Raw genomic sequence first — 55281 nt, forward strand, 5'->3', positions numbered from 1 at the left:
GCGCGCCCGACGCCATGATCGCGGGCGTCACCTCGTCGTCGAATCCGGGGGAGACGAGGAACACCGCCCCGGCGGACCGCGCCTCCTCGACCTGCGCGACCGTGGTCAGAGTTCCGGCGCCGAGCAGCACGCGGTCGCCGAACCGTTCGGCGACGCCGGCGATGACCGCCCCCGCATCCGGAGTCGTGTACGTGACCTCGATCGCGACGAGGCCCTCCTCGACCAGGGCGTCGACGGCACGGTAGGCGGCATCGGCGCTCGGGGCGCGCAGGGTCGCGATGACACCGGCGTCGGAGATGGCGGGCAGGGAGGCGTGGGGCATGACGGTTCCGTTCGGGGTGGTGCGGGAGCGGGAGGGAGCGCGACTCAGTACGGCTCGCCGAAGGTGAAGTAGCGCTTCGGGTTCTCGACGAAGAACAGGCGCACCAGTTCGTCGATGTCGGCCTGCGAGTAGTGGCGCTGGGCGAGCTCGTCGCGGAAGCGGGGCAGCCATGCTCCGGCGATGTAGTGCAGGCCCGGGCCGCCGGTGTACGCGGTGAGGTCGGTGCGACGTGCGAGATCGCCGCCGATGAGGATGCGGTCGGCGTGACCGGCTTCGACGACGTCGAGGATCACGTGGATGCGCGTGCTCTCGGGGAAGTACTTGATCTTCGCGAACCCGTCGTAGCAGAGGTAGGTGCCGCGCTTGGCGATCTGCTTGTGCAGGTACGGGTCGGGGTTGCGCATCAGGTGCACGATGCCGACCCGGTTGAGGTCGACGCCCTCCTCCTCGAGCATGTCGAGCTGGGTGATCGCCATCGTGCCCGTCTCGGTGTGACCGTGCAGCACGGCGCCGGTCTGGCGGTGGGCGCGGGCGGCGGCGCGCAGCACGCGATCCTCGGCGGGCGTCACCCGGTTGTAGCTCGTGCCGTACTTGATGGCACCGGCGCGCACTGTGGTGCCGTTCATGCCGGTGGTCACGTCGGCCACGATCTGCGCCTGCAGCTGTTCGATCGAGTGGTCGGCGAGCAGGTCGTCGAACCACTCGCCCTTGTTGAACCCACCGCACGCGATGATCTGCAGCCCGGTCTCCTCCGAGATGCGACGCAGGTCTTCGGGCTGACGCGAGTAATCCCAGGCCGATGCCTCGTACAGGCTCTTCACGCCGACATCGAGGGCCGCCTGGGCCTCGATCTTCGCCATGGCGGGGTCGAGGATGACGAGATCTTCGTCGACCCGCTTGTGCACGGGAGGTGCGCCGAGCAGGTGCTCGTGCGAGTAGGTGAAGCCGAGGTCGTCGGAGTGGATGTCTCCGGTGACTGTGCGGATCATGATGCTGCTTTCTGTGACGGGGGATGAGGGGTATGGGGCTGCCGCTCGAGCTCGAGGAGCGAACGGCGCACGGTGCGGAACCGGTCGTGGCGTCGACGCCACGCGGCGGCGAAGGCGGGCCGGGGGAGCACCGGATGCTCGGCGCGGGGCGAGCGCACGCGATGGCCGACGGCGGCCCACCCGAGCTGCGCGGCACCCACCGCCGCGAGGTCGGCCTGGGCGACCACGCGCACGGGCAGCCCGGTGACATCGGCGATGATCTGCGGCCACGCGGCGACGTTCGTCCCCCCGCCGCACGCGGTGATGTGGCGGTACGGGGTGGTGCGGTCGCGTTCGAGCCGCTCGATCAGATCGGCGAGGTCGAAGGCGATCGCCTCGAGAGCCGCCGACACCATCCGCGGCGAGCTCGTCGTCGGCGTGATGCCGATCACCGCCCCGGTCGCGCGCTCGTCGAAATCGGGGCTGCCCGTGCCGGCGAGGTAGGGCAGGAAGCACAGCGGGTCATCGGGGTCGGGGTCGGCCGGTGCCTCGGCGATGGCTGCTGCTCCGACGGTGGCCCGCAGCCAGTTCAGGGCGAGTCCGCCGGTCAGCAGCGAGGCCAGCGCGAAGCGCGTGCCGTCGACGGCCGGATGCTGCGTGAAGGCGCCGTCGGCGGAACTCGACTCCGCGGCGGGATCGATGGCGGCCATCATCACGGCGGACGTACCGAGGGCCACGGCCACCTCGTCGCCGTCGATGCCGCCCAACCCCTCGAGCGTGGCGGCCACGTCTCCCGCGCCGGTCGCGACCGGCACCCCGGCCGACAGACCGAAAGCGGCCGCTCCGCCCTTGTGGACGGTGCCGGCGGTCGAGGAGCTGGAGAGCAGGGCGGGGAAGAGGTGACGCGGAAGCCCGACCGCGGCGATGAGCTCGTCGTCCCACTCGCCGTCGGCGCGCAGGAGCAGGGCGTTCCATGCATCGGTCTGGTCGGTGGCGATCTGGCCGGTGAGCGTCGCGCGCAGATAGTCCTTCGCCGAGAGATAGGCGCGGGCCTTCGCGAGGGTCTCGGGGTGGCGCGACTGCCACCACAGCAGACTCGACAGCGAGAACACCGCGCTCGGCCGATTGCCCGACTGGCGCAGCATCCGTTCCCTGATCCCGTCGTCGAGCGCGCGCAGTTCGTCTGCGCCGCGTCGGTCGGCGAGCAGCAGTGCGGGGGCCACCGGATCGAGAGCGTCGTCGACGAGCACGACGGCGCTCATGTTGCCGCTCACGCCGACGGCCGAGACCCGACCGAGGTCGATCGATGCGCCGAGCTCGGCCACCGCCTCGCGGGCCGAGGCGATCCATACCGCGGGGTCGACCTGCACGCCGTCCGAGGCGGGATCGATACCGTGATGCGCGCTCGCCACCGCGACGACGGCTCCCTCGGCGTCGAGCAGCAGCGCTTTCGTGCTGGTCGTGCCGAGGTCGATGCCCAGACTGAGCGCGGTCGTCGCGCTCACGGAGCCTCGGCGATCTGCGCGAGGCTGCGATGGCGGTGCGCGTCGATGTGCAGTGATACCGCGAAGATCTCTCCGCGCACGTACGAGATGGAGTACTCCACCGCCCGCTGGTCGTGCAGATAGGCGGTGCGGGTCACCCGCATGACGGGAGTGTGGCGCGGAACGGCCAGGAGGTTCGCGGTCTCGGTGAGGGCGGATGCCGCGGTCCACTGCTCGTCGGCCGAGCACGGGCGACCGGGCGACCCCTCGATCTTCTCGAGCTGCTCGTACAGCGATCCCTGCTCGATCGCCGAACGGGTGAGCGTCGGCACGAGCGCGCAGGGAAGCCACGAGGTGAGGTGCACGACCGGGTCGCCGTCGCTGACGATCAGGCGCTCGACGCGCCAGACGTCGTCGCCGGCGACCAGCCCGAGGGTCGCGGCGATCTCGCTCGGCGCCCCGATGACCTCGAGCGTGATGACCTGCTCGCGGGTCTGCCGGCCCGCCGCGCGCAGGTCTTCGCTGAACGAGGGGAGGATGCCGGGGCGGTTCGACCGGATGGCGCGGCTCGAATCGGCGACGAACGTGCCCCGACCCTGACGGCGGATGACCAGCCCCCGCTGCTCGAGGTCGCGGAGGGCCTGGGTGGCCGTGGCCCGACTCACCGACAACCGCTGCACGATCTCGAACTCCGACGGCAACCGCACGCCGGGACGCTGATCGAGGATGACGGCCGCCAGCTGGTCGGCGATCTGACGGTACCGGCTCACGTGCGAGTCGGTGTCGAGGTCGCGCAGCACGTCGGCGCCGAGCGCCTCTTCGTCGTCTCTCACTTCTGCGCCTCTTTCCATGCCGTGATCAGGCGCACGGCGGTCGCCATCACGTGGTCGACGATGCGCCGACCCTTCTCGGCCGTCGCGGCCGTCGCGTCGCCGAACACGCCCGTCTCGCTGATCGTGTCCCACCGCACGGGGGCGACGTCGAAGTGCGCCGGGTAGTCGGGGTACTCGGTGACCGCGCGATCCATGCGCACCACGTCGTCGCGCAGCGCCAGCATGATCGAGGTCTCGAGTTCGTCGGCGTGCATGATCGCGGGGTGGCTGCGCGGGCTCTCGGCCACGGCGGCGGCCACCTCGGCCAGCCCCGGGTAGGTGAGTGCGATCGCCGGCAGGCCACCGCGCTCCTCGAGGGCGCGCGTCGCGGCCTTCATCGCAGCCGCGTTGCCCAGGTGCGCCGAGAACAGCACGAGGCCTCGCACGCCGTTGCGGGCGAGGCCGTCGGCCAGCTCGACGATCAGCGACACGAGCGTGCCGTCGCTGATCGACAGGCTGCCGTCGAAGTGCTCGAGCGACCACACCTGGCCGTAGGGCAGCACGGGCAGTTCGATCAGTCCCGCCTCATCGGCGAGCCTCGTCGAGAACGCCTCCGCGGCGAACGCATCGGTGCCCACGGGCAGGTGCGGGCCGTGCTCCTCGACCGCGCCGAGGCACAGCAGCGCCCACGGCTGCTTCTCGACCGCGCCCGCCACCTCGGGCCAGGTGAGGTCGGCCCACCGGGTCATCGCGCACCTCGCCGCGCCGACAGGCGACCGTTGATCAGCAGCATCCCGATCAGCACACCACCGTTGACGATGAACTGCACGGGGGAGGGGATGTTGAAGGAGTTGAGCACCGTGGTGAGGAAGGCCAGTGCCGCGACGCCGGCGAACGTGCCCACCATGCCGCCGGTGCCCCCGGCGAGGGCGGCCCCGCCGATGACCGCGGCGACGACGGAGTTGAGCGCGTAGCTGTCTCCGGCGGTGAGCGAGGGCGATCCCGAGTAGGCGATCAACAGGATGCCGGCCATCGCCGCCAGGGTTCCCGAGGCGGTGTAGGCGACGAGGGTGTGGCGGCGCACCGGCACGCCCGACAGCCACGACGCGCGGGGGTTCGCCCCGACGGCCTTGAACCGACGGCCGGCCACGGTGCCCGTGAGGATGAGTCCGACGATCACGAGCAGCACGATCCAGATCACGAGCGAGGCCGAGAAGGGGGTGCCGAACAGGCGCCCGTCGGCCAGCACGCGCAGTTCGTCGGGAACGATGCCGCGCGGCTGGCCGCGGGTGACCAGGGCGTTCACGCCCCCGATGATCGTCGCCGTCGCGAGCGTGCCGAGCAGCGGGGGGATGCGGGTGAAGGCGAGCAGCACGCCGTTGACGAGGCCGATCGCGGCACCCATCAGCACGACGAGCGGCACGGTCGTGGCCAGGCTCGCGCCGGGAGCCGCGGAGAGCACCGCGGTCAGGATCGCGGCGGAGTTCATCACCGGGCCGACCGAGAGATCGAGGCCGCGGTTGATGATGACGATGGTCTGCGCGATGGCGACGACACCCAGCGGTGCCGCGTTGGAGAGGATGCGCAGCAGACGGTCGGGGTTGAACCCGTCGGAGGTGCTCACTCCCAGCAGGATCAGACAGGCGAACGTGAGCCCGTAGGCGACCCACAGCGAGGTGGGAATGCGCCCGAGCGCCGAGCCGAACCCGGAACGGGGCCGATCCGTGCGGAGCGGCGGCGAGTCGAGGGCGGTCATCGCGCGGGCTCCGATCGGGTCTGGGCGGGTGAAGCATCCTTGTCTTTCGGCCTCAACCGCCACGGGATCTTCAGCCCCCGATCGGCGAGGCCGTACACGCCCATCGCAGCGATGAGCAGAACGCCCTTGAAGATCGTCTGGTAGTACGTGTCGGTGCCGGTCAGCGTGATCACCTGACCCACCACGGCGATGATGACCGCGGCGGGAAGGATGCTGAGGAGCGAGCCGATACCGCCGGTGATGACGATACCGGCGACGAGCACGGTGGCGATCGAGTCGATCACCGAACTGGCTCCGACGAGTGCGTCGGCCGTGTACGTGCGCGAGGCGATCGCCATGCCCCCGAGGGAGGCGAAGACGCCCGAGAGGCCGTAGACGAGCAGCGCCGAGCGACGCACCGGGAAGCCCAGGCGCGTCGCGATGCGCTGGTCGTAGCCCACGGCCTGCACGTACCGGCCGGCGCGGCTCTGACCCATCCACGCCCAGGCGGCGATGAGGACGACGAGCGCGATCAGCGCGAACAGGGGGACCGCGCCGAGGCTCGTTCCGAGCACGGTCAGGAGCGGCAGCGGGATGCCTGCGCCCGGGGTCGACTGCAGCAGCAGGGCGAAACCCTGCACGACGCCGGATGCGGCGAACGTCATCAGCAGCGGGTTGATGCCCGCGATGACGCCCGCACCGTTGGCAAGACCGACGACGAGGCCGGCGACCAGCACGAGTGGGACGGCGACCGCGGCTCCACCGGGGAGCACCGGGCTCAACGAGAGCACGACGGTGGCGAGCCCGGCGATGGCGCCGACGCTCAGGTCGATGCCGCCCCACATGACGACGATCCCCTGACCCACCGCGATGAGCACGATCGGGGCGAGCGACGCCAGCAGCGAGTTGACGCTGACGGTGCTGCGGAAGGCCGGGAGGGCGATCGAGGCGACGACGATCACGGCGAGGGCGAGGATCCACAAGAACTTCGCGCGCGACAGCGCACGCAGCGAGGTGGTCGAGAGGGCCTGCGGACGGAAGGCTCTGGTGGCGCTAGACAACGGCGGTTCCTCCGGTGGCGAGGTGCATGACGGCGGTCTCGGTGGCGGTGCGGGAATCGAGGCGGCCGGTGATGCGGCCGGAGTACATGACGTACACCTCGTCGCTCAGCCCGAGGATCTCCTGCAGGTCGGTCGAGACGAGCAGCACGGCGACGCCGCGCTCGGTGAGCTCGCGGATGCTCTGGTAGATCTGGGCGCGCGAGCCGACGTCGACGCCGCGCGTGGGGTCGTTGAGCACGAGGACCTCGAGGCCGTCGTCGACGAGCCAGCGGCCGATGAGCACCTTCTGCTGGTTGCCGCCCGACAGCTCGACGATCGGTTGGGTGAGCGCGGCGTGCTTGACCGCGAGATGCGAGACCACGCGCTGCACGACCTGGCGGGCGCGGCGCGGGCTGACGATGCCGGAGGGGAAGAGGCGGGGCATGGCTGCCAGCAGGGCGTTGGCCGAGATGGACTGGTCGAGCAGCAGGCCGTCGAGTCGCCGGTCGGGGGCGACGTAGCCGATCCCGGAACGCACCGCCTGACGCGGGGAGCGCAGACGCACCGGTCGTCCGGCGCGGCGGAGGGTTCCGCTCGTGGGGGTGCGCACGCCGGCGACCACCTCGGCGACCTCCGACTGGCCGTGACCCTCGAGTCCTGCGATCGCGGTGATCGATCCGGCGGTGACGCGGAGGTCGACGGAGGAGAGGCTCCCCTCGAGCGACACGTCGACCAGTTCGACGGCGGCGGGCTCGGCCGACCGCCCCGCATCCTGGTCGTCATCGCGTGCGTCACGCGACGGGTAGAGGTCGCTCGCCTCGCGGCCCACCATCGACGCGACCAGCTGATCGCGGGTGCGGTCGGCCAGGGGGCCTTCATCGACCTGCCTGCCGTCGCGCATGACGAGCACGCGGTCGCAGAGCTCGAACAGCTCGTCCATGCGGTGCGAGACGAACACGACGGCGGCCCCCGCTGCGCTGAGACGGCGGACGGCGGCGAAGAGCAGCTCGACCTGCGGATTCTCGAGCGACGAGGTCGGCTCGTCGAGGATCAGGAGCGTCGGCGGCACGGCGATGGCCTTGGCGACCTCGAGCAGCTGGCGCTGCCCGACGGTGAGATCGCCGACCGTCGCGTCCACGTCGATGTCGACGCCCAGACCCGCGAGGGTGGAGCGGGCGAACTCGCGCTTCGCCCGCTCCGACCGGTGGGTGGTGTCACCGTCGCCGAGAGACAGGTTCTCGGCGACGGTGAGGTTGGCGAACAGGCTCAGTTCCTGATGCACCATCGACACCGCGCGGCCGCCCTCGGGAGGGTCGGCGATCGTGATCGATCCGGTGTCGGGGGAGAGCAGGCCCGAGAGCATGTTCATGAGGGTGGACTTGCCGGCACCGTTCTCGCCGACGAGGGCGAGGATCTCTCCGCGGTTCAGCGTCACATCGACATCGACCACGGCGCGGGTCGCGCCGAACGACTTCGACACGTGTTGGCACGTCAGGGCGGGCTGAGACACGGAGAGTTCCTCGTTTCGTGGGGGAGAGCGGCGCTCAGCCGAACAGAGCGGTGATCTCGTCGTCGGTCATGCGGGTGTTGACCCACAGGCTGTCAGGCAGGTCGTCGCGCACGAAGTCGGCCAGGTTGTCGGCCGTGATGACCTCGGGGTCGAGGATGTCGTCCTTCGTGACGTCTTCGCCCGAGAGGGCGGCGAGGGCGTTCTCGAGCGACTGGGCCGAGATCCAGGTGGGCTTGGCGACGGCGATGCAGTCGAAGCCGGTCTCACCGGCGGCGACGAGCGACTGCCACTTCTTCAGCAGACCGTTGCTGTCTTCGCCGGTCATCGGCACCAGCGGCACGCCAGCGGCCTCGAACGCCTCGATCGCACCGAGGGTCATCGACCCGCCCTGCGACCACACGCCGTCGATGTCGGGGTTCGCGGCGAGCACGGCTTCGACCGCGGTCTTCGTGGTGGCCTGGTCCCAGCCGCCGTCGATCGTCGAGACGACCTCGATGCCGGGGTTCTCGTCGAAGACGGCCTGGGCTCCGGCGTAGCGCAGGTCGCTCGTCGGGATGCCGGCGATGCCGTTGATCGCGATGATGCGGCCCGAGCCGCCGAGCTTGTCGACCAGCCACTCGGCGCCGGTCGCGCCGAACGACTCGTCGTCGACGTTCACGTACGAGGTGTAGTCGTCGGTCTCGGCACCCGAGGCGTTGAGGATGACGTCGATGCCCGCGGCGGACGCCTGCTGCAGCACGGGCACGATGCCCTCGGGGGAGATGGGGGTGACGATGATCGCGTCGACGTTGCGGGCGATCATCGACTGGATGTTGGAGATCTGCTTCTGAGCGTCGTTGTCGGACTGCGTCATGATGACGTCGGAGATCTGATCGGCGTCGCGCTCGGTGGCGGCAGTGAACTCCGCCTCGAGCTGGGCCGACCAGGTGTTGCCGACGAAGTACGAGTCGTAGCCGATGACGTACGTGCCGTCGGCCGCGGGGGTCTCGCTCGCGCCGTCGGTGCAGGCGGAGAGGGTGAGTGCGGTCACAGCGGCGACCGCGGCGAGCGTCGTCGCGCGCTTCCAGGTGGAGGTGTTCATGCTGCCCTTCGGGGTGGGGTGATTTCGGGTGGGTGCGAGGGTGGAGCGTGGGCCATACACTCGCACTTGACCGGTCAACCCGTCAAGTACGGAAACATAACGTTTACACGCCGAGGAGACAGAACGATGCCGCCGCAGACCCGCTCCGCCAGCCTCTACACCTTTCCCAGCGACCTCGTCGACGACGGCGTGGCCCGCGTGATCGACGACGCCCGGTCGGGCGGATTCGACACGCTCGCCGTGGCCCTCGCCTACCACCAGGCCCGTGACGTCGTGCCCCACCCGAGAGGTCCGCGCCTGAGGTACCGGCGTGACGGCGTGTTCTTCGAGCCCGACGACGAGAAGTGGGCGAGCTCGCCGATGCGACCGTCCGTGCAGTCCGCGGAGGAGAGGGCGGCGGTCGCCGAGCTGCTGGCCGCCCCCGACCGGCCCGCCGTCGAGTCGTGGACGGTGTTCCTGCACAACACGGGTCTCGGCGAGCAGCATCCGTCTGCCGCCACCGAGAACTGCTTCGGCGACCGGATCCTGTCGAATCTCTGCCCCGCGACGCCCCTCGCCCGCGCCTATGCGCTGGCCCTCGCCGACGACGTCTCCTCCCGTGGTCTCGACGTCGTCGCCGAGGCGCTGAGCCAGCAGACCTTCGGCCACGGCCACCACCACGAACGCAGCTTCGCCCCCGTGAGCGCGGGCGACGAGACCTTGCTGAGCCTCTGCTTCTGCGGAGCGTGCGCCGACCGTGCGGGCGACGTCGACACCGAGGCGCTCGCCGCGCGCTGCCGGGAGCGAGTGGATGCGGCGTGGGCGGGTGCCGCGGCGCTCCCGGCCACACGAGACGCCCTCGTCGACGCCATCGGTGACGACCTGCTCGCGTATCTCGCCGCGCGGGAGCGGGCGGTGACCGAGCTCGCCGGCGAGGTCGCCGCGATCGTGCACTCCCGAGGGCAACGGCTCGTGTTCATGGACCTGACGGGGGCCGTACTCGGCTACGACGACGGGCGCCCTCAGGGTGCGCTCGCCGCCGACCAGGCGTGGCGGCTCGCGATCGATCCGGCCGCGGTCGCCTCCGGGGTGGACGCCTATGCCGTGCTCGGATACGCGCAGGACCCCGCACGACTGCACGACGACGTCGCGTCGGTGCGTGCGGCGATCGGGGAGGGCGAGCTGCGCGTGATCCTGCGCCCCGGCCACCCCGACACGACCTCGGCCTCGCACTGGCATGAGAAGGAGGCCGCCGCCATCGCCGCCGGGGCCGACCGCGTCGACGCGTACAACTACGGCATGGCACCCGAGCACGTGCTGGCAAGGCTCGAGCGCGCCTGACGGGTCCGCTCGGCGGCGACGGACGGCCTCATCCGTCCGGGACCGACGAACCCCGTCAGGCCGAGGGGCGGTGACCTCTCCGTCACCGACCTGGCGCGTACCGCGAACGGGGCGATCGGGGGATACTCGAACGCAGCGCCGATCGAACCGAACCCGAGCGGCACCGTCTCTGACACGTTCGACGCGATCGCCGCGGCAAAGGGGAACGGAATGGCCCGCATGAGCTCTCATCGCTCCGATGAGACCGAAGCGCACAGCGGCGGCCTCCGGTACGGACTGCGATGAGCGATCCCCACGACCCGGCCACCCGCAGGAGAGCGGACCCGGGCAGCATGCTGCCCCTCGACAGCGACACCGAGGTGTCGGATACCCGGCAGTCGGGGCCGGCCCGGCCCATCCACCTCCGCTGGCGGTACATCGGCCTGGTGTTCGCCGGTGGAACCGCGGGAACCGCCGCGCGCGAGGCCCTCAGCCTCGTGATCCCGTCGATCAACGGCATCCCGGTCGCGATCCTGCTCATCAACGTCGTCGGCGCCCTGTTCCTCGGTGTGCTGCTGGAGGCACTCGCCCGGCGCGGGGCAGACGAGGGGCGCAGACGGATCCTGCGGCTGCTGCTGGGCACAGGATTCGCCGGCGGGTTCACCACCTACAGCGCACTGGCGTCCGACACCGTCTTCCTCCTGATCGACGGTGATACCTGGGTGGGGCTCGGTTATGCCATCACGACCATCGCCGTCGGGGCGCTCGCCACATTGGCGGGGATCTCGTTGGCCGCCGCGCATCACCGCCGCCGGCACCCGGACGCCGCAGGGGAGGGCGCGTCGTGACTCCGGTGCTCTTCCTGGCGTTGTCGGTCGCGGGCGGAGTCGGTGCGGCGCTGCGCCTCGTCGTCGATGGCACCGTCAAGGCCCATACCCGAACCTCGTTTCCCATCGGCACGATGATCATCAACATCACCGGGGCATTGCTCCTCGGCTTCGTCACCGAGATCGCCTTCCGCGGCATCCTGCCCGATGCGGCGCGCCTCATCGTCGGAACGGGGCTGCTCGGCGGGTACACGACGTTCAGCACCGCCAGCTTCGAGAGCGTGCGCCTCATCCAACAGCGGCGGTACGGTGCGGCAGTGCTGAACACCGTCGGGATGGTCACCCTCGCCGTCATCGCCGCTCTCGCCGGTGCCGGGCTCGGGGGCCTGCTCTGAACCGGGTTCCGCCGGCCGCGCCCCGTCCACGGCGGTCCGCGTGCATTCGCTAGGGTGAGATCGCCAACCTCACAGGAGTCTCACATGCGCGTGCTCGCCCGTTCCACGTTCGCTGCCATCGCCCTCGCGTCGGTCGTCGCCCTCGGCGGATGCTCCGCCATCCAAGGGCTCATCGGCGGCGGCGAGACCGTCGCCCGCGACTCCGACACGCAGGAGGTCACCGAGGGCGGAACTGCCGACGTCTTCACCCTCAAGGTCGGCGACTGCCTGCAGGAGGCGACCTCCGAAGAGGTCTCGCAGGTCGAAGCGGTGCCCTGCAGCGACCCGCACGACGACGAGATCTACTACGAATTCACCATGGCCGACGGCGAGTTCCCCGGCGAAGACGCCATCTACACCGCGGCCGACGAGCAGTGCCTGCCGCAGTTCGACACCTTCGTCGGACTCGCCTACGACCAGTCGGTGCTCGACTGGTACCCCTACGTGCCGACCGAGGGCAGCTGGACCGAGGGCGGCGACCGCGTGGTGCAGTGCGTGATCTACGAACCCAACGTGCGCACCACCGGAAGCCTCGCCGGAGTCGCTCGCTGATAGCGGCCCCCGGGGAATGGCGCAGCATGAGCGGATGACTCCGCCCCCGCGCCCCGTCTCGGCTCTCGTCTCGCGGCCGCGGCTGCTCGACGTGCTGTCGTCGGAGTCGCCGGTGGTCGTCGTGATCGGTTCGCGCGGAGCGGGCAAGACCGTGCTGCTGTCGGAGTGGTTCTCGACCCGGACGAACGCGGCATGGCTCGGCGGCGGCGGTCTTCCCGACGCGCTGCCGACGCAGCAGACGCTCGTGCTCGACGGGGCCGACGGCCTCGACCCGGCGGACTGGCGACGGCTCGACCGCTGGCTCGCGGAGACTCCGGGGGCGCGGCTGCGCGTCAGTGCACGCGCCCCGTTCGCCGCGATGAGCCAGTGGGACGCCGCGATCGTGCACGACCTCGCGTTCACGCGCGCCGAACTCGCCGACTACCTCGGCCGGCGCGGATCGGCGGCCGACCCGCGCACGGTGCTCATGGCGACCGCCGGGCTCCCCGACGCGGTGCGCCTGGTCACGCAGACCGGGGCGACCGCGGCGCGCGACATGGAGGCACTGCTCGCTCGGGTCTGGGCGGACGCCGCTCTCCCCGCCGACGAGGCGCGCCTCGCGATCCCCGCGACGCTGACGCCCGACCTCGCGGTCGAGCTCGGCGGCACGGTCGACGTCTTCGAGCGCGCGATACGGCGCGGCGACGGCGCATGGGTCGACGGTCCCTCGGGCCTCGCGTTCGCCCTCATCGCCCCGGTGCGCGCGGCGACGCTCGCCCGTCACCCGGTCGACGAGGGCGACCGCCACGCCGTGCGGGAGCGGGCGGCCGAGGCACTGCTCGCGCAGGGGGCGTTCGTGCCGGCGATCGTCGAGGCCGTCGCCGTCGAGCGGTTCGATCTCGTCGACGCCGCTCTCAAGAACGGCGGACTCGCGCTGCTGTCGGCGCACGGTCCGACCCTGGCCGCCCTGCTGCAGGGCATCCCGACGGCTCGGTTGCGCCAGCATCCGGTGATCGCGCTCGCACTCGGCGTCATGTACAACGCCCGACGGCAGCACCGGGTGCGCGCCGTGGAGATGTTCGCCATCGCCCTGGTCGGCATGCAGGCCGCGCCGCGCTCGTCGTCGGACCGCGCGCTGCTGCGCGCGCTCGAGAGCATCGCCCGGCGCCTCACCGGTATCGGAGACGGGGGAGTGCGCGCCGCCCGCAGCGCCTCGGGCCAGCTGAGCGAGCTGCCGACGGCCGAGGCGGGGCAGCTCGAGGCGCTGCGCGGCGACCTGCGCGTGCACCTCGGTGTGAGCCTGCTCTACGGCGGTCACCCCGAAGAGGCCCGTGCAGAGTTCGAGCGCGCCGTCACCGGAGCCGTGCGTCCGAGCGTGGAGCTCATGGCGATCGGCGGAGTCGCGCTCACGCACGCGCTCGCGGGAGACGTCCCCGACGCGCGTCGCTGGATCGCCACCGCCGAGGAGCGCACCTGGGCGCAGGGCATCGTCGACGAGTACCCCGGCAGCATGCTGCGCATCGCGCAGGCACGTGTGGCTCTCGAGGACGGCGACCCCGCCGCATCCATCGCCTTCCTCGACCGGGTGTGGCCCATCATCGACACGATCGAGCACTGGCCCCTGCTCGGGGCGGTGCGGGCGCTCGCCGACCATGCATCGGGCCGGCCCGAGGAAGGCTTGGCGCGACTGCGCAGCCTGCGGTCTCAGCGGGGCGCGAAGATGCGTTCGTCACGACCGGCGGCGCGGGCGCTTGACGCCACCGAGGCGGCGCTCGCCCTCGCCGCCGGCGATCTCGTCTCGGCGCGCCGGCTGAACGTGCATCGTTCCGACGGCGCCGACGTGCGTCTCGCCGTCGCGCGCGTCGCCCTGCACGACGGCGACCACGAACGGGCGCTGCGGCTCGTGGCCGACACCCGGCCGACCACGCCCGACCAGCGCATGGCCTACCTCGCGACGAGCGCCGTCGTGCTGCGACGGCTCGACCGGCGCGACGAGTGCGACGCTCTCGTGCGGCAGGTGGCTGCGATGCAGCGCGCACTCGGACTGCACACGCCGCTTCTTCTCGTCGCCGACCGCGACCGCGATCTCTTCGACCACCCCTACGCGGAGGCGGGTGCGGCATCCGCCCCATCCGCGGCCCCGCCCCGACTCACCCCGCGTGAGGCGATCGTGCTCTCGGAGCTGGCACGCACGGCCAACGTCGACGAGGTCGCCGCGCGCCTGCACGTCTCACCGAACACGGTGAAATCGCAGCGGCGCACGCTCTACCGCAAGCTCGGAGTGACCCGCCGCGAAGACGCCCTCGCGGTCGCGGTCGCTCACCGACTGCTCGACGGCACCGACGATCGCACGCGCGAGATCACGCCCGCCGAGGCGAACACCAGTACCGAGGCCAGCACGAACAGCACCTCGTAGTCGTTCGCGGTCGACACGAGCACCAGACCCGCGATCGTGGGCGCGAGGGTCTGCGGCAACGTCGTGGCGAGCCCCAGCACCCCGAGATCGCGCCCGCTGTCGGCGCGCGACGGCAGCAGATCGATCATGAGGGCGAGGTCGGCGGTCAGGTACACGCCCCGCGCGACGCCGGCGATCGCCGCGTAGACGGTGAGGCCCGTGAGGTCGGACCAGACGGCCGGGATGATGAGCGCCGCGCCGATGACGCCCGACGCGGCGATGATCCAGCGCACCCGGTGGCCCTTGACGACCACACCGCCGAGGGCCGCGCCGACCACGAGGCACACGATGTGGAGCCCGATGACGCGGCTCGAGATGCCCCCGGCCTCGTCGACCGGGGCCGACGTGAACGCCATCACGACGTAGAGCAGGTACCCGAGCACGAGCTGGTGCCCGAGCACGAGCACGAACCGGGCGGCGAACACGAGCCGAAGGTCGCGGCTGGCCCAGGCGCGTCGCCAGGGGAGCGAGACGGATGCTGCGGGACCGCGCGGGCGGTCGCGCTCGAGGAGGGCGAAGCCCACCATCGCGAAGACCAGTACGACGGCGAGTCCGGAATAGGCGGCCCCGACGGCGGAGACGGTCGCGCCCGCCACGACCGTGCCGCCCGCGACCCCGATCGCGATCCCCGCCCCGTAGAACGCGGAGGCCCGGGGGAGCGACGCCGGCCGCACCCGATCGGCCATCACCGCATCGAGAGGACCCTCGATGAGATTGAGGAGGGGCTGGACGACGATCCAGCCGATCGCGATCGCGACGACCGAGGTGGCCTGGCCGAGCGCGACCAGGGCGATGGCCGCTCCGATCGCCCCGCCGACGATGTAGGGCGTGCGGCGCCCGAACCGCGAGCGCGTGCGATCGGACAGCATCCCGAACACCGGGCGCAGCACCACGGTGACCGCCGAGGAGGCCGTCATCGTCACGGCGAGAGCGGCTTCCTTCCCCGCGGGGTCGGCGGTCGCGATCTGCGCCGGCACGAGGATGCCGGCGACCGCGCCGTACATCGCGTTGAGCGCGAGGCTCGCTCCGAGGAGCGACCAGAACAAGCGGCGAGGCACTCGCGGCATCCTGCCAGACCTCCGGCGGGTCGGTGAAACCCGGGATGAAACCGGGGGTGAAAAGCACCGTTGTCCTCCGAATGGGGGACAACGGAACTCCAGACTCATGCGCGGCAGGAACACGCCTGCCACGTCGGCCCCTCTCCGTCAGGTGCCCCCTTCAAGGAGTCCGAAAATCGTGACGTCATCACGTCTTCCCCGTCCATCGCGCGGGAGATCCGCGCGCACCACCGGCCGCGCGCTCGTCGCCGTCGTCGTCGCCTCGGCGCTCACCCTCGCCGGCGGAGTCGCCGCGCACGCGGTCGAGTCGGCGGTGCCCGTCGCCCCGAACCCCGCGCTCGCCGATCACTGCGACCTCAACCTCGCCATCAGCCTCGATCTGTCGAACTCGGTCACCGACCAGCAGCTCGCGCAGGCGCGCTCCGAACTCGCAGGCCTCGCCGACGCGCTCGAGGGCTACCCGGTCAAGCTCGCCATGCACACGTTCGCCTCGAACGCCCCGGCGACCTCCGCGGCATCCAACGCCCCCCTGCCCCTCACCTCGCTCAGCACCGACGCCGGCGTGCAGGCCTTCGACGCCTACGTCAAGGGCGTGCAGCGCCCCGCGCAGGCGCAGGGCGGCACGAACTGGGACCGCGCCTTCGCCGCGGTCACGGCCTCGACCGAGTCGTACGACGCGCTGCTGCTCGTGACCGACGGCAACCCCACCCAGTACGGCAGCCCCGCGCAGGGCCCCGGGAACTCCACCAACCAGGCCACGATCGACGCCGCCGTCACCAGCGCGAACGCGCTCAAGGGCGAAGGCGTGCGCGTCATCCCGATCGGCGTGCAGGACAACCTCAGCGGGCAGCCGCTCGCGGAGTTCCGCCAGCACGTCGCGCAGGTGTCGGGCCCGACCCAGGGGAGCGACTACTACCTCGCCGGCTTCAGCGGTCTGCAGTCGACGCTGCTCGACATCGTCAACGCGAACTGCGCCACGATCGACCTGGAGAAGACCGGCACGCTCGCGGCCGGCAGCCTCGGCAACGTCGGCGACACGGTCGACTACGCCTTCACCGTGACGAACACGGGCGCCGTGCAGTTGCGCGATGTGCAGCTCTCCGACCCCAAGCCCGGTCTGTCGGCCATCACGTTCGGCACCTGGCCGGGCGCGACCGGCACGCTCGATCCCGGACAGTCGGTCACGGCGAAGGCCACATACACGCTCACCGCCGCCGACGTGACCGCCGGCGAGGTGGGCAATACGGCGACGGCGACAGGTCTGCCGCCTGCGGGCTCGCGCGTCAGCGACGAATCGCCCGCGCTCGTCGTGCTGCCCGACCCCGTGCCCGCGATCAGCCTCGACAAGACCGGCGTGCTCACCGGTGACACGGTCGCCTACACGTTCGTCGTCACCAACACCGGCACCGTGCCGCTCTCGGGCGTGACGCTGACGGATGAGCTGCCCGGTCTCTCGGCGATCACCTTCGGCACGTGGCCGGGAGCCACCGGCGCCCTCGCCCCGGGCCAGAAGGTCACCGCGACCGCGTCGTACACGCTCACGCAGGCCGACCGCGACCGCGGCGACATCGCCAACACGGCGACGGCGACGGGCACCCCGCCGACCGGACCCGCCGTCTCGGACGAGGACGACGTCGAGCTGCCCGTGCCCCAGGCTCCGGGAATCTCGCTCGACAAGACCGGCGTCCTCGAGGGCGACAGCATCCGCTACTCGTTCGTGGTCACCAACACCGGCAACGTCACGCTCACCGGCGTGACGCTCGCCGACGAGCTGCCCGGCATCTCGGCGATCACCTTCGGCACCTGGCCGGGAGCCACCGGCGCCCTCGCCCCGGGCCAGAAGGTCACCGCGACCGCGTCGTACACGCTCGCCCAGGCCGACCGCGACCGCGGCGAGGTCGAGAACACCGCCACCACGACCGGCACCCCGCCGAAGGGCGCACCCGTCACCGACACCGACGAGTTCACCCAGCCGCTCGCGGCGAACCCCGGGATCGACATCGTCAAGACCGGTGTGCTCACCGGTGACACCATCGCGTACACGTTCGTCGTCACCAATACCGGCGACGTGACGCTCTCGGGCGTGACCGTCACCGACCCCCTCCCGGGTCTGTCGGCCGTGACCTTCGGCGCGTGGCCCGGCCAGGCGGGCGTGCTCGCCCCCGGGCAGAAAGTCACCGCGACGGCGGCGTACACGCTCACCCAGAACGACCGTGACAACGGAGAGGTCGTCAACACGGCGACCACCGGCGGCACCCCTCCCACGGGACCGCGCGTCACGGACCAGGACGGCTTTGACCAGCCCGTGCCGACGGCACCCGGCATCGGGCTGGTCAAGGTCGGCGCCCTCGACGGCGACACGATCGGCTACACGTTCACCGTCACCAACACCGGCAACGTCACGCTGCGCGGCGTCGAGCTGAGCGACGAGCTCGCAGGCCTCTCCGACATCGTGTTCGGCGACTGGCCGGCGGCGACCGGAACGCTCGCCCCCGGGCAGTCGGTGACCGCCACCGCGTCGTACGAGCTCACGCAGCCCGACCGCGACCGCGGCGAGGTGCTCAACACCGCGACCGTCACCGCAACCCCGCCGAAGGGCGACGACGTCACCGACGAGGACGACGCCGAGGTTCCCGTACCGCAGGCGCCGGGCATCCAGCTGGTCAAGTCGGGCGAACTCGAGGGCAGCAGCATCCGCTACTCCTTCGACGTGACGAACGTCGGCGACGTGACGCTTCGCGGCGTGACGATCGCAGACGAGCTCGAGGGGCTCTCCGACATCGCGTTCGGCGAATGGCCGGCGACCGCGGGCGAGCTCGCCCCCGGGCAGTCGGTGACCGCCACGGCGAGCTACGCCCTGACGCAGGCCGACCGCGACGCGGGATCGGTCGTCAACGTCGCCGAGGCCACCGGCACCCCGCCGGGCGGTACCGACGTGACGGACGACGACTCGGCCGAGGTTCCCGTGCCGCAGAACCCGTCGATCGGGCTGGTGAAGACCGGCGCGCAGGACGGCGCGCTCGTGCGCTTCTCGTTCGCGATCACGAACACCGGTGACGTCACCCTCCACGGGGTCGCGCTCTCCGACGACCTCGCCGGGCTCTCGGCGATCTCGTTCGGCGCATGGCCCGGGGCGGACGGCGTGCTCGCACCCGGCCAGTCGGTGACCGCGTCGGCGGTCTACGTCGTGACCGACGCCGACCGTGCCGCGGGGGTCGTCGTGAACGTCGCGGAGGCGACGGGCACGCCGCCGACCGGTGCGAGCGTGACCGACGAGGCCGACGTCCGCGTCACGATCGTCGCGGCGCTCGCCGCGACCGGTTTCACCGCCGAGCGCCTCGGATCCGTCGCGCTGTTCGCGATGCTGACGATCGCCCTCGGAGCGGCCGCCGTCGTGACCGTGCGACGCCGGAGCCGCGTCTGAGCACCTGATCGCTGAATGAGCCGCCCCGGGACGCGTTCCCGGGGCGGCTCTTCGGTGCCTCGGGGCGCGACGCGAGTTCGAGGGAGAGCAGCATCCGGCCGACCTAGCACACACCCCCGTTCGATCGGTATGCCCGGGTCGCTGTCGGGAGTCGCCGTTATGTTCGGATACGACTCGTCAGCAGAGGGTCTCGAGCATCGGAGAAGCGAGTGAGCACGGTTGAGGTCGATCGTCCCGGAGCGGGGGTCGTCTGGGCGCGCGTCGAAGACGGCTTCCACGTGGGCAGCAGGGGTGGCGAGTTCCTCGGCTACATCGATCGACAGCGCGACGGCCGATGGTTGGCGTGCGACCTGTACTCGCGCGAGGTCGGGCTGTTCGCCGACCTGACGGCGGCGATGAAGGCGCTGACCGCGGTCGAGGCCTCCGAGCGGTTGCGCCGGCGATGACCACCGAGCTGCTGTCGATCCTGTACTCGAGCCGGGCCGCCGAACCCTTCGACGACGACCGGCTCCGCGCCCTCCTCGCCCAGAGCCGCGAGAACAATGCACGACACGACCTCACCGGGATGCTGCTCTACCGCGGCGGCCGGTTCGTGCAGGTGCTCGAAGGCCCCGAGAGCACCGTGCGCGAGCTCGTCGCGACGATCGGCGCCGACCCCCGCCACACGAACATGCGGGTGCTCTTCGAGGAGCACCTCGAGGAACGACAGTTCGCCGAGTGGACGATGGGGTACGAACCGATCTCCGAGCCGCGCGAGGAGAAGCCGGCGGCGTTCCGCGACACCTTCGACGACCTCGAGGTCGGCGACGACGCCACGGCGACCCTGCGAGCGGTGCGAGAACTGAGTCTCTGGTTCCGCGTGCGCTCCTCACGCGGGCAGTAGCCCGGCGGACTCCGGGCTCGCGGGCCGCCGCGGTGCGGCGTCTCGGGCGTAGGAGATGGCGCCGGCGTAGGACGATTCGCGGAGCATCGTCCTACCTGCGCTCCATTGCCTGCGCCGGGAACGCCGGGTCGGCGTCTCGTGACTACTGCGAGAGGTCTCGGCTCAGGCGGTCGAGCAGGTTCTCGAGCGAGACCTCGAACTCCTCGTCGCTGCGGTCCTCGCTGAGCAGCGCGCGGAGTCGGCTCACCTCCGGGGCGTGGGCCAGGCTCATCTCGCCGTCGCCCTCGGGGATCGTCGCGTTCCCCTCATCGAGCGGCTCCTCGACGGGAGCCGTCTCGGCACCTCGGACAGCCGACTCGAGAAGCAGGTGCCCGAGGAGGAAGCTGCTGAACGACCGATAGGCGTCGACGGCCTGCTCGTCGGTGAAACCGTGGCCGATCAGCGTGGCGAGGAAGGTATTCACGACCTCGACGCTCCGCAGCGGTGGTCGCAGCCACGGGGCCGCGGGATGGCGGGTGGCGACGAGGGGGAACGCCATCGGATGCTCGATCGCGATGCGGCGCACCTCGTGCGCGACCGTCTGCAGGAACCCCTGCCAATGGTCGGTCACCTCGTCATCGAGGTTCGCGTTGAGGTCGGCCATGAGCAGCGCCACGACGCCTTCGAGCAGGTCCTCTCGTCCGTGCACGTAGCGGTAGAGAGACATCGCCTCCACATCGAGCTCCTGCGCGAGCGACCTCATGGACAGTCCCTGTGCCCCGGATCGGTCGATCTGGCCCAGGGCGGTCGCGAGGATGAGGTCGCGGCGCAGTCTGGGCTCCGAGGGGCGCCCCGGCTTCTTCGTCTGACGTGCCACAGAGTCGCCTCCTTCGCGTCGTCCCATTATCGCTTTTGCGCACCGCTGTCTACGGAGGTCCGGTCGCCGGTCAACGGGAGAGACTTACGCTGTAAGTTTTCGCATCTTCGTCCTGAAGGGACAATCATGAACTTCCCCCAAGCATTGGAAGGGGGGCTTGCGGCCGTCATCGCGTTCGTGCCCCTGGCCCTGCTGTTCCTCCTCATCCTCGTCGTCGGTCTCATCGTCGCGAAGCTGATCTCGAAGGGCCTCGAGAAGCTGCTCGAGAAGGTCGGATTCGACCGGCTCGTCGAGCGCGGCGGCATCAAGAAGGCCCTCGCGAAGTCGAAGCTCGACGCCTCCGACATCGTCGCCAAGATCGTCTACTACGCGCTCGTGCTGTTCGTCCTGCAGTTCGCGTTCGGAGTCTTCGGGCCCAACCCGGTCAGTGATCTGCTCGAGGGCATCATCGCCTTCCTGCCGAAGATCATCGTCGCGATCGTCATCGTCGTGATCGCCGCGGCCATCGCCGCCGGTGCCAAGGCGCTCATCCAGAACACCCTGGGCGGCCTCTCGTACGGAAAGATCCTCGGCAACATCGTCGCGATCTTCATCCTGTTCCTCGGCGTCACGGCAGCGCTCAACCAGGTCGAGGTGGCCACGACCGTCACGACGCCGATCCTGATCGCCGTTCTCGCCATCATCGCCGGCGTCATCATCGTCGGCGCCGGCGGAGGCCTCATCAAGCCGATGCAGCAGCGGTGGGAAGCCCTGCTGACCAAGGCGGAGGAGGAAGCGCCGAAGATCCAGCAGGAGGCGCAGAAGGCTCCCTCCGTCGCGGATCAGGCCGCACAGGCCGCGCAGCAGGCGCAGGCCGCGACCCGCAGCCAGCCCCAGCGCCCGCCGCTCCCGCGCGGCTGACGCGTCACCACCTCCGGGCCGATCCCGCCGCTCTGCGGGGTCGGCCCTTCGGCGTGCCCGGGCGGGGTGCCCGGGCGACGTGCGGGCAGAAGGCGGCGCTGGGGCGGAACGGGCGGAGGAGACGGCGCCGGCGTAGGACGATCTGGCGCGCAGCATCCTGCGTGCGCGTCTTCTCCTGTGCCGGATACGCCGGAACGGGATGCGGCGGCCGTGCCGCGGCTACCGATCGACGCGAAGGATCGCGCCGTCGACGACGGCCACGTACACCTCGACGTCGTCGGTGAACGACACCTCCCAGGCGAGCTGCCCCTCGACGTCGTCGCTCACGCTGATCTCATCGACCGACCCCGATCCGTGCCCGTCGATCGCGGCCTGCAGAGCGACGGCGAGCGTGATGCCCGCGGCGTCCAGGGCGCGGCGGTCGTCGTCGTCGACGGTGTCGTCGGTGTCGGTCGAGACCACCTCGGCGCCGTCGCCGGACGTGCGCACCTCGGCGTCGGTGTCGCCGACCGCCACGCGCACCTCCCAGAGGCCGTCGTCGAGCTCCAGCTCGTACGCGATGCCCTGGGTCTCGTCTTCGGCCGTGGTGATCGCGGCGAATGCGGCGTCATTGCCCGTGGCCGCAGCATCCGTCGACGGGCTCTGCTGCGGCGGCGCGGCGGGTGCGGTCGACGTGGGAGGGGCCTCGACGGGCAGCGTGGTGCTCGTGCATCCGGCGAGCACCAGCGCGGTCGCGGCGAGGGCGCCCAGGGCGGCGGTCGGGCGGAGGATCCTGTGTCGGTGGGGCATGGCGGCCACGATATCCGCGGCGCCTGAGCAGGCCGTGACGGTTGCGCGACTCCGCGCCGGAGGTTCGCTCACGCGGCTCATTCGTTCTCGCGCTGCTCGTGCGCTCCCGCGCTGCGCGTCTGAACGCAGCGCGCCGAAAGGGCAGCGCGAGAGTGCGGGGTCGGTGGCGCAGCATCCGCCCCATCTCGCGGGATACGCGGGCGAGCCGCCGAGCGCAAGCCCGGGATCACCCGAATCGCCGCGACCTACGGTGAGGGCTCCCCCGAGAGACGAGTCACCGATGTTCCGCTTCCTGCTCCGCTTCGCCCCTGTGCTGTACCCGATCGCACGCAAGCTCTGGCGCTCGCGCCAGGCGAAGAACGCCGGTCAGACCCCGCCGACTGGCACCACGCGCCGCTGAGCGCAAGGGTCGGCTCGAGCCCGGGGCGAGCGCCTAACGTTCCGGGCATGGCTGATCAGTACACCTTCGACAACCCCGTCACCCGCTACGCCCGCGTCGAGCCGCCCGTGCAGCATCAGAGCGAGCCGGGCGTGCAGGGCGAGATGACGCCCGTTCCCGACCTCGGCGAGAAGACCTACCGCGGAACCGGGCGCCTCACTGGCCGGAAGGCCCTCATCACGGGCGGCGATTCCGGCATCGGCGGTGCCGTTGCCATCGCCTTCGCCCGCGAAGGCGCCGACGTCGCTATCGTGCACCTGCCCGACGAGCAGGCCGACGCCGACCACGTGCTCGGGCTCGTACGTGAGGCCGGACGCACCGGCGTCTCCATCGCGACCGACATCTCGGATGCTGCGGCCTGCCGCGCGCTCGTCGCCGAGGCCGTCGAGGCGCTCGGCGGACTCGACATCCTCGTGAACAACGCCGGCAAGCAGGTGGCCGTCGACCGCGTGGAAGACCTCAGCGACGAGCAGTTCGAGGAGACCTTCCGCACGAACGTGTTCGCCAACTTCTGGATCACCAAGGCCGCGCTCGCGCACCTGCCGGCCGGTGCGAGCATCATCAACACCGCGTCGCTCGAGGCCTACAAGCCCGCTCCCGACCGGCTCGACTACGCGGCGACCAAGGCCGCCGTGAACAACCTGTCGAAGGGGCTCGCGCAGCAGCTGGCACCGCGGGGGATCCGCGTGAACGTCGTCGCGCCCGGCCCGACCTGGTCGGCCCTGCAGGTCAGCGGCGGCGTCTCGGACGAGCAGATGACGGCCTTCGACGACGAGAGCACCTACCAGCGCGCCGGGCAGCCCGCCGAGATCGCACCCGCCTTCGTGTTCCTCGCGTCGGCCGAGTCGAGCTACGTCTCGGGCGAGACGCTGAACGTGAACGGCGGCATGGTCACGCCGTAGCGCGCGTTTCTCTCGTCGAGATGCCAAGACACCCGGACGGGCGAGCACGTGTGTCCGGGTGTCTTGGCACCTCGGGGGGGGGACGGTACGCGCGGCGGCGGCGGATGCTGCGCAGGGCGCCCGTGGCGCGGGTGTCGCTCGTCGAGATGCCAAGACACCCGGACGAGCGAGCACGTGTGTCCGGGTGTCTTGGCACCTGAAAGGCCGATCGGGGCGGGGTGGAGTATTTCGCGGCGAAGCGCAAGCCGCCCCGAAAATGCTCGCGGTGCTCGAATGTTGACCTCATGGTGGTTCTGAACACGCACGCTCCCGTCATTGTCTGCACCCTGCCGGGCTTCGCGGAGCGCGTGGGTCCGATCGGTGATCTCGACGTGCGCCCGGTCGAGCTCGCGGAGACCGATCACGTCGTGGCGCTGCTGGCCTCTTACGGCGGCCGGCGCTTCGTGATCGCGGGCGCAGGGGCGGAGGCCGCGGTCGTCGCCGCGGTCGTGCAGCGGCTGCTCAGCGGCGAAGCTCCGGTGTTCGGGCTCGCCGGGGTAGTGCTGGCCGAGCCCGAGGGAGACCTCGGGGCCGAGGCGTTCGACCTTCCGACGCTGGTGTTACCGGCAGACACGACACAACTCCTGCATTCCGCGAGCGATACGGCCCCGGACGGCGCCGAACAGGCCGCCACGGCGCAGATCGCAGGAGTCGTGCACCACACCTTCCCTCGAGCCCGCGTCGGCGAGCTCGCCGACTTCGTCACGCACGAGATCTCGTCGTCCCCGACGGTGCCCGAAGAGTGGGCTCGCCTGATCGCCTCGGATCGCGTCGACGTCGAGGTGCGCGGCATCCTGTCTCGGCGCGCTCTTCCCGACGACGCCGAGTATGCCCCGCAGGTGATGGATGCGGCGCAGTTGACGCTGCTGCGCGAGATCGCCGACCTCGTGGTGCCGCAGGACGGCCCGGCGATCGACCTCGCCGCTCGCGTCGATGCCCAGCTCGCCCGTGGCGAGGGCGACGGATGGCGGAACGCATCGCTTCCGCCCGATCCGGAGGCCTACCGCACCGGGCTCGCGGCGCTCGCCGACGGCTGGGCGGGGGAGGAGACCCTGCGCGCCGCGATCGAGGGCGAGCTCGAGACCGGCGGAGCGTTCGACGCCGCGCAGCTGGCGGCCTGGCTCGAAGACGTGCGGGTCGATCTCGTGCGGCAGTGGCTCGCCCATCCCGCCACGGCGGCGAAGGCGGGCTTCGACGGCTTCGCCACGGGCGGCACGGTGCTGCCGCTGCGCGGGTTCACCGAACTCGGCAGCGGAACGCGAGATGCATGGGAACCGGCGGAGGTGAACGCGTGAACCTCGAGAACATGCGCACCTACTCCGACGACGAGATCGTCGACGTCGTCGTCGTCGGAACGGGCGCCGGCGGCGCCCCGCTCCTCGCCGAGATGGCCCGCCGCGGTCTGAGCGCGGTCGCCCTCGAGGCCGGTCGCAACTTCGAGCTCGACGACTTCACCCCCGACGAGACCGAGGCGGTGCGCATCAACTGGATGTCGGAGCGCCTCAGCGGGGGAGACGACCCGACCGCGTTCGGACCGAACAACAGCGGCATCGGGGTCGGCGGATCGACCCTGCACTGGGGAGCCTTCGCGCCCCGCCCCGACCGACGCGACCTGCGCCTGCGCACCGAGACGGGTGAGGGGCGCGACTGGCCTCTCGACCCGGAAGAGCTGCTGCGCTACGTCGCCCGCGTCGAGAGCGACATCGGCGTGTCGGGCCCCGTGCCCTACCCGTGGGACCCCGACCGCGCCTACGCCTACAAGGCGCCGGGTCGCAACGGCTCGGCCGACATCGTCGCCCGCGGGGCGACCGCGCTCGGTATCCGCACCGCCGACGCACCGGCAGCCGTGCTCACCCGCGCACGACTGCAGCCCGCCTACGGCGAACGCGGCGCGTGCCAGTCGTGCGGCGCCTGCCACCAGGGCTGCCGATTCGGCGCGAAGGCCACGACCGCGACGACCTACCTCCCGGCGGCGGTGTCGTACGGGGCCGAGATCCGCGCGCAGTCGATGGTTCACGGCATCGAGCTCGATGCCCGGGGCCGGGTCGCCGCCGTGCTCTATCGCCGCGACGGCGTCGAGCGCCGGCAGCTCTGCCGCACGCTCGTGCTCGCGGCGGGCGGCATCGAGACGCCGCGCCTGCTGCTGCACACCGGGCTGGCGAACTCGAGCGGTCAGGTCGGGCGCAACTTCCTCGCTCACGGTGCGACCCAGGTGTGGGGGCGGTTCGACGAGTCCGTCCGGGGTCACCGCGGATACCCGTCGTCGCTCATCAGCGAAGACATGCTGAGGCCGGCGGACGCCGACTTCGCGGGCGGTTACCTCATGCAGAGCCTCGGCGTGATGCCCCTGACCTACGCGACCACCCTCGCCCGCGGCGGTGGGCTGTGGGGCCGGGAACTCGTCGAACGCACCCTCGACGCGCGGATGTATGCCGGAATCGGCATCAACGGCGACTGCTTGCCGTCGGAGGCGAACCGGCTCGAGCTGGTCGACGAACTCGACGAGTGGGGCATCCCGCGCGCGCGGATCGATTTCACCGCCGGACCGAACGAGAAGGCCCTCGACACCCACGCCACGCGGACGATGGAGGACATCATGCGCGCCGCCGGGGCGAGCGACACCATCGTGCTCGCCCGCACCGCCCACACCGTGGGCACGTGCCGGATGTCGGCCGACCCGGCAGACGGTGTGGTCGACGCCGACGGTCGGTCGCACGACATCCCGAACCTCTGGATCAGCGACAACTCCGTGTTCCCCAGCGCCCTGGCCGCGAACCCCGCCCCCACGATTATGGCGATGTCGCTGCGCACCGCAGACCGGATGCTGGTGTCCGCCGGGTAGACCCGCGGACTCTTCGACACGCTCAGGGACCGCCGCCGGTCGGTCGCTGAGCCTGTCGAAGCGTTCGGCGCCCGGCGCAGCATCCTTGAGCACTACCCGCTCGTCCGAGATTCGTCAACGCGGGCTTTCGCGCCAGGTTCGCCGAGCACGATGTCGGGCATGACTGAGATCACCGCACACCACGGACTGCTGACCGACATCAACCTGCACGTCGACGACACCGGCGGATCGGGTCGCCCGGTCGTGCTGATCCACGGCTGGCCCCTCTCGGGCGAGTCGTGGTCGGAGCAGGTCCCGGCCCTCGAGAAGGCCGGCTACCGCGTGATCACGTACGACCGCCGCGGCTTCGGGCGCAGCGACAAGCCCCGCACCGGTTACAACTACGACACGTTCGCCGACGACCTCGCGGCCGTTCTCGCGGCCCTCGACCTGCGCGACGTCACGCTGGTCGGATTCTCGATGGGTGGCGGTGAGGTCGCCCGCTACGTCACCAAGCACGGCACCGATCGCCTGAAGAGCGTCGTGTTCGCCGCCGCTGTGCCGCCGTACCTGAAGAAGAGCGACGACAACCCCGAGGGCCCGCTCGACGACGAGACCGCCGCCGGCATGGAGAAGGGGCTGCGCGAGGACGAGAAGGGCTTCTACCACCAGTTCACGACCGACTTCTTCTCGGTCGACGGCAAGCTCACTGTGAGCGACGCGCAGCAGGCCGACGCCGAGCGCCTCGCCAACCAGGCCGACCACCACGCCGCGCTCAAGTCGATGGAGGCGTTCGCGACCACCGACTTCCGCGACGACCTGCCCAACGTGACCGTGCCGGCGCTGATCATCCACGGCGACAGTGACGGAACCGTGCCGTTCGAGGGTTCGGGCAAGCGCACCCACGAGGCGCTCGTCGGCAGCGAGCTCGTGCTCGTCGAGGGCGCTCCCCACGGCCTCAACGTCAGCCACAAGGAGCAGTTCAACACGGCGCTGCTGAGCTTCCTCGGACGCTGAGCCCCCTCCCGCGCAACCGACGACGCCCGCACTCCCGAAAGGGGTGCGGGCGTCGTCGTATCCGTCACCGGCGGAGGAGATCTCACGAGTGGAGGTCCACGCGGGGGCGATCTCCCCTCCGCCGGTGACAAGTCCTGCGTCCGTGACGGCAAGCACCTCATCGCCGCGGCCGGACGCCTACCACCAAGCGCCCGATCTCAGCAACGGCCCGGTGCCCGAGCCCCTCGGATGTGACGATCGAGGGGTGACCACGCTTCTCCCCGCCCCGGTCGACGACGGGATCTTCCCGCCCGATCTCGACGAGCTGATGGTGCGCGTCGCGCAGGGCGACACCGATGCCTTCGCGGAGGTCTACGACCTCAGCTCGAGCCGTGTGCTCGGCCTCGTCACCCAGGTCGGCCGAGGCCGTACGCCGGCCGAGGAGGTCATGCTCGACGTCTTCACCACCGTGTGGCGGAGCGCCCCCGAGTACCGCGCCTTCGAGGGATCCGCCTGGGCCTGGATCGTGAAGATCGCCCTCCGCCGAGCGATCGCCGCCGGGCGACACGCCACCCCGGGCGTTGCAGCGACCTCATAGCCGAGGAGAGGATGCTGAAGCATCCCGTCTGAACTGAGGTACGCGTGAACGCACTGCTCGACATCGGAATCCTCTCCGGTCCCGCCGTCATCATCGTCTTGGTCGTCACGGGAATCGTCGCCGCGCTCCTCGTGCTCGTGCGCCCCAGCGGGCGTTGGAGGCGCAGCATCTGGATCACGACCGCCGTCGGCTCCGCCCTCGCGGGCGCGCTGATCGGGGCGGCGCTCACGTGGCTGATCGCCGACGAGATGGATGCCTTCGGCGTCGATCTCACCTTCGCGTCGAGAGTGTGGATCGCCCTCGGATTCGCCGGGATCTTCGTCGCGCTCGCGTCGCTGTGGCGCGCCTCGTGGCGTCGGATGATCGCCGTCCCCCTCGCGATCGTGCTCTTCGTGCTCACCAGCGCGATGGGGGTGAACATCGCTTTCGGGCAGTACCCGACGATCCGCAGCGTTCTCGGCCTCAGCGCGTATGCCGGGGACGTGCTCCCGGATCTCAAGGACGGATCGGCGAATAGACCGACCGTCGCCGACTGGACGGCCCCCGCCGGAATGCCCGCGCAGGGCAGCATGGCGTCGGTCGTCATCCCGGCCACGGAGTCGGGTTTCGTCGCACGGGATGCGACCGTCTACCTGCCCCCGGCGGCTCTGACCGACAACCCGCCCCTCCTGCCGGTGCTCATCATGATGTCGGGGCAGCCGGGCACGACCGACGAGGTGTTCACGGTCGCGCACCTGCGCGAGACGCTCGACGCGTACGCCGCGGCGCACCAGGGCCTCGCTCCGATCGTCGTCTCACCCGACCAGCTCGGGTCTCCTGAGGCGAACCCGATGTGCGTCGACTCGCCGCTCGGCAACTCGGCCACCTACATCACGGTCGACGTGCCGAACTGGATCAGAGCGAACCTCCCGGTGCTCGACTCGCCGGACTACTGGGGGGTCGGCGGTCTCTCGCAGGGCGGCACGTGCTCGATCCAGCTCGGGGCGCAGCATCCCGAGCTCTTCAGCGCGATCCTCGACGCGTCGGGCGAGGAGTTCCCCACGCTCGGCGACCCAGCGACCACCATCGCGCAGGGGTTCGGCGGCGACGCGGAGAAATACGCGGCCGCCTACCCCGCCGCGATCATGGCCTCGAAGGCGCCGTACACCGACATGTTCGCGGTCTTCGGAGTCGGCAGCGAAGACACGGCCTTCCGCCCCGGGGTGATGACCCTCTACGCCGACGCTCAGGCCGCGGGGATGGATGCCACGTACCTCGAATCGGCGGGGAACGCCCATGACTCGGCGGCCTGGACGTACGTCTTCAACATCGGGCTCGGGCTGATCGCCGACCACTGGGGCCTGAACCGGTAGGACGGGGCGGCCCCTCGGCACGCTCGGGGACCGGGGAGCGTCTCAGGGACAGGGAACGGCTCGGAGCGGCGCGGGCGCTACTTCGCGGCGACGGGCTCGCGGGGTTCGCGCAGCGTGCCGGCCATGCGGGCGGCCTGCGCGAGCGTCAGATGCGGCAGGTAGCAGCGCGCCAGCGCGATGCCCAGGGAGGGCAGCACGGACGACTCGGGGTAGACCGCCCACAGCGTGACGAACTCGGGCTGGAACTTGCGCTTGAAGTTCAGCAGCGAGCGGAAGCCGTAGGCCGGTTCGAGCAGCTCGCCGAAACGATCGAGCACCCGCGTGATGGGGGCGCGCTCGCCGTCGTCGGGTCGCGACGCCAGAGGCGACCCCGACAAGCTCATGCGATCGAGGCCCGCGGCCTTCATGTGGTCGGCGGCGGCACCGATGACGAACTCCATGATCCCGTTCATCGAGTCGGCCCGGCGACGCATGAAGTCGAGGGTGTACCCGTGCACGCCGCCGGGTGCGAACAGGGGCAGCCAGCTCGTGACGGCCTGGATCCGCCCGGCCTCGTCGACCGCGAGCATGAGGCGCACCTCGGGGTCGGCGAGCTCATCGACGCCCCCCAGCGTGAACTCCATCTCGGGGAGGCTCTTGTCGGCGACCCACGCCTCCGAGATCTCGCGGATCTGCGCGTGCTCGGCGATCGTCAGGTCGTGCCAGCTGGTCCAGGTCGCGGTGACGCCCTCCCGGGCCGCGCGGTTCGTCGCGGTGCGAATGTCTTGGCGCTTCTTGCCCGAGGTGTTCCAGGTGGCCGGATCGAGCAGCGCCTCTTCGGCCACCGGCATCCGCTGCCATCCGAGCTGACGGTAGGGCGAATCATCGCCGTCCTCGACGCTGTAGAAGACGGCGGTCCAGCCGTTCTCGCCGCAGAACTCCACGAAGCCCGCCACCACCTCGGGGCGCTGCGCGTCGGGACCGAACGCACCGCCGAGCGTGACGGCGACAGGACCGCGCACGCGGTAGGCGATCGCCGCATCCAGGTCGGGGGAGAACCAGTAGGCGTTCCCCTCCCACGTCGTCATGAACGACAGGGTGTCGCCGCCGCCGCGCTCGAGCATCAGACGCGCGCGCGCCCGGTCGGACGCCCCGCTCACCGCGCCCGGATCGAGCACGAGTCGAGCCGTGGCGACCGTCGTGGCGAGCCAGAACAGCAGCGACGGCAGGTACCAGAACGCCTGGGCCCAGCCGCTCGACGGCACGAACGTCAGGATGTCCGAGGGCAGGAGCGTCGGCGGCAGGAGGCGCAGCGGCAGTCCGACGAGCACGTCGCCGACGTCGAGGTTCGGGTTGTAGCCATCGGACGCGACCAGGCCGCCGGCGAACGCGAGCAGCAGGTTGGCCGCGGCGGCGACGCCGACGGTGAGGCCGAACGTGCGCAGCGCGGCGGGCGTCGAGGCGGCACGGACGTTGCGGCGGAACACGACGAGCACGATCGCCACGCTGAGCGGCACGAGGGCGCCGATCAGGCTGCTCGAGAGCGTCTGCCACACGTACTCCTGCGACTCGGCGTCGCGCAGCTGTGCGATCGCCGCCACCGTCTCGGGCTGGATGACCGAGAAGACGTACAGCATCCCGGCGAAGACGACGCCGTTGAAGACGACCGCGAGCCACAGGGCGGCGCGCCGCCCGTTAAGGATGCCCCAGGCCGCGATCACCGCGACGAGGATCGGCAGCAGGGCGATGAACCCGGATGCCGGTTGCAGCTCGCCGAACGAGTCGTAGGTGTCGGGGCAGGGCGCTGCCGGGGATCCGAAGGCGCAGGTCTGTCCGTCGACGAGGGTGACGGGGTCGTCGGAGAGGAAGCCGTAGATCGACAGCAGGCCCGCCCCCGTGGTGGAGAACGTCGCGATGACCGGACCCACCGACGTGACGAACGTCAGCGCCGCCAGCAGAACGCGCTTCTCGTGGTGCGAGCTGCGCACCAGACGGAAGCCCGAGTGCCGTCCGCCGAGCACGTACCCGAGCCCGAGGCCGATCGGGACGGCGAGGAGTGAGAAGAGGTCGTTCGCGCCGCCGGCGTAGAGGAAGAGCGTGACCGCGGTGAGGGTGGCCAGCAGTCGCGTGCGGCGGCGCCAGAGCGCGCCGGCGAACGAGCTCGCCGCCATCGCGGTGCAGATGAGCGCCGCGAGCGGGGAGAGGGTGTCGACGGCGGGGGCGTTGAGGGGCAGGAAGTCGAGGAACTGCTCTTCGAGGAGTCCGACGCCGAGCCCGGCGAACGACGCCGCCACACCGCCGACGACGTAGGCGATGAGGGTGCGGACGCTGCCCATCGTCTTCTCCGCGGCTCCGACCACGACGAGCAGCACGGGAACGAGCGCCAGCAACGACGCGAGATCAGGGACCGCCAGGAGCGACGTGACGGTGCCCCACCAGTGGCGCTGGATGAAGATCTCGGGCACGCCCTCGTCGAGCACCTGCCAGCCCCAGCCCGAGGGCGAGGCGATGAACCCCGTCAGGCTGAGCACGATGACCAGGGCGGTGACGGCGAGGGTCACCGGACGCGTCCGGCACCACCGCAGCACCGCTGCCCCGGCTCGGCGCGCGCGCGTCGTCGGCTCGTTTCGCATCCGAGGTCCTTCCGTGGCGTTTTCCGCCGCCGTGACTTTATCCGAGATCCCTGAGGCTCACCCGCGTCCCGCGCCGCGCGCTGCCGGCGTGGTGCGGGGCGGGGTCTGGGCTGGTGGGGGCGCTGCGGGCTGCGGCGGGGGCGGGGCTGCGGGGGCCGCGGGTGCATCGCGCCGGAGCGCGGCCGGGTGGGGCTGCGGGGTGGTGCGGGGGCCGCGGGTGCAGCGCGCCGGGATGCGGCCGGGGTTGGGAGGCCGGGGGCTGCGTGCGCGGTGCCGCGGTCCCGCCGCGGGAGCGACTGCGCCAGCATCCGGCGACTGACTGTACGAATCGGTGCAGTCATTCGCAGGAATGTGCCACATTTCGGCGCGCGCGGCGAGGCGACCAGCACGGCCGCGGGCGACGAACACGTGCGGCCGGGGTGGGGCGGATGCTTCGCGCTGCCGTTCTGTGCGCGCGCTGTGCTTATGGACGCCGCGCGGGCACAGATGGGCAGCACGAGCGGGAGGAACGGCCGCGCGGGCATGCAGGGGCAGCGCGTGGCATAGGGGAAAGCCGAGCGAGTGCGCCAGCATCCGGCAACTGACTGTACGAATTGGTGCAGTCACTTACAGGAAGGCGCCACATTCCTGCCATGAGGGGCGGAAGCGGGGCGGGTCAGGCGGCGGGGACGATGGCGTCGCCCGACCACACCAGCGCCTCGCCGTCGGCGAGGGCCAGGGCGAGCGGGGCGGCGGGGTCGACCCCGGCGGCGCAGCCGAGCGGGGTGGCGGTGGCGAAGCCGTCGCCCGACCAGCGCGTGACGGCCACCCCGGAGCATCCATCGGCGGGGGCGGCCGTGAGAACGGCGCCGTCGGCGATCGCGATGGCGACAGCATCCGTCGCTCCGAGGGACTGCCACGTGCGGTCGGCACCGAGCACCGACACGGCGCCGGCGCACTCGACGGCCACCACGTCACCGGCCGCGCGGAACGAGCGCGGGTCGGCGCACGGGGCGGCGACATCGTCGCCGGGCAGCACGACCATGGCCGGGTCGGCGAAGTCGGGGTAGCGCGATGCGGTGAGCACCTCGGGGTAGGGCTGCCAGAACTCGCCCTGCGTGAAGGTGCGGAGAGCCTGCACCTCGCACGAGGCGCCCATGGCGGCGACCATCTCGGCCTCCGAACCCGCGAACGCGTCGAGCGAGGCGACCTGGCCGATCCCGCGGTAGGCGGGGGTGACGTCCTGCCACGTGCGGCCGCCGTCGGCGGAGTGCTCGACGACCGGGGCCGTCGTGCCGCAGTCACCCGCGGTGGCGCGCCACCACCCTTCCGAGCCGACGGAGAAGAACCGCGCCTCAGCGGCGGAGTAGGCGGCGCCCGCCGAGGGTGCAGACGCCGAGGGCGACGACGGCGAGGGCGCAACCGCCGTCGGGCTCGCCGAGGTGGTCGGGTCGACCTCGAAGGAGTACTCCTGATCGGTCGGGGTCGTGTCGGCGGCCGTGGTGGGCTGCACGCTCTGCAGCGCGAGAACCACGAGCACGATCGTCGCCACGATCAGCAGCGCGACGAGCGCCCCTACGAGCCATCGCGCGGGGACGGGATCGAGCCGTCGTCTGCGGGCCATCGTGCCCCGCGTCAGGGCAGCAGCTGGTCGTCGGAGGGCTCCGCCGCGGCGTTCTTCCGCCCGCGCCGGGTGGGCTTCTCGGCGGGGGCCCCGTAGGTGCCGTACGAGCCGTAGCCGCCGTATCCGTACCCGTAGCCGTAGCCGTAGGAATCCGGTCCGCGGGTGGGGAGCATCGTCAGCACGACGCCGCCGACCTTCGATCCGACCGTCTCGAGCGCGTCGAGCGCGCCGCTGAGCTGGTGGGTCGTGGTCTTGCCCGCCGCGACGATGAGGAGGGCCCCGGCGGTGAACTTCGACAGGACCGCAGCATCCGTCACCGGGAGCAGCGGCGGCGCGTCGCACAGGACCACGTCGAACTCGTTGCCGAGGGCCTCGAGCAGCTGGCCCATCTGCTTGGAGCCCAGCAGCTCGCTCGGGTTCGGCGGCACCTTGCCGGCCGGCAGCACGTAGAGCGGACGCTTTCCCCAGGGGAGCATCACGTCGGCGACGCGCGCGCGGCCGATCAGCACGTCGGTGAGGCCCGCGCCGCCTTCGATGTTGAGGTACTCGGCGACCTTCGGCTTGCGGAGGTCGGTGTCGAGCAGCGCCACGCGCTTGCCGGCGTCGGCGAGGGCGACGGCGAGGTTGATGGTGGTGGTCGACTTGCCCTCGCTGGGGAGGCTGGAGGTGACGACGAAGATGTTGCCGCCGTCCATCTCGAGGAACTGGAGGTTCGTGCGCAGTGCGCGGAAGGCCTCCGACCGCTGGTTATGAGGGTCGGCCTCGAGGATGAGGGGCCGTTCCTTCGCCTTCGGATCGAAGGGGATCGCGCCGATGAGCGGTCGATCGGTGAGGTTCTCGATGTCGCGGGGGTTGCGCACCTTGTTGTCGAGCACGGCGCGGAGCACGGCGATGCCGACGCCGAGCGCGAGGCCGACGAGCCCGCCGAGCGCGAGGTTCAGCGGCACGTTCGGGCTGACCGGGGTGCGCGGGGCCTGCGCGTCGCGCACGCGGGTGAGCTTGACCGGACTGACCTCCTGGCCGTCGCGGGTCTCGAGCGTCTCGACGGCGTTCGCGAGGCTCGCCCCGAGGGCGTTCGCGATGAGCGCGGCCCTGGCCGGGTCGGCGTCGGTCACCGTGATCTGCACGATCGTCGAGTCGAGCTGAGCGGATGCGGTGACGCGGCCCGCGAGAGAGTCCGCGTTCATGTTGAGGCCGAGGTCGGTGATGACGGGGTTGAGCACGAACGGCTCTTCCACCAGCTCGACGTAGGTCGCGATGCGCGCCTGGGTGAAGTTGGAGCCCTGCTGCAGCTCGGTGATCGTCGATCCGCCCTCGGTGGAGACGAAGACACCGCTCGTCGCCTCGAACTGGGGCGTCCGCGTAAGAGAGAATCCGGCAGCAACCGCGACGCCCACCAGGGTGGTGACCACGATCACGAGCCAGTTCTTACGCAGGATGCGAATGTAGTCGCTGAGCTCCATGGCACCTTTCCGGGGTTCAGTACGGGATCATCCTGCCACACCGGGTGTTTCCATTCCGTGACGGGGAGCTTTGTCCGTCACGGACCGAGGCCTCAGTGGATGCGTGCGATCTGGATGCGGATCTCCACATCGGGCGCGGGGTGCTCGGCGAGGAGCGCGTCGGCCACCGCGCGGGCGCTGTCGGCGCTGCGGCCGTCGATCTTCGTCGCGATGCGGGCGTCGATGCGCAGGCCGTCGTTCGTGGGAACGATCGCCTTCTCCACGTCGCCCGTCGCCGCGGCGATCAGCCGGGGGATCGAGGGCGGCGGGAACGTGTCGACCACCCCGTCGACGCCGAGGATGACCTCCGTGAACCGGCCGCTCTCGAGCGCGCTCATGACTCGTCCTCCCCGTTCGCGAAGTCGTGCACGTCTTCGATCGTCACGTTCACCGCGACGACGTTGAGGTCGGTGTGCTGCGCGAGCGCGTCGTAGACCGCGGTGCGCAGCAGCGCGGTCGCGTCGAGCACCGACTGATCCCATCCGATCGTTCCCGTGATGTTCACCTCGACGGGGGCGCCGGGCACTTCGGCGTCGCCGTCGATGTCGACGCGCCCGATGTACAGACCGTCGATCTCGTCACCGACCGATCGCACCAGTGCGCGCACCGCGCCCTCGGTGATCGTGATCTGCACCCGGGGGTCAGGATGCTGCACGGGGAGGCTCCGGCCGACGCGCATCTCCGATCGGACGACGTCCATGATCCGGTCGAACCAGTTCGCCGGGGGAGGGGGGAGCTCACGCGCCTCCCGCTCGAGCAGGCTGCGCGAGAGCATGCCGACCCGCTCCAGCGCATCGAGCGCGTTCAAGCACTCCGGGCAGGTCTCGATGTCGGGGTCGTAGGGCAGTCGGCCGGCGGCGAGGTAGTCGCTCAGCTCGTCGACGGTCTTGCCGCATTCCAACGCGACGGAGTGGCCTTCGTTCATCGCCATCCCTCCATCTGGATCATGATGCTCGCCCGCGCACGGGACAGGTTTCCTCGAACGGTGCTGACGGGCAGAGACGTCTGCTCGGCGATCTCGTCGTAGCTGAAGCCCCCGATCTCCCGGAGCAGCCAGGAGGTGCGCTGAGCCTCCGGAAGTGTGGCGAGCGCTTTCGAGAGTGCCGCGAGTCTAGCGTTGTGCACCGCGATCGCCTCGGGGTTCGTCGAGTCGCGGGCGGGGACGTCGATCCCGTCGTCGAGCGCAGCATCCGTCCCCCTCCGGCGGATCAACGCGAACGCCTCGCGACTCGCGATCTTCATCAGCCACGCCTTCACGACGGAGCCGTCTCGGAGTGTGGGCAGCTGCTTCCAGGCGGTGGAGAACGCCTCCTGCACGACATCGTCGGCCTCCGACAGCGAGCCCACGATGCGTGAGGTGTAGGCGCGCATGATCCCGCTGTGCCGCCGCACGATCTCACCGAACGCCAGCTCGTCTCCGTCGCTCGCGCGCTCGACCAGAATGCGGTCGGACAACCCGCTCAGAGGAGAGGCGGCGCCGCCCGAACGTCCTGTCATGAAAAATCCGCCGAACTTTTTTGTGACGAATGAGGCCCGCCCTGCCTCCTATTCATGAGCGACGCTAACGCGCAGCGAAGTCAGCTGGCAGTGGTTGCGTCCATACCTCGAAACAGCTAGGAGAAAATCGCATGGCTACTGAAGAGAAGAACACCCCCGCCGTCACCCCCGCCACGGTGAGCCGTGTCGACCGCGTCGGCACCACCCCGGGTGAGGCGTCGACCGAGTCGGGCGGCACCACCCACATCGCGGAGAGCGTCGTCGCCAAGATCGCAGGCATCGCCGCGCGCGAGGTCCCCGGTGTGTTCGCCCTCGGTGGCGGCGGAGCCCGCGCCTTCGGCGCGATCCGCGACGCCATCAACCAGACCGACCTCACGCAGGGCGTCAAGGTCGAGGTCGGCGAGACCCAGGCCGCCGCAGACCTCACCATCGTGGTGGAGTACCCGCAGCCGATCCACCAGGTCGCCGCGAACGTCCGCACCGCCGTCGCATCCGCTATCACCCGCCTCGCCGGTCTCGAGGTCGTCGAAGTGAACGTCGACGTCAACGACGTGCACCTCCCCGGTGACGACAACAACGACGACGACCAGAACGAGTCGCGCGTCGCATGAGTGCCACGATCTCCGGCGCCCTGATCGGCGCCGTGCTCGCCTTCGCCGCCCTCGTGTTCGGGTTCTGGGGATTCCTGCTCGTCGCCCTGTTCATGGGCATCGGCGCACTCCTCGGACGCGTCGCCTCGGGCAAGCTCGACGTACGCGGGTTGGCCAACGCCTTCTCCGGACGACGGACGTCATGAGCACCGCAACGGTGTCCCGCGGCGGCAGCGGATTCGCCGCCGCGGGACAGAGCGAGGCGGATGCTTCGGCCACCGCCTCGACGGCGCTGCCCGGCCGCATCACCGTTGCCGACCGGGCGCTGCGCGCCGTCACCGAGCAGGCCAGTGCGCTGGCGTTCGGGGTCGGCCGCGACCAGGTGTCGGTCGAGATCGGTTCGGCGGCCGGCGGCCTCGCCCTGCGCGTGTCCGCCCCGCTTCCGATTCCCGACCTCGACGACACCGAATCCGTGCACGCGGGTGCGACCGTGATCGAGCGCATCCGCAGCATCCAGCAGAACCTCCGCCGCAACGTCGCCGACCTCACCGGTCGCGCCGTCACCCGCGTCGACGTCACCGTCACCGGGGCGGTCGTCCCCACCAGAAGGAGAGTCCGATGAGCGATCGCGTTCTCTCTCGCGTCATCCGGCGCGAGACGCACTCGCCGCGCACGGTCGCCATGGCCGTCGCCGTGGTGCTCGTGATCCTCGCGCTGATCTACGTCGGCCTCGAGATCGTGCTCGATCTGCTCTCGCAGCCCGCGCTGCTGATCGCCCCGGCCGACGCGCTCGCGCAGCTCGCCGACGTGCCCGGGCTCCAGCCGTCCGGAACCGTCATCGGCATCGGCGTTCTCGTCGCCGTCGTCGGACTGGTGTTCCTCGTGCTCTCCCTCACTCCGGGGCGTCTCTCGAAGCACCGGATGGACATCGGGGACCGCGCCATCATCGTCGACAACGGCGTACTCGCGGCCTCCCTCGCCCAGCGCATCAGCGATGAGGCCGGGATTCCGCGCGACCACATCACGGTGGGTGTCGCCCACCGCGTCGTCGACGTCGTCATCACCCCCGACGCCGGCCTGCCGATCGACGCCTCCCGCGTGCGGCTCATCGCCGACGAGGAGATGGCCGGGTACCGCCTGACGCCCCCGGTGAAGACCGTCGTGAAGATCGCCGCACCCAAGGAGCAGGAGTTCAGCCGATGAACCAGACGAATCGTGCGCTCAACCGCATCCTGCTGTTCCTGATCGGGCTCGTCCTCCTCGCCGTCGGTGCGGCGATGGTCGCCGCCGCCGCGTCTCCCGTGGTGGGCGACGTGTGGCGGAGCACCGCGGAGCAGCTCGAAGCCGGACTCCTCGGCGCGGCGCAGGCGAGCCCCATCGGCACCAGCGGTGTCTCGTGGGTCATCGTCGGTGCCCTCGCCGCCATCGTGATCGTCATCGTGCTGCTGATCGTGGTGCTCTCCCGCCTCGGCGGCGGACGCAGCCGGTCGGTGCTGCAGTCGTCGATGGACGAGAACACGCTCGGCCGCGTCGTGGTGAAGGACTCCTTCGCCTCCGATGCGTTGACGCACTCGCTCGCCTCGCGCGGAGACGTCGTCAGCGCGAAGGTCACCGCCGCCGAGGTGCAGAAGGAGACGGTGCTGCACATCTCGGTCACCCCGCAGCGCAACACGTCGCCGCGGGCGATCGCCCTGGAGGTCGACCGACTCGCCTCCAACCTCGCCGTACTGACCGGCCAGGACATACCCACTTATGTGTCGATTCGAACGGGACTCCGAGCGCGCCTCGCGACGGAGCACCGAGAATTGGCCTGACTCACCACCCGGGACCACCGGGACCACCACCCGGGGGAACCGGGCTACAACCGGGAAACCGGGATCACCAGAAGAGAGGAGCCCGACATGGGACTCGACGACAAGATCAAGAACGCCGCGGAAGACATCGCCGGTAAGGCGAAGGAGACCATCGGCAAGGTGACCAACAACGAGCGCCTCGAGGCCGAAGGCAAGGCCGACCAGGTCAAGGCCGACGCGAAGAAGGCCGGCGAGGACGTCAAGGACACGTTCAAGTAAGCCAGCGTCCCCCCGAATGCCCCGACCTCACGGTCGGGGCATTCGTGCGTGTGCGGTGGAACGCGGGCTTCCGCGCGCGGGCCGAGGGCCCGCGTCTCGAGGGAGGGGCAGATGCTGTCTCACCACGGTTTACATAGCCGACACACAGACGGAGAGCGGCGGAAACGGGTCACCGCCACGATGACAGGACACCGGGCAGAAGACCCGGCTCGCCCGGTCCCCGCCCGGGCGCTCCTCGCTCCACACCCGTGACGGGCGCGCATTCGGCGTGCCCGCTCCCCGAGAGGAAACCCGTGGCAACCGTTCATCGAACCTCCGCAGCATCCCGTCTCTCCCGACGACTCGTCGCCGGGCTCATCGCCACCGCCCTCGTCGGCGCGGGCACGGTCGCGACCGCGCCCGTCGCGGTCGCTGCGGCGGCCGAACCCGCCGACAAGCCCAAGATCGTGGTGGTCGCCACCGGCGGCACCCTCGCGGGCAAGGCCGCGGGGCGCGACACCTACACGAACTACCGCGCCGGGACCTACCCGATGAGCGACATGGTCGCGGTGCTGCAGCCCGAGGTCTCGGCCTTCGCCGACGTCGAGGTCGTGCAGTTCGGCAACTCCGGCTCGGGCGGCTACACCTTCCCGCAGTACCACGACCTCACGATCGCGGTCGAGGATGCGCTCAAGGACGCCGACGGCGTGGTCGTGACCACCGGTACCGACACGATGGAGGAGTTCGCCTACTGGCTCGACCTCACCGTGCAGAGCAAGAAGCCCGTCGTGATCACCGGCGCCATGCGCCCGTGGGCCGCCGGCGACACGGCGTCCGACTCGATGGTGCTCGGCACCGACGGCCCCGCCAACCTGCTGCAGTCGATCCGGCTCGCAGCCAGCCAGGAGACGTTCTGCTTCGGCACCGTGCTGTCGCTCAACGACGAGGTGCACGCCGCCCGCGACGTGACGAAGACGAACTCGACCCGCAACGACACCTTCGCCACCCGCCTGTCGGGCATGCTCGGCTGGATCGACGGTTCCGACGTCATCATCAACCGCGCACCCGCGCGCGTGCTCGACTGCGAGACGAACGACTGGTTCACCCCGTTCGACCTGCGCGCCGTTTCGCGCGACGCCTACTCACGCGTGGAGATCTTCTACAACGCGCAGGCGGCCGGTGGCGAGTCGATCTCGGCTTGGGCGGCTGCGGGAGTGCAGGGCGTCGTGACCGCAGGAACGGGTGCCGGCGGAATCTCCAGCGCCGCGGGCCAGGCCCGCACGGCGGCCGCGCGCGACCAGGGCGTCTGGTTCGTCAGCACCACCCGCACCGGCAGCGGTTCGGTCAGCGGCGGCTCGGGGAACATCATCCCCGGCGGCGACCTGCTGCCGCAGAAGGCCCGCATCCTGCTCATCCTCAGCCGGGCGTTCACCGGCGACGTCGAGCAGGCCCGCACGTGGTTCGCGACGCTCGGCTCGCCGACGTTCGACTCGTCGGCGCTCGCCGACGTGGTGAGCCCGACCCCGGTGGCCGAGCCCGAGCCCACGCCCGAGCCCACCCCCTCGGAGTCGGCCGGCACCGGTGGGGGCGATCCCGCAGCATCCGCGTCGCCGACCCCGTCGGCGAGCGAGACGCCTGCAGCCGTCATCGGAGCCCTGCCCTTCACCGGGGGCGGCGCACCGGGACTGGCCGCCCTCGTCGCCGGCCTCGCGCTGGCGCTCGGCGTGGTGCTGTACTGGCAGCACCAGCGGCGTCTCTCCGCGCAGCGCGGTCTGATCCACTGAGCCGAACCTCCCCCGGGCCTCGTGCCCGGGGGAGGAGGCCCGGCCCGGCGCCTCGGGCGTCTTACCTCAAAACCGCGCGATTCGCCAGCATCCCTTGTGCGGCGGGTGCTCCACGTACCGTGGAATCACCTTTCGGGAGACACCCGGATCGAAGACGGAGGGAGCCCAGATGGGACTCGACGACAAGATCAAGAACGCCGCTCAGGACATCGCCGGTAAGGCGAAGGAAGCGACCGGCAAGGCGACCGACAACGAGCGCCTCGAGGCCGAGGGCCAGGGCGACCAGACCGCCGCCAACGTCAAGAAGGCCGGCGAGAACGTCAAGGATGCTTTCAAGTAAAGCCTCGTCTCTCACACCGAAACGCCCCGCGCCTCTGGCCGGGGCGTTTCGCTGTTTCCGGAGGAGTCAGCCGGTCCGATAGTGTGCGGAGTGCCCGTGCCGGGGCGTTCATCGATTCGCAGAGCTCCGGGGGGAAGCGTCATGGCGGACGGAACAGAAGTCTCGGGCACGACGGAACGCTGGACGCGGTTCTTGCGCACGCGGTTCGCGATGACGGCCTCGGTGGTGCTCCTCTTCGCGATGGTGCTGATCCTGGGCGTCGACGTCGCGCGTCCTCTCCTGCTGGTGATCGGCACCGCGGTCATCGTCGCCGTCTCGATCGCCTCGCTGCTGATCCCGTGGCACCGGCTGCCGCGCTTCTCGCAGGCGACGATGCCCGTCCTCGACATCGTCGGGGTCGCAATGCTCGCCGCGGCGCTGTCGGGCACCATCGACAGCGTCGTCATGCTCGTGGTGTTCCCCGCCGTCTGGCTGGGCGTGGCGTTCGGAACGGGTGGTGCCGTCGTCGGAATCGTGGGTGCCTTCGCCGCGTCGGCCGCGACGGTGCTGGCCGCGCCGTCGGATGAGACCGCGGCCCGGTGGACCTCGGCCCTCATCGTCTCCGTCGTCGTCGCCGTGATCGTCTGGGCGGCGACGCTGACCGTCACGGCCGCGCGTGCGGCCAACGCTGCGAGCGAGGCCGCGGTCGTCGATGCCGAGCGCGCGAGCGCGGCCCTCCGGTCGTTCTTCGAGCACGTCGATGCCGGACTCCTCTACCTCGACGAGCGCGGCGAGGCGGTGCTGTTCAACAACGCGATCGTCGCTTACGGAGAACTTGCGCGCCACGCGGAGGGCGACAACGCCGGATCGCGCGTCTACGCGGCCGACCAGGTCACACCGTTGTCGGCCGACGACCAGCCGTTGGCGAGGATGGCGCGCGGCGAGAGCTTCGCCGACCTCCTCTACTGGATCGGGCCCCGCGGTGGACAGCGCGCACTCGTGGCGAACGGCCGACCGATCGAGCGCGCCGACGGGAGGGCGGCCGGTGCCATCCTCGTCGTGCAGGACGTCACCGAGCTCTTGCAATCCAACCGCGCCCGCGAAGACGCCCTCGCGACCCTCGCCCACGAACTGCGCACCCCGCTGACCTCGATCGTCGGCTACAGCGAGCTGCTGCTGGCCGACGATCTGACCGACGCGGCATCCGCCCGCGTCGAAGTCATCTCCCGCAACGCGGAGCACCTGCTGTCGCTCTCCGCGTCGTTCCTCGACGACCTGCACGGCGAGGTTCCTCTGACGCGCGAACGCATTCCGCTCGCCCGTGTCGTCGACGACGCGCTCGCGGTGATGGAGACCGTTCCGGGTTTCGTGGATCGTGAATTGCTGCTCGATGTCGCGCCCGACCTGTGGGTGCTGGCCGACCCCCGCGGCATCGCGGAGGTGCTGATCAACCTGCTCGGCAACGCCGTGAAGTTCTCCCGCGCGGGCGGCCGGATATCGATCACGAGCGGCGAGGACGACGCATCCGTGTGGCTGGACGTGACCAATACCGGGTCGCACATCGACCGCGAAGACCTCGAGCGCATCTTCGATCGCTTCTACCGCGGCGGCAACGCCCAGCGGGGCGCCGTGGCGGGCACGGGCCTCGGGCTCGCGGTCAGCCGTCCGATCGTCGCGGCGCACGGCGGCACGCTGACCGCCGAAGACGTCGACGACGGCGCGACGTTCCGGCTCTGCCTCCCGCGCTACTGAGCGGGCGCCGCTGAGGCGCGCGACACAACTCCTGCACGGCGCTGCGCGAACCGGCCCGTGCCGGTCATGGGAGCCGGAACCCCGCCGTTCTGCAGGAGTTGTGTCGTGCCCGCCTCAGGCCAGGGCGATGCGCAGCACGCGGGCGACCTCCGCGAGGCCGGGCGCGAGCTCGGTCGCCGACTGCTGGTAGACGTCCCACGAGCGGCGATACGGGTCGACCACGTCGTCGTCGACGGGGTCGACCGGAGCCTCGACACGGTCGCGGTGCGCGCGCAGCAGCGCCAGGGCGGCGCGCACCCGGGCGTGGGGGTCGGCTCCGGCCGCCTCCGCCTCGTCGCGGATCTCCGCGTCGCCCACGTTCTTCGCGAGACGCTCGAACTCGCGCACCGTGAAGGTGGAGCGCATGCGCGCCGGAGCCAGCCCGACGACATGCGTGCGGTGCTCGCGGCTCATCGCGAGCACGAGGTCGGGGCCCGTGAGGTGCAGCTCGGTCAGCCACCGCGCGCGGTGCGCCTTCGAGTCGGCCGCCCGCACCCCGAACGAGGCGGCGAGCTTCGCCGACTCGCGGGTCATGGGCTTGTCGACGAGCGCATGCGTGCCGGCGCTGGAGACCTCCACGTCGAGCGGAGTGAGCGCGGCGCGGAGGATCTGCTCGGCCAGCGGCGAACGGCAGATGTTGCCGGTGCAGACGGTGAGTATCTCGATGGTCGGACTCGCCTCGGCGTTTCCCCCACCTCGGAACATCGAACTCAGATCCAGATCCAGCATGACGACCCCCCGGCGCGTGCAGATGTACGTGGGCCCAGGACCGGTGCTCGGGGTGGCAGAGCGGTAACGTGGGCGCTGATGAGCGAGTCTATCCACGCGTCGAGCAGCACCCCGGCATCGGGGATCGTCATCGACGAGCCGCTCGACGACTTCGACGACGAGTCGGCGCGATCGGCCGAGCGTCGCCGTCGCCGACGTCGCGGCGACGGCTCCAGTCGGCCGCGACGCACCTGGCGCGAGGGCGGCACGTCCGTTCAGCGCTGGGGGTGGGAGCTGGCCGGCTGGGCGGTGCTGGCCCTCGGCATCGGCGTGCTCGGGGCGACCGGGGTGACGGAGATCATCGGGGGCGGGTCTGCTCCGCTCCTCGCACAGGTCGTGCTGTGGGTCGCGTTCGCGGCGGCGATCGTGGCGGCCTTCGTGCGGTCGGTGCCTCGCGGTCTGCTGCGTTTCCGGCCGGTCGACCTGCTGTTCGGCCTCGTGCTGGGTGGGATCCTGCGCCTGGTCCAGGGCTGGCTGGAGATGCGTGCCGGCGGCGATGGCGGCTGGCCGAGCTACCCGAGCCTGGGCGGCTCACTCCCGTCGTCGTGGTTGTTTGACGACCTCCTCTCGGACGTCGTCATCTCGCCCGTGCTGGAGGAGCTCTTCTTCCGCGGGCTCGTTCTCGTCGCGGTCTACACGGCGGTGCGGCGGCTGGCCGGGCGCGAGGTCGCGATGTTCGCCGCGGCGATCGTGTCGACCGGTCTTTTCGTCGTCGCGCACGCCCTCCTCGCACCCCTGGCGTGGGATGCCGTCGCCTCGCTCGCACTGGTCGGTCTCACCGCGAGCCTGCTGGTGCTGCTCACGGGGCGGCTCTGGCCGGCGGTGCTCGCGCACGTGGTCTACAACGGTCTGTGGGTCGCGATGGCGACCCTCGGAACGCTGCTCGCGGCCTGAGCGCGCAGCATCCGCTTCTCGGATCACTCTTCTCTCAGCATGTAAACCTGTGCATGCAGGCATGTAATGTGCGTCAGTCTCGAAGCATGCATGACGACCCGAACCAGGCCTGGGAGCAGTACACGGCAGCGCTGGGCGTCGCACTCGCGCGGGCACGGGCCACTCGGGGACTGTCTCAGGAGCAGGTCGCCTACGCCGCCGGGATCGCCGCGTTCTCGTACCGCAAGCTCGAGAAGGGCGAGTCGAACCCCGGCACGCCCGCGAACCCGCGCCTTCGCACCCTCGTCGCCCTGGCCGGCGTGCTGGGGGTTCCCGTCGCCGCGCTGCTGCCTCCCGACCCCGACGGCGTCACCGCCTGGAAGTAGAGCGGCGGCGCCCCGGAGTGGTGGGAGTCACCGCCGGAACGGGCACCTCGGCCCGGCGGTGACCGGTACAGACTCTCGCCTTCGCAGCCCCGGCGATAGCAGCTTGACTACCGGCGAAACACTGGTTCTTCGCCCGGTCAGCTTCGCGCCGCCTCCTCGATGATGTCGGCGACCGCTTCGGGCTGCGACAGGAACGGGGAGTGGCTCGTATCGAGCCGGCGCACGGTCGATCCCGCGCGCGCGGCGAGGGCCTCCTGTGCGGGGACGGGGAAGATCGCGTCCTGCTCGGTGACGATGTACGTCGTCGGCTTCGTGCGCCACGCGACCTGGGTGAGCGGCTCCTGGAAGGCGAGCACGCTCTGCGGCTTCAGCCTCGCGGATGCCGCGGCCGCAGCATCCGCGTCGACGTCCGCGAAGAAGATCGACACCGGTGGTTCGTCGTCGGTTCCCGCCGTCGCGAGCGGACCGTCGACGACCCACCACGACGGCGCGACGCCGCCGACCGCGCCGAGCAGCGACTCGCCCTCGTCGAGCGCGAACGCCGCGATATAGACGATGTGCTGCACGGTGTCGCCGGTCGCGGCCTGTGTCGTGGGAACACCGCCGTACGAATGCGCGACCACGACGACGGGGCCGTCGATCGCGGCGATCGCCGCGGCGACCGCGTCGGCGTCGTCGGAGAGATGCAGGCCGACCGGGTCGTCGGCGTGGACGGTGGGCAGGTCGATCCGCTCCACGGCCCAGCCGCGGTCTTCGAGGATGCCGGCGACGGGGTCCCACGCCCAGGCGCCGTGCCACGCTCCATGCACCAGCAGTAGAGTCGGCTTCTCAGACATCGTCGTCTCCTTCGGGTAGGGGTTCGCCCGTCTTCGGGCCCGCCAGCAGGGTACGGCGACGCCGACGTGGAACGCACTGGTGGAGGGCGCAGGATCATGGACACGAGCGCAGGCGCGGCCCCCGTGCTCGAATCCTCGACCCGAGATGCGCCCCCCGGCGACCAGTTCGAGCAGTTCTGCGACGCGCTGTGCGACGTGTACCTCGGCATCCGTCCTCAGCGCATCGCCTCCCCGGGCTTCGAGGCCGACGTGCTCGCTTTCGGGTGGGGGGACATCGTGCTCTCGCGCATGCGGGCACCCGGTCACGAGGCCCGCCGCGACAGGCGCGACATCGCCGCGAAGCCCGACGACGCCCTCTTCCTGAACTTCAGCGACACCTCGGCGTCGGTCGTCGACACCGGCGACAGGGCGGTTCCGGTCGCCGCAGCCCTGCCGGTGCTGCTCGACAACGCCGAGCCCTTCCGTCTCCACTTCGACGACGCGCGTCGCTTCCGCCTCTACTCGCTGCGGCTGCCGCGAGAGGTGCACGGCCACCGGCTGGATGCCGCCGACGCGATCGCTCTGGACGACCGGCTGCGCCGCACGGTGCTCGGCCGTCAGATCGCCCTGCAGGTGCGACTGATGACCACGGAGTTCGACGCCGGCCGCATCGAGGTGGCCGGGGCGATGGCCGCGGCGGTTGCGGCGATGGTGCGCCGGCTGTGGGACGGCGGCGCCGCCGCCTCGCCCGCCGAGCGCTTCGCCGACTACACCGCGACGGCGGCGGCCCATCTGGCGGAGCCCGACTTCGGTGTGAACGAGATCGCCGCGCTCCATGGCGTCTCGGCGCGCACGGTGCAGAGCGTGTTCGCGGGGGAGGGCGACACGGTCACCCGGTGGATGCTGCGCGCGCGGCTCGAGCTCGCACGCGAGCGGCTGGGATCGCCGGTGTGGAAGCAGGCGTCGGTCGCTCGGATCGCCTCCGCGTGCGGGTGGCGCGACGCATCCGGATTCCACCGGGCGTTCCGCGAGCGCTTCGGCGACACCCCCGGCTCGTTCCGCTGATCGCACGGCAGGCGTGATCGGCGGACTCACGGGTTCTTTGTCGGAAGGGACTGCAATAATTGTCGGGCTGATGCTCGACTTGTTGGGCGGCGGCCAACAATCTCGAGCGCCCTCAGGAGAAGCGATCACTTACCACACGCTCCCCACCCTCCAAGGGTGGATCGATGAGTTCACCGACCTGCACGCGCCGTTCGTCAGCGAGGTCGTGGTGCTGATCCAGGACGGTGAAGACGGCGCCGACACCGGTCTCGTCGAGATCCGCATGGTCAACGCCTCCACCGTGACCACGATCGAGCCCGAGTTCGTCGGCTCGAACCGCTGGGTGACCGTGTTCGACGCGCGCGACGAGCCGTTGCGGCTCGACGCGAAGACGGTGATGTGGCTCTCCCGCGAGCTCGCCACGGTCTCCGAGCTCTGCTCATTCCTCGAGCGCAAGGCCTCGGCGTACGAGATCGGCGACGGCAAGACGGCATAGGGCGATCGACGTCGGTGGGCGATCTGTCGCAGCATTCATGCGCCGGAACGCAGCGGCCGGCCCTCCGCGCAGGGCGGGACACGCGCTCGCACGGCTCGCCCTACGGAACCTTCTGCGCCGTCGACCCGGCGACCGCCGCTTCGAGGGCGGCCAATCGCCGGCCCCTGTCGCCGGTGATCTCGACCACCCGAGCGCGCTCGTCCACGACATCGCGATCGTCGATGAGGTCGAGCAGGGCGTCGTTCATCGCCTCGCGAAGCGCGAGGTGTTCGTCGGCGCCCGCGACGAGGGCATCCGAGCCCGCGAGGGGGAGCACCACGACGAGGTCGACCAGACGCAGCGAGTCGCGGACAATCCCTGTTGCTCGGTCCCACAGGTGTGGTGAGACCGGTGCTTCATCGAGTGCCTCGAGAGCCGACAGGTAGGCGAGGAAGTCCAGGGGTCCGCGCTCGGCGATGAGATGCGAACCGTGCTCCCCGTTCGAGAGGCGATCCGCGGCGAGACGGAGCTGCGCGGCGAACATCGCGGGACCGGGGGCGTCCCAGAACTCGTCCATGAGCTCGAACGGGTCGGGCAGAACGGAGTACTCGGGATGTCGGGCGGCGAAGTCGGAGATGAGGGTGCTCTTCCCGCTCGCATGGGTGCCCGACACAACGATCCGCATGGCGCGACTCTAGGGCTTCGCGGGCGTGACGTGCCGCCGGCTCGAACGGGTCGCCCGGCGAGGGCGCCGCGGCGGGGCTCTTGACGGCTAACTTGCGTTTTGCAAGTGTTAGCCGCATGAGCCTCTTCATCACCTGCCCGGTCGAGAGCGTCGAACGCGCGACCGCCTTCTACACCGCCCTCGGGTGGACCCTCAACGCCGACATGTCCGATCACAACGTGTCGTGCTTCGCGATCGCGCCCGACCAGTACGTCATGCTCGGAAGCCGCGAGATGTACGCGAGCGTCGGCGGCACCGAGGAGCTGATCGGCGGGCCGGGGACCCCCTCGAAGGTCACGGTCTCGTTCGATCTCCCCAGCCGCGAAGCGGTCGACGAACTCGTGGAGCGCGCCGAGGCCGCCGGTGGGCGCATCGGCGACACCGACGACTACTCGTTCATGTACCAGCGACAGTTCGACGACCCCGACGGGTACCACTATTCGCCGTTCTGGATGAAGCCGGACGCCGCTCCGACCGCGTGAGCGACCTCGCCGCGGCCCTCGACATCGTCGGAGCGCGCTGGGCGTTGCTCATCGTGGAGCGGCTGCTCGACGCACCGCAGCGCTACGGCGACCTGCACCGCGACCTCGGGGTGCCGACCAACATGCTGGCGACCCGGCTGCGCGAGCTGGAGGCGGCCGGAGTGCTGACCAGATTGCCGCTGAAGCACAACACGCGGGCCTACGCGCTGACCGATCGCGGCCTGGCACTCCGCGAGGCCATCGAAGCGCTCGGACGCTGGGGCGCCGGGGAGGCGTAGGTCGCGTTGTGCCCTGCTCTCGCGGAAGGGGGCCTCACGCCTGCGCGACGCCGGGTGTACGTTGCGCACATGGGGCCGATTCGCGTGGGGCTGGTGGCCGATCCGGCGTCACCGACCGACGTCGCGCGGCGGATGACGAATCTGACCCCCGCGGGCGACGCGGCCCGGGACGAGTGGGACGTCGAATTCGTGAGCGAGCCCTTCACGCTCGGTTTGGAGGACGTCGACACCGCGCTGTCGCGACTCCACGCGCGTGGGGAGGCGCACCAGTGGGATCTCGTCATCGGGGTGACGGAGCTTCCGCTCCGCGGCGAGGACGGTCGCTACCTGCTGGCGGCGATCGACCCGCGGCGGCACTCGGCCGTCCTCTCGCTTCCGGCTCTCGGCGGGTTGCGGGTGCGCACCCGCGCCCGTCGAGCCGTGCGGGGGCTCATCAGCGGCATGTCCGAACCCGACCGGCCCGACGAGCATCGTGTGCCGCTCCGCGGTCGCAACGGCCGCGGCCGAGTGCTTCTCGGAATGGTGCTCGCGAATCGTCCGTGGCTGCTCGCGGCGGGTCTCAAGTCCGCACTCGTCGCGGCTCTGGCGACCGGCGCGGTAGCGACCATCGAGCCGACGATCTGGCTGCTGGCCGCCTCCCTGTCGGGGTGGCGCCTCGCGGCGGCGACGATCGCCTCCATCGCGGTCGTCATCGCCTGGATCGTGATCGACGGCGAGCTGTGGGATCGCCCCGACGACGACTCGCCTGCAGCCCGGGAGAGGTCTCGTCTCTACAACACCTCGACCCTGCTGACCCTGACGATCGGAGTCGTCCTCTGCTATCTGGCGCTCTACGTCATCAATCTGTGCTGGGCGCTGTTCGTTCTCGACCCCGCCGTGATGGGCGATTCGCTCGGAATGTCGCTCGGCTACGGAGATCTGTTCGTGCTCACCTGGTTCGTGGCGTCGGCCGCGACTCTCGGAGGCGCGCTCGGCACGGGACTGGCATCGGACGACGCGATCCGTGCCGCCGCCTACTCCAAGCGCGAGGAAGATCGACGCGCCCGACTCGCGGGCGAACGGGGGTAGTGGGGCGGGTGTCAGTCGGAAGTCGTCACCGCGAGGCGGTTCTGCTGAAGGGCAGGCGCTCCCGCTCGCTGGTGTCAGTCCTTTGTCATAGGCTCATCGCCTCGGGCCGGGGAAAGGGACACCTGGCCGGTGGGAACGAACAGACGGTACGCCGACAAGATCGACGCCCGAATCGCAGAGCGGACCGGCGGGCACGAGGACTCCCCGGTGACGCTGCCGCATCAGGCATACGGGCCACGCCCGATCGAGTGGACGCAGGCGAGGCCCCCGGTGTGGGTGTGGGTGCAGTGGCGCGACCGGGCCGCAGAGCGTGTCCGCGGCTACGTGAAGGGCTATAACGACCGAGTGTGCATCGTGGCTATCGAGGGGCCGGGCGGCGGCTGGGAGATCGTCGTGTGGCGTCCGGCGGTCTCGCACCGGTCGACGCAGTGAGCGTCGAGGGTGAAATGCGGGGTGAAATGTTGTCAACCCCTGTGTCCCCCATTCGGGGGACACGTAGCGTCGCCCGCGGCCCGCTTCGCGATGGAAGGCACCCCTGACCGGAGCGGGCCACCTCTGGGGGGAGACGAATTGGTCATGCGCTTATCGCTGCGCGCGGCGGCGAACAGGGCACTCTACGGTCGGGCCATCGTCGCCTGCGAAGAGTGCGGCACAACGCTGCCTGCGCACCTGGCCACATGGCGGGGACTCCACGCTTATTGCTCGGCCGAGCACGACGACCGCGACGGCGCGTCCTCAGAGGCCGGCTGATGCAGACGTGCACCATCCGCCTCGACAGGTTCTACCTCGTGGCGTCCATCACGCACCCGGTGACGGGCGTAGACCCTTCCTAGCGGTAGTTGATGAACTGCAGGTCGAGGTCGAGATCGGCCGCCTTGAGCACGCGGATGACCTCCTGCAGGTCGTCGCGGCTCTTGGACTGCACGCGCAGCTCGTCGCCCTGGATCTGCGACTTGACGCCCTTGGGGCCCTCGTCGCGGATGATCTTGCCGATCTTCTTGGCGTTCTCCGACGAGATGCCGTCCTTCAGCGTCGACGTGATGCGGTATTCCTTGCCGCTCGGCGTCGGCTCGCCGCTCTCGAGGCTCTTCAGCGAGATGCCGCGCTTGATGAGCTTCGACTGGAAGACGTCGAGCACCGCGTTCGCGCGCTCCTCGGTGCCGGCCTTGATGAGCACCGCTTCGCCGCTCCACTCGATGGAGGCGCCGGTGCCCTTGAAGTCGTAGCGCTGCTCGACCTCTTTGCGAGCCTGATTGAGGGCGTTCTCCGCCTCCTGGTGGTCGACCTTACTGACGATGTCGAAAGAGGAATCAGCCATGGAGCGAGTTTAGCCGCGGCTCTCGGGGAGCGGCGGATGCGGCGGGCCGCCGCTCCGTGCCGTCAGACCTCGCCGACCGCCCAGCGGAAGGCGTTGCGCAACAGGTAGCCGTCGGCGGTGCGGAAGGGGGCGGCCGCCTCGACGATCGTCGCGCGGAAGAAGTCGAGCGTCGCGGCGTCTTCGCCGAGCAGGATGCCGCGGACAAGTGTCTCGTCGTCGCGCGCGGTCCACGGCGCCTCGGCCATGCCGGAGGAGACGACGCGCAGCCCTGCCTCGGCGAACGCGGCCTCGAGTCCTCCCGCGGGGCGGAGGGGGCCGTCGGGGAGGGGCTCGGATTCGTCGGCCTCGGCCACCGCGCGCTCGATCACGTCGACGTCGTTCTGCGCCCCTTCCGCCCAGTTCGCGACGGCGATGCGCCCTCCGGGCGCCAGCACGCGCGCGAACTCGCGGAGCGCCGCGCTCGTGTCGTCGGCGAACTGGAGGGCGTTCACCGCCGTGACCACGTCGAAGGTTCCGTCGGCGAAGGGGAGGTGCGCAGCATCCGCGTCTCGTACGTCGAGTCCCCGGCTTCGCGCCCGTTCGCGCATGCCGCTCGCGGGGTCGACGCCCGTGACCTGCGCGCCCGCGTCGCGCGCGGCGAGCAGGAGCTCGCCGCTGCCGCACCCCACGTCGAGCACGCGCGCGCCGGGGCCGATACCCGCCGCGGCGATGAGGGCGCCGTGTGTCGGCCGGGCGACGTCGGCCCACAGTTCCGCCCAGCCGGAGGCGACGTCGGACCAGCCCCCGGCATCCGCTTCGTCGGCCACCCGCCCACCCTACGGCGTGCCCGCTGCCCGGCCGCCCGCTCAGCGACCGTGCTCAGGATGGTTGTTCCCGGGCTGCGGCGGATTCCGGTCACTGCAGCATTCGTGCGGGGCGCGGGCGGCAACGAGCCTGAGCTCGTGCGGAAGCAGGAGGGGGCAGAGCACGCGCCGGCCCGGGTAGGGGAGCGGATTCGTAGACTGGTGGCCGTGCGAGCCCTGACCGAAGAAGAAGTACGCGATTCGTTCGTGAACGCGATGCCCGACGAGCGTCGGGTCGCCGCGATGCCCATCGACTTCCTGCTGCTGGATTGGGATCACCTCGACTTCCTCGCGTGGCGCGATCCGCACAACCGCGGACGCGGCTACATCGTGATGGAGCATGAGGGCGAGCCGGTCGGCGTCGTGCTGCGGGGTGCGGAGGGATCGTCGCGCGCGCGATCGGCGATGTGCAACCTGTGCCACACGATGCAGCCCGCCGACCAGGTGACCCTGTTCAGCGCGCGCAAAGCCGGACGCGCCGGCGTCGCCGGCGACAGCATCGGCACCTACATCTGCGCCGACCTCTCCTGCCACGAGAACGTGCGGCTGGCGATGCCGCTCGCCCCGAGCGAGGTGCGCGCGAGCGTCGACCGACGCATCGACGGCACGCGACGCCGCACCGAGGCCTTCGTGGAGCGCGTGCTCGAGCCCGCCGGCGCCGACGCATCCTGACGCGCGCCCCCGTCGTCGACGTGGTTCGGAGCAGGTCGCGCGGCAGAGTAATATGGTTTCTCGCGCCTCCGGTCGACTGAGAAAGCCGGGCGGGTGCGCACCTGGCGAGTTACCCAAGCGGCCAAAGGGATCTGACTGTAAATCAGACTGCATTGCATTCGGGGGTTCGAATCCCTCACTCGCCACCGAAAGAGAAGGGCACCCCTCGTGGGTGCCCTTCTTCGTTCATCGGACGCGTCCGCGCGCGAGACACCGTTTCCGGCTGAGACGCCCCGCCAGGCGGTGGGTCTCGGCCGGAACGCGTGTCTCAGCGGATGCTGCGCATCACCCGGCGGCCGGTACCCTCGGTGAGCAGCCGCACATTCCGTGCGCACGCAGCATGAGGAGAAGCGCACATGTCGGTCGGACTGCTCGCCGTCGTCGATGACATCCTGACCGCGGCGCTGAAGGCGAGTGCGAAGACGGCGGGTGTGGTCATCGACGACGCCGCCGTGACGCCTCAGTACGTGCAGGGCATCACGCCGGCCCGTGAGCTGCCCGTGGTCTGGAAGATCGCCCTCGGCAGCCTGGTCAACAAGTTCGTCATCATCATCCCGATCGCCCTGCTGCTGTCGGCCTTCGCGCCGTGGGTGCTCCCCTTCCTGCTCATCATCGGCGGCGGGTTCCTCTGCTTCGAGGGAGCGGAGAAGGTGCTCGAGTGGTTCGGCGTCTCGCACGGCCACGCCGACGACGGCCCCCGCGACGAGAAGAAGCTCGTGCTGGGCGCGGTGCGCACCGACCTCATCCTCAGCACCGAGATCATGCTCATCGCGCTGTCGAGCCTCGACCCCGACTTCGGCACCTGGATGACCCTCGGTGCCCTCGTCGTCATCGGCCTCGGAATGACGATCCTCGTCTACGGCGCGGTCGCGCTGCTCGTCAAGATCGATGACATCGGACTCCGGCTCATGAAGAGCCCGGCGCGCGGCGTCCGCCGCGCCGGCGCCCGCGTGGTGGCCGCCATGCCCGCTGTCTTCCGCGTCATCAGCATCATCGGTACGGTCGCGATGCTGTGGGTCGGCGGACACCTCCTCATCGCGAATCTCGCCGAGACGTTCTGGCACGGTCCCTCCGACGTGGTCCACGCGATCACGCACACGATCGAGGCCGCGGGAGCGGTCGTGCTGTGGATCGTCGACACCGCGCTGTCGGCGGTCTTCGGTCTCGCCGTCGGCCTCGTCATCGTCGCGGTGATCACGGGCATCTCCCGGATTGGTCGTCGGCGCGCGCCCGCCGAAGCGGCGCACTGACATCGCGACCTAGTAGTCCTCGATCGGCTGGTCGGGGAAGTAGGTCTGGTCGAGGAGCCACGTCGACTTCTCGGTGCCGTCGACGGCGACGAAGGGGATGAGCACCCACCGTCCGACGTACTCGCTGCCGTCGTCGGTGGTGAAGGTGATGTCCTGGTAGTTGATGATCGTGCCGTTGGACTCGACCGTCTTCGCGGCGTAGGCCGTCGCGGTGAAGCGGGTGTCGGTCGTGTACGGCGGGCCGGCGGCGTTGGTGCGGTGCGCCTCGAGCTCGGCGTCGAAGATGGTCGAGAGCCCCTCGCCCTCCACGCGCAGGAACGCGCCGCTGAGGTACTTGATGCCCTCGGTCGCATCGTGCAACTGCGCGCCCGTCTGCGGATCGATGCGGAACTGGTAGTCGGCCTCGTCGAGCACGTAGACGAAGTGGTCGACGATCTGTTGCGGGTTGCTGCTCGCCGACGGTGCGACGAAGCCCGGTCGCGCCGCTCCGAGCAGCTGCGCGTGCTCGTCGCGGCCGCTGTCGATGCGGTAGTCGACGTACTGCAGCCGGTCCTGCGACGGCAGCGCGTTGAACGCCTGCCACGGCAGGGCCTCGTAGCTCGTGATGAGGGCGGGAGTCGCATCCTGCGTCACCTCGGGCTCGGGCGCGGAGGCGGCCGGAGACGCACTCGTCGTCGGTCTCACCTGCGCCGGCACCGTGCACCCGGTGAGCGAGAACGCGAGAGCAACGACGCAGGTCGCGGTGAGGAGGGGAGTGCGCATGGTCTCCCCAACCTGCCCCGGCGGGCGGCCCGGCGTCAAGCGGGTCGGGTCCTGCCCCCGCGTGGTCGACGGAGTGCAGCAGAGACCACGGCGACGACGGTGCCGACGGCGACGCCGATGATCGTGTCGATCACGCGGTCGCGAAGAAGCACGTCGGCGGGCGTCGGCGATGCGAGCGACA

At 70.7% G+C, this 55281-nt stretch carries 60 protein-coding genes and 1 tRNA gene (2 of these 61 cut by a window edge); 36 read left to right on the plus strand and 25 right to left on the minus strand.

Annotation, left to right across the window (positions count from 1 at the left end):
• The 9 genes in view from FVP77_RS15935 to FVP77_RS15975 are tightly spaced (at most 44 nt apart) and all read right to left on the minus strand, a layout consistent with a single transcriptional unit that may run on beyond the window.
• Positions 1–322: the start of a bifunctional 4-hydroxy-2-oxoglutarate aldolase/2-dehydro-3-deoxy-phosphogluconate aldolase gene (locus tag FVP77_RS15935; protein WP_147895508.1), read on the minus strand. Its footprint begins 335 nt before the window's first position; only the first 322 of its 657 coding nucleotides appear in the window; its start codon is at positions 320–322; its stop codon lies beyond the left edge, outside the window.
• A gap of 44 nt (positions 323–366) precedes the next feature.
• Positions 367–1311, minus strand: coding sequence for a phosphotriesterase family protein (locus FVP77_RS15940; RefSeq protein WP_147895509.1), 945 nt, complete (start codon positions 1309–1311; stop codon positions 367–369).
• Positions 1308–2795 carry a xylulokinase gene (locus tag FVP77_RS15945; RefSeq protein ID WP_187266989.1) on the minus strand — a complete coding sequence of 496 codons (1488 nt, stop codon included), beginning with the start codon at positions 2793–2795 and terminating at the stop codon, positions 1308–1310. The genes FVP77_RS15940 and FVP77_RS15945 overlap by 4 nt, the downstream gene beginning before the upstream one ends.
• The gene (locus FVP77_RS15950) at positions 2792–3607 is read right to left on the minus strand and encodes a GntR family transcriptional regulator (RefSeq protein ID WP_187266990.1); all 816 of its coding nucleotides are present in this window, start codon (positions 3605–3607) and stop codon (positions 2792–2794) included. The genes FVP77_RS15945 and FVP77_RS15950 overlap by 4 nt, the downstream gene beginning before the upstream one ends.
• Positions 3604–4335, minus strand: coding sequence for a creatininase family protein (locus tag FVP77_RS15955; RefSeq protein WP_147895512.1), 732 nt, complete (start codon positions 4333–4335; stop codon positions 3604–3606). Before FVP77_RS15955 ends, FVP77_RS15950 begins: the two co-directional genes overlap by 4 nt.
• Positions 4332–5342, minus strand: coding sequence for an ABC transporter permease (locus FVP77_RS15960; RefSeq protein WP_147895513.1), 1011 nt, complete (start codon positions 5340–5342; stop codon positions 4332–4334). Before FVP77_RS15960 ends, FVP77_RS15955 begins: the two co-directional genes overlap by 4 nt.
• Entirely contained in the window at positions 5339–6382 is a 1044-nt protein-coding gene (locus FVP77_RS15965; protein ID WP_187266991.1) for an ABC transporter permease, read from the minus strand. Before FVP77_RS15965 ends, FVP77_RS15960 begins: the two co-directional genes overlap by 4 nt.
• A complete protein-coding gene (locus FVP77_RS15970) occupies positions 6375–7871 on the minus strand; it encodes a sugar ABC transporter ATP-binding protein (protein WP_147895515.1) in 1497 nt (498 codons plus the stop codon). Before FVP77_RS15970 ends, FVP77_RS15965 begins: the two co-directional genes overlap by 8 nt.
• A gap of 34 nt (positions 7872–7905) precedes the next feature.
• Positions 7906–8952 (minus strand): ABC transporter substrate-binding protein, encoded by a 1047-nt coding sequence (locus tag FVP77_RS15975; RefSeq protein ID WP_187266992.1) that lies wholly within the window; start codon positions 8950–8952, stop codon positions 7906–7908.
• A gap of 126 nt (positions 8953–9078) precedes the next feature.
• Between FVP77_RS15975 and FVP77_RS15980 the strand changes: the two genes are divergently transcribed.
• The 6 genes from FVP77_RS15980 to FVP77_RS17115 all read left to right on the plus strand — a co-directional run bounded on the left by FVP77_RS15980 (position 9079) and on the right by FVP77_RS17115 (position 14459).
• Positions 9079–10272, plus strand: a complete 1194-nt coding sequence (locus FVP77_RS15980) for a hypothetical protein (protein WP_187266993.1) — start codon at positions 9079–9081, stop codon at positions 10270–10272.
• A gap of 30 nt (positions 10273–10302) precedes the next feature.
• Entirely contained in the window at positions 10303–10557 is a 255-nt protein-coding gene (locus FVP77_RS17250; protein WP_147895715.1) for a hypothetical protein, read from the plus strand.
• A complete protein-coding gene (locus FVP77_RS15990; RefSeq protein ID WP_342779763.1) occupies positions 10554–11099 on the plus strand; it encodes a fluoride efflux transporter FluC in 546 nt (181 codons plus the stop codon). The genes FVP77_RS17250 and FVP77_RS15990 overlap by 4 nt, the downstream gene beginning before the upstream one ends.
• Positions 11096–11473, plus strand: coding sequence for a fluoride efflux transporter CrcB (gene crcB, locus FVP77_RS15995; protein ID WP_147895518.1), 378 nt, complete (start codon positions 11096–11098; stop codon positions 11471–11473). Before FVP77_RS15990 ends, crcB begins: the two co-directional genes overlap by 4 nt.
• Before the next feature lie 84 nt (positions 11474–11557).
• Entirely contained in the window at positions 11558–12064 is a 507-nt protein-coding gene (locus FVP77_RS16000) for a septum formation family protein (protein ID WP_147895519.1), read from the plus strand.
• Positions 12065–12098: 34 nt separating this feature from the next.
• Positions 12099–14459: a LuxR C-terminal-related transcriptional regulator gene (locus FVP77_RS17115; protein ID WP_147895520.1), complete on the plus strand. Its 2361-nt coding sequence runs from the start codon at positions 12099–12101 to the stop codon at positions 14457–14459.
• Here FVP77_RS17115 and FVP77_RS16010 read toward each other — a convergent pair.
• A complete protein-coding gene (locus FVP77_RS16010) occupies positions 14363–15556 on the minus strand; it encodes an MFS transporter (RefSeq protein ID WP_187266994.1) in 1194 nt (397 codons plus the stop codon). The two genes, FVP77_RS17115 and FVP77_RS16010, sit on opposite strands and share 97 nt — an antisense overlap.
• A gap of 178 nt (positions 15557–15734) precedes the next feature.
• Between FVP77_RS16010 and FVP77_RS16015 the strand changes: the two genes are divergently transcribed.
• The 3 genes from FVP77_RS16015 to FVP77_RS16025 all read left to right on the plus strand — a co-directional run bounded on the left by FVP77_RS16015 (position 15735) and on the right by FVP77_RS16025 (position 19863).
• Positions 15735–18980, plus strand: coding sequence for a DUF7507 domain-containing protein (locus tag FVP77_RS16015; RefSeq protein WP_147895522.1), 3246 nt, complete (start codon positions 15735–15737; stop codon positions 18978–18980).
• Between the two features lie 209 nt (positions 18981–19189).
• On the plus strand, positions 19190–19426 hold the full coding sequence (locus FVP77_RS16020) for a hypothetical protein (protein ID WP_147895523.1): 237 nt from the start codon (positions 19190–19192) through the stop codon (positions 19424–19426).
• Positions 19423–19863 carry a BLUF domain-containing protein gene (locus FVP77_RS16025; protein ID WP_147895524.1) on the plus strand — a complete coding sequence of 147 codons (441 nt, stop codon included), beginning with the start codon at positions 19423–19425 and terminating at the stop codon, positions 19861–19863. The genes FVP77_RS16020 and FVP77_RS16025 overlap by 4 nt, the downstream gene beginning before the upstream one ends.
• A 142-nt stretch (positions 19864–20005) precedes the next feature.
• Here FVP77_RS16025 and FVP77_RS16030 read toward each other — a convergent pair whose 3' ends face one another.
• The gene (locus FVP77_RS16030) at positions 20006–20719 is read right to left on the minus strand and encodes a TetR/AcrR family transcriptional regulator (RefSeq protein ID WP_246134140.1); all 714 of its coding nucleotides are present in this window, start codon (positions 20717–20719) and stop codon (positions 20006–20008) included.
• Positions 20720–20845: 126 nt separating this feature from the next.
• Here FVP77_RS16030 and FVP77_RS16035 point away from each other — a divergent pair, with 126 nt between their 5' ends.
• A complete protein-coding gene (locus tag FVP77_RS16035; RefSeq protein WP_147895526.1) occupies positions 20846–21619 on the plus strand; it encodes a mechanosensitive ion channel family protein in 774 nt (257 codons plus the stop codon).
• A 219-nt stretch (positions 21620–21838) separates the two neighbouring features.
• Here FVP77_RS16035 and FVP77_RS16040 read toward each other — a convergent pair whose 3' ends face one another.
• A complete protein-coding gene (locus tag FVP77_RS16040) occupies positions 21839–22408 on the minus strand; it encodes a PepSY domain-containing protein (RefSeq protein WP_147895527.1) in 570 nt (189 codons plus the stop codon).
• Positions 22409–22855: 447 nt separating this feature from the next.
• Between FVP77_RS16040 and FVP77_RS16045 the strand changes: the two genes are divergently transcribed.
• The 6 genes from FVP77_RS16045 to FVP77_RS16070 all read left to right on the plus strand — a co-directional run bounded on the left by FVP77_RS16045 (position 22856) and on the right by FVP77_RS16070 (position 29555).
• The gene (locus FVP77_RS16045; protein WP_147895528.1) at positions 22856–23749 is read left to right on the plus strand and encodes an SDR family oxidoreductase; all 894 of its coding nucleotides are present in this window, start codon (positions 22856–22858) and stop codon (positions 23747–23749) included.
• Between the two features lie 284 nt (positions 23750–24033).
• Positions 24034–25083, plus strand: coding sequence for a hypothetical protein (locus tag FVP77_RS16050; protein WP_147895529.1), 1050 nt, complete (start codon positions 24034–24036; stop codon positions 25081–25083).
• Entirely contained in the window at positions 25080–26630 is a 1551-nt protein-coding gene (locus FVP77_RS16055; RefSeq protein ID WP_222707748.1) for a GMC oxidoreductase, read from the plus strand. Before FVP77_RS16050 ends, FVP77_RS16055 begins: the two co-directional genes overlap by 4 nt.
• 159 nt (positions 26631–26789) lie before the next feature.
• Positions 26790–27626: an alpha/beta fold hydrolase gene (locus FVP77_RS16060; protein WP_147895530.1), complete on the plus strand. Its 837-nt coding sequence runs from the start codon at positions 26790–26792 to the stop codon at positions 27624–27626.
• 244 nt (positions 27627–27870) lie between these two features.
• Positions 27871–28203: a sigma factor gene (locus FVP77_RS16065; protein WP_147895531.1), complete on the plus strand. Its 333-nt coding sequence runs from the start codon at positions 27871–27873 to the stop codon at positions 28201–28203.
• A gap of 44 nt (positions 28204–28247) precedes the next feature.
• Positions 28248–29555 carry an alpha/beta hydrolase gene (locus FVP77_RS16070; RefSeq protein ID WP_147895532.1) on the plus strand — a complete coding sequence of 436 codons (1308 nt, stop codon included), beginning with the start codon at positions 28248–28250 and terminating at the stop codon, positions 29553–29555.
• 77 nt (positions 29556–29632) lie between these two features.
• On the opposite strand, the gene FVP77_RS16075 is transcribed toward FVP77_RS16070, so the two are convergent.
• The 6 genes from FVP77_RS16075 to FVP77_RS16105 all read right to left on the minus strand — a co-directional run bounded on the left by FVP77_RS16075 (position 29633) and on the right by FVP77_RS16105 (position 36769).
• The gene (locus FVP77_RS16075; protein ID WP_147895533.1) at positions 29633–32167 is read right to left on the minus strand and encodes a bifunctional lysylphosphatidylglycerol flippase/synthetase MprF; all 2535 of its coding nucleotides are present in this window, start codon (positions 32165–32167) and stop codon (positions 29633–29635) included.
• A 655-nt stretch (positions 32168–32822) separates the two neighbouring features.
• Positions 32823–33770, minus strand: coding sequence for a hypothetical protein (locus tag FVP77_RS16085; protein ID WP_147895534.1), 948 nt, complete (start codon positions 33768–33770; stop codon positions 32823–32825).
• Between the two features lie 11 nt (positions 33771–33781).
• The gene (locus tag FVP77_RS16090) at positions 33782–35233 is read right to left on the minus strand and encodes a tyrosine-protein kinase domain-containing protein (RefSeq protein ID WP_147895535.1); all 1452 of its coding nucleotides are present in this window, start codon (positions 35231–35233) and stop codon (positions 33782–33784) included.
• A 92-nt stretch (positions 35234–35325) separates the two neighbouring features.
• Entirely contained in the window at positions 35326–35610 is a 285-nt protein-coding gene (locus FVP77_RS16095; protein WP_147895536.1) for a hypothetical protein, read from the minus strand.
• Positions 35607–36197 carry an Asp23/Gls24 family envelope stress response protein gene (locus FVP77_RS16100; protein WP_246134141.1) on the minus strand — a complete coding sequence of 197 codons (591 nt, stop codon included), beginning with the start codon at positions 36195–36197 and terminating at the stop codon, positions 35607–35609. The genes FVP77_RS16095 and FVP77_RS16100 overlap by 4 nt, the downstream gene beginning before the upstream one ends.
• The gene (locus FVP77_RS16105) at positions 36194–36769 is read right to left on the minus strand and encodes an RNA polymerase sigma factor (protein ID WP_147895538.1); all 576 of its coding nucleotides are present in this window, start codon (positions 36767–36769) and stop codon (positions 36194–36196) included. The genes FVP77_RS16100 and FVP77_RS16105 overlap by 4 nt, the downstream gene beginning before the upstream one ends.
• A 131-nt stretch (positions 36770–36900) precedes the next feature.
• Here FVP77_RS16105 and FVP77_RS16110 point away from each other — a divergent pair, with 131 nt between their 5' ends.
• From FVP77_RS16110 to FVP77_RS16150, 9 genes are all read left to right on the plus strand, one after another.
• The gene (locus tag FVP77_RS16110; protein WP_147895539.1) at positions 36901–37380 is read left to right on the plus strand and encodes an Asp23/Gls24 family envelope stress response protein; all 480 of its coding nucleotides are present in this window, start codon (positions 36901–36903) and stop codon (positions 37378–37380) included.
• Positions 37377–37565, plus strand: a complete 189-nt coding sequence (locus FVP77_RS16115) for a DUF2273 domain-containing protein (protein WP_116648574.1) — start codon at positions 37377–37379, stop codon at positions 37563–37565. Before FVP77_RS16110 ends, FVP77_RS16115 begins: the two co-directional genes overlap by 4 nt.
• Positions 37562–37981 carry an NTP pyrophosphohydrolase gene (locus tag FVP77_RS16120; RefSeq protein WP_147895540.1) on the plus strand — a complete coding sequence of 140 codons (420 nt, stop codon included), beginning with the start codon at positions 37562–37564 and terminating at the stop codon, positions 37979–37981. The genes FVP77_RS16115 and FVP77_RS16120 overlap by 4 nt, the downstream gene beginning before the upstream one ends.
• The gene (locus FVP77_RS16125) at positions 37978–38562 is read left to right on the plus strand and encodes a DNA/RNA endonuclease G (protein WP_147895541.1); all 585 of its coding nucleotides are present in this window, start codon (positions 37978–37980) and stop codon (positions 38560–38562) included. Before FVP77_RS16120 ends, FVP77_RS16125 begins: the two co-directional genes overlap by 4 nt.
• Positions 38559–39173, plus strand: a complete 615-nt coding sequence (locus FVP77_RS16130) for a hypothetical protein (RefSeq protein ID WP_147895542.1) — start codon at positions 38559–38561, stop codon at positions 39171–39173. The genes FVP77_RS16125 and FVP77_RS16130 overlap by 4 nt, the downstream gene beginning before the upstream one ends.
• An 87-nt stretch (positions 39174–39260) precedes the next feature.
• Positions 39261–39431 carry a CsbD family protein gene (locus FVP77_RS16135; RefSeq protein ID WP_121148774.1) on the plus strand — a complete coding sequence of 57 codons (171 nt, stop codon included), beginning with the start codon at positions 39261–39263 and terminating at the stop codon, positions 39429–39431.
• 293 nt (positions 39432–39724) lie between these two features.
• Positions 39725–41194, plus strand: a complete 1470-nt coding sequence (locus FVP77_RS16140) for an asparaginase (protein WP_222707749.1) — start codon at positions 39725–39727, stop codon at positions 41192–41194.
• 169 nt (positions 41195–41363) lie between these two features.
• Positions 41364–41534 carry a CsbD family protein gene (locus tag FVP77_RS16145; protein WP_147895543.1) on the plus strand — a complete coding sequence of 57 codons (171 nt, stop codon included), beginning with the start codon at positions 41364–41366 and terminating at the stop codon, positions 41532–41534.
• A 141-nt stretch (positions 41535–41675) separates the two neighbouring features.
• Positions 41676–43265 carry a sensor histidine kinase gene (locus FVP77_RS16150; protein WP_147895544.1) on the plus strand — a complete coding sequence of 530 codons (1590 nt, stop codon included), beginning with the start codon at positions 41676–41678 and terminating at the stop codon, positions 43263–43265.
• A gap of 114 nt (positions 43266–43379) precedes the next feature.
• On the opposite strand, the gene FVP77_RS16155 is transcribed toward FVP77_RS16150, so the two are convergent.
• Positions 43380–44033: an arsenate reductase/protein-tyrosine-phosphatase family protein gene (locus FVP77_RS16155; RefSeq protein WP_246134142.1), complete on the minus strand. Its 654-nt coding sequence runs from the start codon at positions 44031–44033 to the stop codon at positions 43380–43382.
• 78 nt (positions 44034–44111) lie between these two features.
• On the opposite strand from FVP77_RS16155, the gene FVP77_RS16160 reads away from it, so the two are divergent.
• A complete protein-coding gene (locus tag FVP77_RS16160) occupies positions 44112–44966 on the plus strand; it encodes a CPBP family intramembrane glutamic endopeptidase (RefSeq protein WP_147895545.1) in 855 nt (284 codons plus the stop codon).
• Between the two features lie 86 nt (positions 44967–45052).
• Positions 45053–45331 carry a helix-turn-helix domain-containing protein gene (locus FVP77_RS16165; RefSeq protein WP_116648583.1) on the plus strand — a complete coding sequence of 93 codons (279 nt, stop codon included), beginning with the start codon at positions 45053–45055 and terminating at the stop codon, positions 45329–45331.
• Positions 45332–45468: 137 nt separating this feature from the next.
• On the opposite strand, the gene FVP77_RS16170 is transcribed toward FVP77_RS16165, so the two are convergent.
• A complete protein-coding gene (locus FVP77_RS16170; RefSeq protein WP_147895546.1) occupies positions 45469–46167 on the minus strand; it encodes an alpha/beta hydrolase in 699 nt (232 codons plus the stop codon).
• Positions 46168–46263: 96 nt separating this feature from the next.
• On the opposite strand from FVP77_RS16170, the gene FVP77_RS16175 reads away from it, so the two are divergent.
• The gene (locus FVP77_RS16175) at positions 46264–47211 is read left to right on the plus strand and encodes a helix-turn-helix transcriptional regulator (RefSeq protein ID WP_147895547.1); all 948 of its coding nucleotides are present in this window, start codon (positions 46264–46266) and stop codon (positions 47209–47211) included.
• A 70-nt stretch (positions 47212–47281) separates the two neighbouring features.
• Positions 47282–47686, plus strand: coding sequence for a hypothetical protein (locus FVP77_RS16180; RefSeq protein WP_147895548.1), 405 nt, complete (start codon positions 47282–47284; stop codon positions 47684–47686).
• 100 nt (positions 47687–47786) lie between these two features.
• On the opposite strand, the gene FVP77_RS16185 is transcribed toward FVP77_RS16180, so the two are convergent.
• On the minus strand, positions 47787–48350 hold the full coding sequence (locus FVP77_RS16185) for an AAA family ATPase (RefSeq protein ID WP_147895549.1): 564 nt from the start codon (positions 48348–48350) through the stop codon (positions 47787–47789).
• 116 nt (positions 48351–48466) lie between these two features.
• Between FVP77_RS16185 and FVP77_RS16190 the strand changes: the two genes are divergently transcribed.
• The 4 genes from FVP77_RS16190 to FVP77_RS16205 all read left to right on the plus strand — a co-directional run bounded on the left by FVP77_RS16190 (position 48467) and on the right by FVP77_RS16205 (position 50649).
• Entirely contained in the window at positions 48467–48871 is a 405-nt protein-coding gene (locus FVP77_RS16190; RefSeq protein WP_147895550.1) for a VOC family protein, read from the plus strand.
• Positions 48868–49149 carry a winged helix-turn-helix transcriptional regulator gene (locus FVP77_RS16195; RefSeq protein WP_147895551.1) on the plus strand — a complete coding sequence of 94 codons (282 nt, stop codon included), beginning with the start codon at positions 48868–48870 and terminating at the stop codon, positions 49147–49149. Before FVP77_RS16190 ends, FVP77_RS16195 begins: the two co-directional genes overlap by 4 nt.
• 69 nt (positions 49150–49218) lie before the next feature.
• Positions 49219–50217, plus strand: coding sequence for a hypothetical protein (locus FVP77_RS16200; RefSeq protein WP_187266995.1), 999 nt, complete (start codon positions 49219–49221; stop codon positions 50215–50217).
• Between the two features lie 207 nt (positions 50218–50424).
• Entirely contained in the window at positions 50425–50649 is a 225-nt protein-coding gene (locus tag FVP77_RS16205; protein ID WP_246134143.1) for a hypothetical protein, read from the plus strand.
• Between the two features lie 397 nt (positions 50650–51046).
• Here FVP77_RS16205 and FVP77_RS16210 read toward each other — a convergent pair whose 3' ends face one another.
• Both FVP77_RS16210 and FVP77_RS16215 read right to left on the minus strand, forming a co-directional pair.
• Positions 51047–51535, minus strand: coding sequence for a YajQ family cyclic di-GMP-binding protein (locus tag FVP77_RS16210; protein WP_116648598.1), 489 nt, complete (start codon positions 51533–51535; stop codon positions 51047–51049).
• Between the two features lie 62 nt (positions 51536–51597).
• On the minus strand, positions 51598–52341 hold the full coding sequence (locus FVP77_RS16215) for a class I SAM-dependent methyltransferase (RefSeq protein WP_147895553.1): 744 nt from the start codon (positions 52339–52341) through the stop codon (positions 51598–51600).
• 204 nt (positions 52342–52545) lie between these two features.
• On the opposite strand from FVP77_RS16215, the gene FVP77_RS16220 reads away from it, so the two are divergent.
• The 3 genes from FVP77_RS16220 (at position 52546) to FVP77_RS16230 (ending at position 54338) form a co-directional block, all read left to right on the plus strand.
• Positions 52546–53049, plus strand: a complete 504-nt coding sequence (locus FVP77_RS16220) for an FBP domain-containing protein (protein ID WP_147895554.1) — start codon at positions 52546–52548, stop codon at positions 53047–53049.
• A gap of 103 nt (positions 53050–53152) precedes the next feature.
• A tRNA-Tyr gene (locus tag FVP77_RS16225) sits at positions 53153–53234 on the plus strand.
• 210 nt (positions 53235–53444) lie between these two features.
• A complete protein-coding gene (locus tag FVP77_RS16230) occupies positions 53445–54338 on the plus strand; it encodes a DUF808 domain-containing protein (protein WP_147895555.1) in 894 nt (297 codons plus the stop codon).
• A 9-nt stretch (positions 54339–54347) separates the two neighbouring features.
• Here FVP77_RS16230 and FVP77_RS16235 read toward each other — a convergent pair whose 3' ends face one another.
• Entirely contained in the window at positions 54348–55100 is a 753-nt protein-coding gene (locus FVP77_RS16235) for a hypothetical protein (RefSeq protein ID WP_147895556.1), read from the minus strand.
• Positions 55101–55135: 35 nt separating this feature from the next.
• Positions 55136–55281, minus strand: the 3' end of a protein-coding gene (locus FVP77_RS16240; RefSeq protein ID WP_187266996.1) for an FUSC family protein. The gene runs 892 nt beyond the window's last position; 146 of the gene's 1038 nt are visible here — the last part of the coding sequence; its start codon lies beyond the right edge, outside the window — the gene reads right to left on this strand; its stop codon occupies positions 55136–55138.

Origin of the sequence: Microbacterium hatanonis (assembly GCF_008017415.1) — a bacterium.
Taxonomy (GTDB): domain Bacteria; phylum Actinomycetota; class Actinomycetes; order Actinomycetales; family Microbacteriaceae; genus Microbacterium; species Microbacterium hatanonis.

Bases quoted from the DNA above. Each gene is read 5' to 3' on its own strand.
- FVP77_RS16235 (WP_147895556.1), bottom strand. From the start codon at position 55,100: ATGCGCACTCCCCTCCTCACCGCGACCTGCGTCGTTGCTCTCGCGTTC.
- FVP77_RS16035 (WP_147895526.1), top strand. From the start codon at position 20,846: ATGAACTTCCCCCAAGCATTGGAAGGGGGGCTTGCGGCCGTCATCGCG.
- FVP77_RS16085 (WP_147895534.1), bottom strand. From the start codon at position 33,770: ATGGCCCGCAGACGACGGCTCGATCCCGTCCCCGCGCGATGGCTCGTA.
- FVP77_RS16105 (WP_147895538.1), bottom strand. From the start codon at position 36,769: ATGACAGGACGTTCGGGCGGCGCCGCCTCTCCTCTGAGCGGGTTGTCC.
- FVP77_RS16145 (WP_147895543.1), top strand. From the start codon at position 41,364: ATGGGACTCGACGACAAGATCAAGAACGCCGCTCAGGACATCGCCGGT.
- FVP77_RS16130 (WP_147895542.1), top strand. From the start codon at position 38,559: ATGAACCAGACGAATCGTGCGCTCAACCGCATCCTGCTGTTCCTGATC.
- FVP77_RS16185 (WP_147895549.1), bottom strand. From the start codon at position 48,350: ATGCGGATCGTTGTGTCGGGCACCCATGCGAGCGGGAAGAGCACCCTC.
- FVP77_RS16190 (WP_147895550.1), top strand. From the start codon at position 48,467: ATGAGCCTCTTCATCACCTGCCCGGTCGAGAGCGTCGAACGCGCGACC.
- FVP77_RS16155 (WP_246134142.1), bottom strand. From the start codon at position 44,033: ATGCTGGATCTGGATCTGAGTTCGATGTTCCGAGGTGGGGGAAACGCC.
- FVP77_RS16150 (WP_147895544.1), top strand. From the start codon at position 41,676: ATGGCGGACGGAACAGAAGTCTCGGGCACGACGGAACGCTGGACGCGG.
- FVP77_RS15940 (WP_147895509.1), bottom strand. From the start codon at position 1,311: ATGATCCGCACAGTCACCGGAGACATCCACTCCGACGACCTCGGCTTC.
- FVP77_RS16170 (WP_147895546.1), bottom strand. From the start codon at position 46,167: ATGTCTGAGAAGCCGACTCTACTGCTGGTGCATGGAGCGTGGCACGGC.
- FVP77_RS16125 (WP_147895541.1), top strand. From the start codon at position 37,978: ATGAGCGATCGCGTTCTCTCTCGCGTCATCCGGCGCGAGACGCACTCG.
- FVP77_RS16050 (WP_147895529.1), top strand. From the start codon at position 24,034: ATGGTGGTTCTGAACACGCACGCTCCCGTCATTGTCTGCACCCTGCCG.
- FVP77_RS15980 (WP_187266993.1), top strand. From the start codon at position 9,079: ATGCCGCCGCAGACCCGCTCCGCCAGCCTCTACACCTTTCCCAGCGAC.
- FVP77_RS16060 (WP_147895530.1), top strand. From the start codon at position 26,790: ATGACTGAGATCACCGCACACCACGGACTGCTGACCGACATCAACCTG.
- FVP77_RS16200 (WP_187266995.1), top strand. From the start codon at position 49,219: ATGGGGCCGATTCGCGTGGGGCTGGTGGCCGATCCGGCGTCACCGACC.
- FVP77_RS15975 (WP_187266992.1), bottom strand. From the start codon at position 8,952: ATGAACACCTCCACCTGGAAGCGCGCGACGACGCTCGCCGCGGTCGCC.
- FVP77_RS16090 (WP_147895535.1), bottom strand. From the start codon at position 35,233: ATGGAGCTCAGCGACTACATTCGCATCCTGCGTAAGAACTGGCTCGTG.
- FVP77_RS16120 (WP_147895540.1), top strand. From the start codon at position 37,562: ATGAGCACCGCAACGGTGTCCCGCGGCGGCAGCGGATTCGCCGCCGCG.
- FVP77_RS16160 (WP_147895545.1), top strand. From the start codon at position 44,112: ATGAGCGAGTCTATCCACGCGTCGAGCAGCACCCCGGCATCGGGGATC.
- FVP77_RS16115 (WP_116648574.1), top strand. From the start codon at position 37,377: ATGAGTGCCACGATCTCCGGCGCCCTGATCGGCGCCGTGCTCGCCTTC.
- FVP77_RS16135 (WP_121148774.1), top strand. From the start codon at position 39,261: ATGGGACTCGACGACAAGATCAAGAACGCCGCGGAAGACATCGCCGGT.
- FVP77_RS16100 (WP_246134141.1), bottom strand. From the start codon at position 36,197: ATGAACGAAGGCCACTCCGTCGCGTTGGAATGCGGCAAGACCGTCGAC.
- FVP77_RS16095 (WP_147895536.1), bottom strand. From the start codon at position 35,610: ATGAGCGCGCTCGAGAGCGGCCGGTTCACGGAGGTCATCCTCGGCGTC.
- FVP77_RS16000 (WP_147895519.1), top strand. From the start codon at position 11,558: ATGCGCGTGCTCGCCCGTTCCACGTTCGCTGCCATCGCCCTCGCGTCG.
- FVP77_RS16025 (WP_147895524.1), top strand. From the start codon at position 19,423: ATGACCACCGAGCTGCTGTCGATCCTGTACTCGAGCCGGGCCGCCGAA.
- FVP77_RS17115 (WP_147895520.1), top strand. From the start codon at position 12,099: ATGACTCCGCCCCCGCGCCCCGTCTCGGCTCTCGTCTCGCGGCCGCGG.
- FVP77_RS16045 (WP_147895528.1), top strand. From the start codon at position 22,856: ATGGCTGATCAGTACACCTTCGACAACCCCGTCACCCGCTACGCCCGC.
- FVP77_RS16210 (WP_116648598.1), bottom strand. From the start codon at position 51,535: ATGGCTGATTCCTCTTTCGACATCGTCAGTAAGGTCGACCACCAGGAG.
- FVP77_RS16040 (WP_147895527.1), bottom strand. From the start codon at position 22,408: ATGCCCCACCGACACAGGATCCTCCGCCCGACCGCCGCCCTGGGCGCC.
- FVP77_RS15955 (WP_147895512.1), bottom strand. From the start codon at position 4,335: ATGACCCGGTGGGCCGACCTCACCTGGCCCGAGGTGGCGGGCGCGGTC.
- FVP77_RS16165 (WP_116648583.1), top strand. From the start codon at position 45,053: ATGCATGACGACCCGAACCAGGCCTGGGAGCAGTACACGGCAGCGCTG.
- FVP77_RS15990 (WP_342779763.1), top strand. From the start codon at position 10,554: ATGAGCGATCCCCACGACCCGGCCACCCGCAGGAGAGCGGACCCGGGC.
- FVP77_RS16110 (WP_147895539.1), top strand. From the start codon at position 36,901: ATGGCTACTGAAGAGAAGAACACCCCCGCCGTCACCCCCGCCACGGTG.
- FVP77_RS15960 (WP_147895513.1), bottom strand. From the start codon at position 5,342: ATGACCGCCCTCGACTCGCCGCCGCTCCGCACGGATCGGCCCCGTTCC.
- FVP77_RS16175 (WP_147895547.1), top strand. From the start codon at position 46,264: ATGGACACGAGCGCAGGCGCGGCCCCCGTGCTCGAATCCTCGACCCGA.
- FVP77_RS16230 (WP_147895555.1), top strand. From the start codon at position 53,445: ATGTCGGTCGGACTGCTCGCCGTCGTCGATGACATCCTGACCGCGGCG.
- FVP77_RS16180 (WP_147895548.1), top strand. From the start codon at position 47,282: ATGCTCGACTTGTTGGGCGGCGGCCAACAATCTCGAGCGCCCTCAGGA.
- FVP77_RS16075 (WP_147895533.1), bottom strand. From the start codon at position 32,167: ATGCGAAACGAGCCGACGACGCGCGCGCGCCGAGCCGGGGCAGCGGTG.